We start from the raw sequence: 56,980 nt of genomic DNA, 5'->3' as shown, positions 1-56,980 counted from the left end.
TCCTGGCCTCGTCCTGCATGGCACTGACGGTCCTCCTCTGGGACCACCAACGCCCGCCCGGCAGAATCTGCGCATCACCCGACTGCCCGAACGTCTTCATCTCCCACGGCAGCGGCCCAGAACGCCATTACTGCTCACGCCGCTGCGCGACCCGCGAACGGGTCAAAGCGCATCGACGCTCCCGCTCAGCCGAGCAACATCAAGAAGCGCGCCCAGGATCCGAAACGACGTGACTCCGCCGTATCTGTCCGCCGCGTTTACACTGGGCTTCCTCTGCGCCGCGTCATGATCCCGCACGGGGGCTCGCGTGTCCGATGAAATCGCTGAATCACACTCGTTGCCCCCTCTCCCGGGAACCGCGCAACAAGTGGCGCTCGAGCACCGGAAGCGTCACCGGGCGTTCATGGTGGGCCCGTTGATCGGCCTCACAATCGCTGGGATCAAAGGGACATTGCAGTTGGGCTGGCTGGGCCCCGTATGCATACTCGGCATCGGTGTGATCGTGCTCTCGGTCACCGTGGCTACCCGGAAGATCTCCGCTGATCGGATGCGTGCCGCCTTCCGCGATCCTTCAGCCTTCGCGGTCGCGTTCTGGCCGCTCAATCCCGGCGACTACCGGCGTTTCGGCTCCCTCCCGCTGACAGGCATCCACACCATCGTCCTGAGCCGCCCCGGCAGCCTCCGCCCGGGCGCGTTGGCCTTCGTCGGGCTGGACAGTGGTCATGTGCTTCACTTCCACGTTCTCGACCGCGTCATACCGTTCATCGCGGCCCTGCGCGTGGTCGGCGTCACGGTGCTCGAAGAACATCACGGCACGCCAAGTGGATGATCGGAAGCCGAAAAGGCCGCTCCCCACAACTGGGAACGGCCTTTGATCAGGCGAGGTCGAGAACCGGTACCAGTTGCTCCTCCTCATACGTCAGGTGAGCCTCAAGTTCATCGACGAGCCGTTCGATCTCGGCCCGTACCTTCAGCGGATCCCCACCGGAAAGGGCCTGCGTCAGCTCTTCCAGGAGTACGGTGATGCGCTCGTGCTCCTCGGCCAGCCGCTCCAAGGTCGGAGCGAGCGAGGGATGCCGCTCGGCCAGGCCGGGGAACATCATGGTGTCCTCGCCCGTGTGGTGATGGTGCAGTCCCTGGCAGACGGTCAAGCAGTTGATCCTGAGCTGCACGCCCAGGCCCGGCCGTCCTGAATCGGACAGCTCCTTGCGGATCAGCGCGAGTTCGCGGCGGAAGCCGTCGTGCACCAGCTTGAGGTACGCACCGACCGACGGTGCGCTGTCCCGGGGCGGACCGGTCACGCGAAGTGCGACGACCGGAATGGTGCGCGCCGTCTTGGCCTGGTAGTCGGCCCAGCCAGGGTCGCCCTCCACCGCGCGGGCGAACGCCGCCTCACGCTCGGCGCCCTCCAGGACCTCCGCCTCGACATCGAAGATGAGCACGCCGGTCTCGACCGTGGCGCGCGGGTCGGCCTTCAGATTGTGGTACCAGGCAGGGTTGTTCGGCGCTCCCCCGGCGGAGGCGATGACCAGCATGCGCTCGGCGCCGTCGGGCAGGTAGGCGAGCGGGGTCGTGTGTGACTTGCCCGAACGGGCGCCGGTGGTGGTGAGCAGGAGCAGCCTCGCTCCCTCGAAATAGCCATTGACTTGGCCGTTGTTGGCGCGGAACTCGTCGATGACCTGCTTGTTGAAATGCATTCTTCTCCATTGGTGGTTCCTGCTGTGCCGTACTGAATGGAGAAGAAGGCGGCGGACCGCGGGCCCGCCCGGCGATCAAGCGTCAGCCGGGCTGCTCTCTGGTGCGTGGCCCAAGGCCGACCCGGCAGTCACGCAGGTCACGCTACTTCATCACGATATTCTCCGCAAAAACGGCGGAAGGCCGCCTCCCATGACCAGGAAGCGGCCCTTAACCTGAGGTTCGCCGCGGATGGACTGCTCACCTCTTCGCGACGTCGTACACGAGATGCGTCACGCGGTCCCCGCGGATGACCTGCGAAGGATTGTCGAGCAGGATCGGATCGGCCAGCGGACCCGTCGCGAAGAACGGGCGGCCCGAGCCGAGCACCACGGGCACGACGTTGACGACGATCTGGTCGATGAGGCCGAGCCGTAGTGCCTGGGCTCCGATCTCGCCGGCTGCCACGTCGACGATCCGATCGCCGGCGTAGTCCTGAGCGGCGCTGATGGCCGCCTCGACGCCGTTGACGAACGTGAATGGCGCCGTGTCGGCATGCTCCCAGTTCTTCGGTGGTTCGTGGGTGACCACGAAGACGTGTTCGCCTGCGGCGGGTTTGCCGTTCCAGCCGTTCGTCAGGTCGAACAGCCGCCGGCCCATGACGACGACGGCGATGTCCGGGTATTGGGCGCGCATGAAATCGGCCGTCGCCTGCGTGGTCCGGAACTTGTCGTCACCGTCGGCAAAGGACCAGCTGACGTCTCCGTTGCCGTAGCAGTCGAAGAGCGGCCCGACCGCGTCATGGTCGTCGGCGATGTAACCGTCCAGCGAGACCGCTGCGCAGCCCATGATTGTCTTGCCCATGTCGGATCTCCTTTGTCAGTGAACTGGGCGCAGAAGGGCCTTGATCTGGGTTCGGCGTGCCCAGGCGATCAGCGCGCTCATCACCAGCAAGCCGATGGGCAGCCACGGCGGGGCAGCGAGAAGGAAGATGTTGGTGATGGTCGCGCCGGTCATCAGGCCTGCCACGCCGAGTGCGGCCGCCCCACAAAGCCTCGGAATCAGGAGGCCGAGTGCGGCGGCGATCTCCAGGACGCCCACGGCGTATCGGAGCCACTGTCCGGCGCCGACAGCGGTGAACATCTCCACCATCGCCGGATCGCTCGTGACCTTGAGGAAGCCGGCGGGGCCGAGCTGGACGGCCAGGACGGCCTGCGCCACCCATAGGCCGGCCGTTGCAACGTATTCGCGGATCCGTGTCCGGGCCGGCGAGGCGGCTACGGGCTGTGTGTGACTCATGGAGTCCTCCCATCAAAAGGGGTTGTGGATGAGTTCATCGCTGACGGTCCGCGCGGATCCGGTCGTACAGGAGACAGATCGCGCCGGTGGTGGTCGTGCTGGTGGCGGTGAGCGACCAGGAGGACCCGGCCGGGCCATCGGTGAACAGGTGAGCCCCGCCGCCGACGAGCTCCGGGCACAGGGTGATGCTGAGCCGATCCACTTCGCCCGCGTCGAGCAGTTGTCGAATGACGCTGCTGCTGGCCAGGACGATGATGTCGCCCCCTGGCCGCTCCCGCAGCTGCTTGACGACGGTGGCTGGGTCAGCGGTGGCCAGGCGCGCGTTGTCCCAGTCCACCCGCTCCAGGCTGCTGGAGAAAACGATCTTCTCGACGTCGTTGAGCCAGCGGGCGAACGCGCGGTCGTTCGAGTCGGCGCTGTCGTCGTCGGCCACAGCGGGCCAGAAGCCGGCGAAGCCCTGGTAGTTCTTGCGGCCGAGCAGCGCCGTGGTGGCCGTGCGGGTGACGTCCACCATGTGCGCGCGGGCGCCGTCGCTGACGGCGTGGGGGACGATCCAGCTCATGTCGTACTCGCCGCCTGGGCCGACGACGCGTCCGTCGAGGGAGAGGGAGATGTTGGCCACGACGGTACGCTGCTGAGTGGTCATTTTTGCTTCCTTCCGGAGTGTTCGGGACACACGACCCAGGGTGTCGTCCAGGGCGGGAGGCTGTCGTCGTCAGACTTGGTGAGATCGCGTCCGGGTTTGGAGGGCGGGTAGGTGATGGTGGGGTCGGCCGTCAGCCCGGTGATGGTCGGCCGGGCGGACGAGATCGCCACGCTGCGGGCGGCCTACGCACAAGCCCGGTCGGCGCGGCCCGTCACGGCATTGGTCTCCGGTGAGGCGGGCATCGGCAAATCCCGGCTGGTCACCACCGTGGTGCGGGCGCTTCCCGGTGACCCGCTGGTCCTGTCGGGCGGTTGCCTCGAACTCGGCTCGGAGGGCGCCCCGTATGTGCCGTTCGTCGCCATCCTGCGCGACCTCGTACGCCGGCTCGGCCGCGACCGGGTGGCGGCACTCCTGCCGGCGGCCGGATCCACGCTCGGCGACTGGCTGCCGGACCTCGGCCCCGCCCCCGTCCGGTACACGCGGACCAGGCTGCTCGAGGAGATGCTGGCCCTGATCAGCCAGGTCGCGCAGGCACAGCCGGTCGTCCTGGTCGTGGAGGATCTGCACTGGGCCGACGCGTCCAGCCGTGAGCTGTTCGCCTACCTGGTCCGCAACCTGGCCGATGCCAGCGTCCTGTTGATCGGCACCGTCCGCACCGGCGAGCTCGCCACCGGCCATCCGAACCGGCGGCTGCTCGCCGAGCTGGGTCGCGGCCGAGACCTGGTACGCCTCGGTCTCGGCCCGCTGGAGCACCGGGACGTGGCCGAGCTCCTGGAAGCCATCGACGGCCGGCCGCCGGACCGCTCCCGCAGCGGCGCCATTCACCGGCGCAGCGGCGGCAATCCGCTGTTCGTCGAGGCGCTGAGCACCACGGACGAGGCGTCGGCGGCCGACCTGCGGACCCTGCTGCTCGACCGGATCACCGACCTGCCCGATCTGACTCACCAGGTGCTGTCGGCCCTGGCCGTCTCCGGCATCAGGCTGACCGACGAGGTCTTGGGCGAGGTCACTGGCCTGCCGGAGACGCAGCTCCTGCTCGCCCTCAAAGATCTGGCCGGGCGGGATCTCGTGGTGGCCGGCGACGAAGGGTACGCGATCCGGCACGACCTGATCCGCGAAGCCGTCTACGCCTCGCTGCCGCCGGCACAGCGGCGGCGTACCCACGCTCGATACGCCGCCGGGCTCGCCGCCCGCACCCCCGACAGCACGGCCCTGGCCGACCACTGGACGGCCGCCGGCGAGTTCGAGCAGGCGCTGCCCGCAGCGTGGCGCGCAGCCGACCGTGCCGGCCGGCAGAACGCCTACGACGAGCAACTCCACCTGCTCGAACTGGTCCTGGCACGATGGACTCAGGTCGCCGCCCCCTCCCTCCTCATCCACGCCGACCGCACGACCGTTCTGGAACGGGCCGCGGCGGCAGCCTTCGCGGCCGGCAAATCCGCCGCGGGCGTCGCGCACGCCACCGCTGCCCTGGCCGAGCTCGATCCGGAGAGCCAACCGCTGCGCACGGCCCGGCTGCTCGGCCTGCGCGGCCAGTCGCAGAGCCGCGTCGACGGCAACGGATGGGACGACCTGGAACACGCGGTCGCGCTCGTGCCGCCCGGCTCGTCGGACGCGCTGCGCAGCCGCCTGCTGTCCGCGCTGGGCTTCATCGGCGTCGCCGCGCACCGCCTGGAGCGAAGCCGGCAGTACGCGGCCGAGGCACTGACCCTGGCCGAACGGCTCGGCGACGACGGCCTGCGAGCTCCCGCGCTGCTGGTACTGGCCGCGCTCGACGGCATGGACGGCGTCTTCGAGCCGGCCAGGCGCACCTACGCCGAGGCCCGGCGGGCGGCGGAGTCGGCCGGGGACGAGCACACGTTCCTGACCACGTTCCAGTGGGAGGCCGGACTCATGGAGGCCGTCGGCCTCTACGAACAGGCCGCCGAGCTCGCCCATATCGGGCAGCTGGCCGCCGAGCGACTCGGCCGGACCCGCTCACGCGGCAGCATGCTCGCCAACGCCCGCGCCATCCACCTGCGCTTTCTCGGCCGGTGGGACGAGGCCGTAGCGGTCGTCGACGACGCCCTGGCCGACGGGCCGCCGCCGCTGTACGCCGCGTTCCTGCGCCTGGCGGCCGCCGACATCGCCCGCTGCCGGGGCGAGACCGACCGGTTGGAGCTGCTGTTCCGCCAGGTGAGCGAGTTCGCGCGGCATGCCGCCGGGGCCGCCGAGGCGAAGGCCGAGTTCGCCGTCCAGCGCATCGCCTGGGCATTGGAGCAGGGTGAGGCAGACCTGGCCGACCGGATCCTCGGCGAGCTCCTGTCGGTGGCACCGGCCACCTGGCCGACACACGAGGTATTGCGGCTGGCGGTGCTCGGAGCCCGGGTCCAGCGCGCCCGGCGGGCCGCCGCCCCGCGGAACCGGCGAGTCGCCACCGAAAGCGCCGACCGACTCGCAGAGCTGGCCCGCATGACCGACACGGTACGCGCCGCCACTCCCGCACTCACCGCCTACCGGCTCACTTTCCAGGCCGAGTCCGGCTCCGGCGACCTGCCCTCCTGGGACGCGGCCGTAACGGCCTGGCGCGACCTCGGCAACCGGTACGAGACCGCACTTGCCCTGACCGGCGCCGCCCGTATCGCGCTCGCCTCGAACAACCGGCCCGGCGCCCGCTCCCGGCTACGAGAGGCCCGCGCCCTCGCCGCCGAACTGGGCGCCGCGCCGCTGCTGGCCCGCATCGACGACGTCATCGCCCACGGCCGACTCGGCGACGCCGCGAAGGTCCCGGTGCGCAACGACTTCGGCCTGACCCGCCGCGAGCTCGAGGTGCTGCGGGTGCTCGCCCGCGGCCGGTCGAATCCGCAGATCGCCACGGAGCTGTTCATCACGGCGAACACCGTGGCCACACACGTGGCACGGATCCTCGTCAAACTCGGCGTCGCCACCCGAACCGAGGCCGTCGCCCGCGCCCACGACACCGGACTCCTTGACCCGTGACGCACGAACAGCACCCGGCCGGCACCAGCAGTGCCCTCCACTGGAGTCACTCGCGTTCCACGCCGCTGAACTGGGCTGGAACGAGTTCGCAGGACCAGCAGCCGACGCGCGACGATCCGTTCGACGGCGCGGGCCTCGCGCTCGCTGCGGCGTCGTCGGGTCGACAGCACGTTGCGCGCCACCCCGTACAGCCATCCGGTCTCGCTGCCCCGTCCCGGCTGGTAGGTGTGCCGGGAGCGCAGCGCCGCGAGGAATATCTCCGCCGTCAGGTCGGCAACCGCGTGCGGGTCGGCCACCCGTCGTGCGACGAACCGTGTCATCACCTCGAAATGCCGCAGGTAAAAGACCTCGAAAGCCTGCGCCCCGGTACTCGTCACGTGCGGCGAGGGGTACCGGGGTGTTCTGGATGGGCGGTCAGGCGGCGGATCCCAGCATGAGGGCGGCGACAACCGGCACGAGGTACAGCAGCGGGTAGGCGACAGTCGCGTAAGAGCGTGCCCGGAGCACAGTGATGACGGCCCCGACGAAGTACAGAACCAGGCCGATTCCGGCCAGGGTGCCGATCACGGGCACGAACAGGCCGACCAGCAGGCCCGCCGCCCCCGCAGCCTTGGCGGCACCGAGCCAGGGCCACCAGGAGCTCGGGACACCGTACGCCGCCAGCGGTTGGACGACCCACGCGGCGCGAGTGAGGATGGCGTAGGCGGAGAAAGCCACCCAGGCGGCGGCGAGAACAGTGACGATAACGTGCACCATTTGGGGCGCTCCTTGCTTCGGTGACACTGGGCCGGGGCCGCAGCGGCGTGATCGGTGAGTCCGTCACTGCCTTGACCCGGCGTCATACGACGATGTGACCGCCGTCGAATGTGACCTGCGTCATATGCGAGGAGCCCAGCGGTTGGGAGGTGAATCCAAGCGATCCCACCTCCCAACCCCTCAGTCGAGGACCGCCAGATTGAGTCGATCGAGACGATCGGATTCCGCGATGACGTCGATGGCGGTGATGAGGCCGTCGACGATGCTGAACGTGAGCGCTACACGCAGGTGGCTGTGAGGAGCCATCACGAGGCCAACGGCGCCGTCGATGAGGGCGAGTCCGGTGAACTGGGCCCGCTGCATGGCGGCCATCGCGCCCTTGGCGACGGGCTCGGCTCCGTGGACCACGACGGGCTCCGCGGTCAGCATGACGGCCTTGTCCGCCCGAAGCATGACATCGGGGTGGAGCAGCGTGATCAGAGCTTGGAAATCCTGGCCGCGAGTGGCGGACAGGAAGGCTTCGACGATTCCCCGCTGGCGGGTCAGATCGACGTGCGGCGCGGGTGCGGCACCCTTGACGCGGCGGCGGGCACGACTGGCCAGTTGCCGGGTCGCCTCCGGTGATCGCTCCAGCATGGGGGCGATTTCCTCGAAGGGCACGGCGAACAGATCGTGCAACACGAAGGCGAGCCGCTCAGCCGGACTCAGGGTGTCGAGCACCACCAGCAGCGCCACCCCGACCGAGTCGGCCATCACCACCTCTTGTTCGGGATTCCCGGTGGACGCGGGGCCCAGCAGCGGATCAGCCGCCTGGATGTCCAGCGGTTCCTCGTGGCGACTACCGCGCGAGCGCAGCATGTTCAGGCACACCCGAGCCACCACCGTGGTCAGCCATCCGGCGATGTTCTGCACCTGGCTGACATCGGCGCGGCTGGCACGCAGCCAGGCGTCCTGAAGCGCGTCGTCAGCCTCGCTCAGCGATCCCAGCATCCGAAAAGCCACCGCGCGGAGATGCGAGCGATGCTCGACGAACCGCTCTGTCAGCCAATGATGTTCGTCCACGTCACATACCTCCGTCAGCAGAACGATACTTATCGACATAGCGGCCCATGGAGCAGCGGTCCGGATGAGTTGCCCCGGCTTCCACCACGGCATTTCCTTCCCTACGATCAGCCGTGTGCCTGGCACCTGGACCCGATTAGCACGCCGCGCGCGTCGCGGCCGAATAGGCCGCCTCGCCGCGGCCTCCCTACTCATCCTTGGCTACAGCGTCTACATCCTGTGGCCGCAGGCCCTCACGGCTGAGCCGATCCTGTACGGGGATCCCATCTACGACCAGGGCTGGGCGCTTCATCTGCGATCCGGACAGACGCTCACGCTCAACGAGATCCAGGCAGACGACCCTCTCATCGTCAGCGGCGACGGTCACACGATCGTCTACGTTCAGGACGGCCGTATTCGAGCACGCGACCTGCGGGACGAAACGGTGCACGACCTCGCCGACGCGGGCCGGATCACCGCCCTGCACACCTCCTTCGACGGCCGGGCCGTCACGATCTCCTATCGGGATCGCACGCTGATCGCCAACCTCCGGACCGGCGAGCGGCGCACGATCACCGATATCTGCAAGGTGTACGGACTGTCCGACACCGTCGTTTGGGGCGTGCCCGGCTGCGCACGCCATCTGGAGGAAGCCCGGCTCGTGACCGTTCGGCGCGATGGTACGGGCGCGTTCGTTGGCAAACTAACCGGCGGGCTGCTTTCGCCCGATCTTCGGCTGGTGGCCTCATACGACTTCGACGGAGTCCTCATCAGCGACGCCACGTCCGGCAAGAAGATCAAATTGATCAGGAGAAACGATCCCCGCATCTTCGCCTGGTTCAATGATCACGAGGTCATCGTCGAGGGTTCGCCGTACCAACTCGTTGACGTGAGGACGGGCGACACGCGCCGCGACCCGGCGTTGCCAGACGAGTGGATCTCTCACATCGCGTGGCGGGGGGCGGGTAATGGCTGGCTTGGCTGAACGGCAGGCACGGGCCGCTTCCCTACTCGCCGGTCAATCGGCGGCGAGACTCGCCACGGGCAGCGGCACCCCTGCCGCCTATTTCCGGATGTTTCGCCGCTTCCTGTCTCCGCTGCGCGTCTGGGATGCGCCCGCCTGGGGTCGGGGCTTGTCCCGGCGGCAGCGGGCAGTGCTGGTTGCGACGCTGCATGAGGGATGGGACGAGCAGGACACGGCCGAGTTGTGCGGATTGAGCCAGGCCGAGGTCCGAGCGCTTGCCGTACCTGAGCAGGAAAGGGCGGCGCTCACCGCCCGGCTTCGGGAGGCGGCCACGACACCGGGACCGGCGCCGACGCGCTTCCCGAAACTCGTCGCCTGCCTCTGCCTGCTCGGCGTGGCGGGCTCAGCCGCCGTGGTCCCGCTCACAGATCGAAAGCCACCGCTGCTGCCGGTTCTGCCTGCCGCGGCAGCCGAGCCCATCCGGTACGGCATGCGTGTGCGGGACGAGCTGTTTCCCGATCGGATCGAGCCGTTCGCCTCAGCGGATCCGTCCGAAGGATGGCTCGTGGTCGACACGTCGGGACGGCGCTGGCGGCTACCGGACGCGCTGCCGCAGACCGACGTGCAGGTGAGCCCGGATGGCCGCAAACTCGCCTACTACAGCTTCGCCCGGATGCAGGTGGTGATCCACGACGTCACGACCGGTGCGATCCTTCCCGTTCCGACCGCCTTCTACGAGGTCCGCCTGTCTTTCTCTCCCGACAGCCGCTATCTGGCCATGGAACAACCACAAGCAGAGGAAGTGGCCATCACCGACACGCGGTCGGGCACCGTCATACGCATCGAGGACGACGAGCCTCTTCGGGGATGGGCGGGCGGCCATCTGGTGATGGACCACTCCTACAACGGTGTCAAGATCGTGGCGTTGGACGGCTCAGTGATCGCCAAAGCACAGGGCGCGGAACTGGAATCCGACCGGCGGCCGGCCATATCGCCGGATGGCAAGGAGATCGCCGTAGCCTCCGGCCGGAGTGTCCTGGTCCTCGGCCAGAACGGCCGGGTGCTGCGCAAGGTCGACGCGCAGTTGCCACCGACCGCCGAGCTCAGGCGCATCTACCGGTGGACGGGGCCTGGCGAGGTGCTGCTGTACGCGCCTGGGTACCGTTCAGCCGCCGTCTACCTCATGAACGTGCTCAGCGGCGCGACCCGGCCGGTGCCGTACGCTCCGGAGGTAGCCGGGGACGACATCACGATCGGGGCGGTATGAAGGTCCCACTCGCCCTGGCGGCACTCCTGCTGACGGCTTGCTCCTCCCCCGCTCCCGAGGGGCCGCGCCCGTTCGCGCCCACTCAATCCCCCGTCCGCTGGATCAGCACATCAGGTATCGCCCGTCTCGCATCCAGCCAGGACGTGGCGATCCAGAATGTCAGGAAGATCGTGGGCGTGAGCCGCGATGGCCACCGCGTCGTCTACGTCGACGACGCCTCCGGCCACTACGTCGCGCTCGACCTGCGTACCGGCCAGATCCGGCAGCTCACCGCGAAGCCGGTAGGCCGGGTCCGCGAGGGTGAGCCGCATCTGGCCATCTCGGGCGACGGCACGTTCTTCGCCACCTCTCCAGTGGCGGTGGCGGAAACCACGATCACCAATTTTGACACCGGCGAAACCAGGATCATCAAGAACGTCTGCCGCCTCTACGGCTTGACCTCTTCCGGAGTACTCGGGACACGACACTGCGAGGGCGACAGTGACCTGCGCTGGGTCTCTCCAGGCAAGAAACCGCGCGTCTTCGAGGGCCTCAACCGCAACGACGAACCTTCGCTCTCGCCCGACGGCAAGTTCATCGCGGTCCAAGGCTTCACGCTCATCGACTTCGCGACCGGTAAAGCGGTGCGAAACTTCCCGATCCCGGCAACCGAGCAATGGCTCGACGCCGATCACCTCCTGGCCAGGACCGACAACGGCTACTACGCCGCCGATATCAGAACCGGCTCGCTCACCAAACTCCCCGTCGTCGCTCCCCCTACCAGAGGGTCCTGTTAGGCCGCTGGCGGTAGTTGTCGGGGAATGACGATGTGCACCTATCCAGTCACCCCAGCCAGCGTTGGATCGCCGTCCTGAGCGATGCGCGGGACTCCGCGTCCGGCTGCGGGACGTCGGTGGCCCATGCCACGTATCCGTCGGGCCGCAGCAACAGCGCCGTGCACGGTACGGCGGAGCCGGGCAGCCCCGCGGTCGCGGGGTATCCCCAGTCCCCGCCGGTGAAATCGATCAGGTGCGGGCGGCCGTCCCTGGTCAGCTCGGCGAGCCGGACACCGTCTTCGAGGTCCAGGTCGGGAGCCCACCGACCGGCCAGCGGATGGTCGCTGCCCACCTCGTAGCGGATGTCGGCGCCTGACATCAGGTCGGCGATACGGCGGACGTTGCGCGGGTCGCCGAGCAGTTCGGTGAACAGCGCGCGCAGGCCGGTGACCTCGCTGCCAGGGGCGATCAGTGCGGATTGGGCGCGCGAGGACATCACCACCCGCTCAGCGACCGGGCGTCGTTCGGACTCGTAGGTGTCGAGGAGACCGGCGGGGGCCGTGCCGCGCACGTCGGCCGCGAGTTTCCAGCCAAGGTTGACCGCGTCCTGGAGGCCAAGGTTGAGCCCGGGCCCGCCGATCGCCGAGTGCACGTGAGCGGCATCGCCGACCAGCAGGACCCGCCCGTCTCGGAAACGCTCGGCCAGGCGGGTGTTGCCCCCGTTGAGCTTGCGCATCAAGTGCGGCCCTTGGCCGTCGGGCGGGCCGACAACAATGTTCACACCGAGCACGCGGCGGGCGCTGGCCTGCAGTTCCGCGAGCGTGAGCGGCCCCTCGGCGTCCTGTCCGTTCCACTCCGTGGTGGAGATCAACGGTGCGGGGGTGCCCGGCAGGGGCGCGTACACGAACAACCCGCGCTCGGTCCGGTGGTGCAGGAACTGCGGGATGGGTCCGTACCCGGGAATGTCGAGGCCGCCGGTGGCCGGATCGACGAACTCGGCCGGCACGACGGCGTGCGCGGTGCGCGCGATCGTGTGGTCGGTCGTCACACCGGGGAAGGTGATGCCGGCCAGCTTGCGTACGATGCTGTGCCCGCCGTCGGCGCCGATCAGGTAACGCGTTTCGATCGTGTACGGCCCAGCCGGCCCGCTGACCTGGAGGGTCACGCCATCCGCGTCCTGGGTGAATCCGGTGAGCTCGTGGCCGCGCCGGATCTCGACGGCGAGTTCGACGGCCCGTTCCTCCAGCATCTGCTCGATCCTGCGCTGCGGAACCTGGAGGATGTAGAAGGGGTTGTCGTCCAGCACACTCAGGTCGATGGGCAGCGCGCCGAAGACGAATCCGGGAGTGGGCCGCGGTGGGTCCTGGTTACCAGCGAGCCGCTCGTACAGGCCGCGCCGGTCCAGCATCCGTACCACCTGGCCGACCAGGCCGTTGGCGCGGTTTTCCTGGGTGCGCTCCGGCAGGCGCTCCAGGACCAGGGGACGGATTCCGGCCAGGCTCAGCTCGCAGGCCAGCATCAGGCCGTTGGGCCCGGCTCCGGCTATGACGACATCGGTGATCATGGTGGTCCTTCCGGGCATGACGGATCGACCGGCGGCAGCCCGGCTGATCTTCTCTAGGAAAGATGGAAAGGGTCAGGGCGTGGGCAGGCCGGCGGCGACCTGACCGAGGGCGTCGCGCAGCAGTTCCTCGAACGGCGCCGGCGCATCGCCGTGGAGCCACAGCTGGATGGCCGCGAGTATGGCGGCGCCGACCGTCCCGGCGACCAGGTGCGGATACAGATCTCGATCGGCATTGGTGCCGGTGCGCTCGGCGATCGCCGCGGCCAGCGCATCCTGCGCGGCCGCATGGGCCTTGAGGAACTCGCCCCGATGCTCCGGATGCTGGCTCATCAGCTTGACACCGGCGATCCAGCGCTCGTCGGTCGGACGCTCGGCCTCTTGCATGCCAAGCGCGAACCGGGCGAACACGGCGTTAGTGATGGCCTCCCACAGGGGTTCGCCGTCCGGCCTGGACCTCAGCTCGTCGGCGATCTGCACCGCTCGGTCGAAGTGCCTGGCCGCGATCGCCTCGCCCTTGCTGGAGAAATAGTTGTTGAACGTGCGGTGCGAGACACCCGCCTCGGCGGCGATCTCCTCCACCTTGACGTTGTCGAAGCCACGCTCGACGGTCAGCTTGATCGCCGCCCAGCTCAGCGCGATCCGGAGTTCTTCCTTCTTGCGCTCTCTCAGCCCCATATGAACACTCTACACAAATTTGCGAGCCACGCAAATATGCGAGCCGCGTAAAGATGCGTGGCTCGCATGCATGCGGCGGGCCGGAGCCGGCTACCACCCGGGCCTCCCCATGCACCTGCCCCACAGCTCCCAAACCAGGACGAACCCAATTCGGAAACCCCCGAAACGACAAGATCCCGCCTGATCGCGATGATCAGACGGGATCCCGTCAACTTCAGTCCAGCCGTCTTAAGAACGGCCCTGGGCGGGGAGTTCACGAGTGCAGTTGAGCTTGGAGAATGCGAGGCCTTGAAGATCGTTTCCCAGTGGGGAAGTGATCGTTTCCCGCATGGGCTGTGGCCGGAGATTGGAGGGAGGCCGGACTACCGCTAGCAGCCCGGCGAGCGTCGGCGTCCCTCACTCTGCCGGGAGTGCCCGTCGGAGCGGCTCGTCCGGCAGCGCCGTGCGGTCGGTACCGGTGGTGGTGCCGAGGGCCTGAACGTCCGGCCCGGTCGAGCCCCCGTACGTGGCGATCTTGTATTCGACCGCCGTGAGGGAAAGGGTCAGCTCACGGATCCGGCGGCGGATGGTGTCGCGATGTTCGACCAGCGCATCGAGCCGCGCCGGCACCGTGTGCCCTCAGGCATCGAGAGCGAGATGTAGTGCTGCAGGTCACGCATCGGCATACCGGACCGCCGCATCCGGGTGAGGAACACCAGGCGCCGAACCGCTTCGGCGTCGTAGACGCGATGACCATTACCGTCGCGGGCCACCTCGACCAGCCCGGCCCGCTCGTAATAGCGAAGCGTGTGGGGCGAGACGTCGAGGAGACCTCGGCGATCGTCATCGTCTCGGGCAGATCGGCCAGGTCGGCGAGGCGGTGGATCGCCTCGACCGACAGCGGACCGTCGTCGTCCCCAAGCGCTTCGAGCGCCCTGGTCACCAGATCGTCGGTGGCCATGACCACGAGCCTAGATGGGCCGTACCGATGCGGAGACACCCTCGAAGTCGGCGCTGCGGGCGGTCTCGGCCCACTGCTCGACCTCGTCCAGGCCGCGCCGGTAGGCACGCGAGATACGCTCGACCGCCTCGCGCCCGAGCGGCAGCCGCAGCGGCACCTCGTCGCCGTGCGCGAGGGACACGATGATCTCGGCCGCCCGCGCCGGGTCACCTTCCTGGCGGCCGTCGGTCCCGGCCATGTCCGCACGGACGTTGGCGAGCAAGTCACGGTAGGTCGCGGACGGCTCGACGAACTCGAGCACGTCGCCCCCGTTGAAGCCAGTCCTGAACCGGCTGGGCTCGACGAGCATCACCCGGATCCCGAACGGCGCGACCTCCCCGGCCAGGGCCTCGGACCAGCCTTCGAGGGCGAACTTCGACGCGGAGTACGCCGACACGCCGGGGAACGACGTCCGCCCACCCTGGCTGCTCATCTGCACGATCGTCCCGGTGCCCCGCTCACGCATCGTGGGCAGCGCCGCCCGGACGAGCGCGGCGGGGCCGAACAGGTGCAGATCCATCAACTCGCGCAACTGCGCGTCGCTGACCTCCTCGACCGCTCCGACCACGGCCCGGCCCGCGTTGTTGACCAGCACATCGAGCTGACCGAAGCGGTCGAGGGTGTCGCGCACGAGGTCCGCGGCCGCGGCGATGTCCCGGGCATCGAACTTCGCGATCAGGCAGTTGTCCGGGTACTTGGCCTCCAGATCGGCCACACTCTCGGGCCGGCGCACCGCCGCCACCACGTGGTCGCCCGCCGCGAGCGCCGACTCCGCCAGTGCGCGTCCGAACCCGCGGGACGCGCCAGTGATGATCCAGGTCTGTGTCGTCATGGCGGGGACGCTATGCCTTCGAGCGCGCTCGAACGCAAACCCGGCGTGACCATCAAAACGGAAGATCGTGACCGGAAGCGCAAAGGAACGTGGACCGCCACCTGCCCGCTCCGGCGCTTGAGGGTGAGTCTGCCTTTGTTCTTGCCCTGGACGGGCAGTCGCTCGCTTATACCGGCCCCCACGGCCAATCCGGGGTGTTCACGAGAGGCGGCGACCTGGCGAGAAAGGGGCCGCCTGAAGATCGCTTCCCGGGTTGGCCGGCTTACATATCCAAGGCGAGCGGTTCGCTCGGCAACCCCTTCCCGCTCAGGACGTCAGCGAGCAGAAGAGGCAGCCCTGGAGGCCGGAGGGTGTGACTGATCTGTGCGGTGACCAGGTCGGCGAGCGACCACCATCGGTGTTCGGCGATCGCTTCGTGTTCTCCGGGTTCTAGATGGTTTGTGCTGATGTCTTGACTGTTACGGACTCGGGCGAGGAAGTAGCTCTCGTGCATGTGCAGCGGGTAGCCGGCCCAGAAGGCGTCCACGTCGAGGGTCCACAGGCATGGCCCCCAGTCGACGTCGGTCAGGCCGGTCTCCTCGAAAAGCTCTCTACGGGCGGCCTGAAGGAGGCTCTCAGCGGGCTCAACGCCGCCGCCGGGCAGGATCCAGAACAGCTCCGGCACGGGATGACCGGGGACGACGATGTTGCCATCATTGCGGACCTGCATCATGAGGAGCCGGTCATCGTGATCTAACAATACGACGCGAGCACCTCGTCGGATCTTCATCTGGTTGCTCCTTGTCCTGTTCGGCGCATGGAGGTCGCGACAGGGTTCAAGATCTTGCCAGCCCTGCACCCCGACGAGCGTCCCAGTTTGGGTGGAGGATCACCCACACAGGTGTTGATCTTGGTTGTGGTAGTGACTGCCAGAACTTCCCCGCTTACAGTGTGGAGTTTTCGGACCACATGGCGTGAAGCGGATCGGGTGGGCGCATCTGTGTCTGCGTGGAGGCGGATGTGACGTCGCTGCTGGAACGCGGCCTTGGCTGAGGCGGCTGCCGCCGAGAGGACGGCCGAGCTGCGCGAACGACTCATTGCAGCGGAGGAAGAGCTCCGCCGCTTGTCCATTACCCGCGAAACGCTGCTGGCTCTGTCGGCCCAGGATGACGAGCATGAGGCTGAGTCTCTTGGGGGCGAATACGAGGCACCCCATCGGAAGAACTCACCGCGCTCATCAGCGCGCGAGAGCCGTACTTGCTGCGCCTCAAACAGAACCCGAACGCAGGCGGCACCGTCTGCTTCCACTGCCCGGCAGCAGGCCCATCGCTGCCTTGCCCCCGCTTCGACCGCCTCGACCAGCGCGGACCCAACCGGCCCACCGCGGTCGACCTCACCGACACCCGGCAACGAGCCGCCCACCCCGCGGCCAAACCTCGCGTCCTTCCCCCACAGCCCGACCACAAGACCGGCGAACTGCCGACGATCTGCCACCAGCACACCATCACCGTCCACAAGGACGACCTCGGCCACCTCGACAAGCATCTGCCGACGTCCCCGAGATCCCAGCAGAGCACAGCGACCGCACGCCGCTCGCGGGCCGGAGCAGGCCGCCACCCGTCCCATAACGCACATTTCAGATCACCGTGTCGCAGCACTCAGCCCGGCGTCGGCTTCGCTATGCCCAACGACGCGAACTCGGACCTCCATCAGCGGCCTGACACCACCCGGGCCTTCCCAGACACCCGCCCTGCTGTCCCCAAACCAGGACGAACCAGATTCGGAAACCCCTGAAACGACAATATCCCGCCCGATCTCGATGATCAGACGGGATCCCGTCAACTTCAGTCCAGCCGTTTCAAGGGTGCGGCGTTCACGAGTGGGTGTGACTTGGGATGCAGAAGGGGCCTGGAAGATCGCTTCCCGAGATCGGCGTGATCATGCCCAGGTTGGATGGACGCTTGTCTTGGCGCAGCAGGCTCGACCAGACCCCACCCAACAGCTCCTGCCCCGTGGGCTTCGGCATCCAGCCAACTCTGCATCGTGTCTATGGCCGACTGGACGACGTAGTGCAGCAGGAACTCGCCACAACCTCGATCGCCGACGTGCTGCGCGATACCCTGGCCGAACAACGGTCCACCTGACCGCGTATCCCCGACTTCGTGCCGACCAACGACTCGAAGCCCCTGAAACGACAAGATCCCGCCCGATCACCACGATCAGCCGGGATCCCGTCAACTTCAGTTCAGCCGTGGTGTGCACTTCAGGGCGCCCCCTTTTCGGGCCGACAACCCTACGTGCGGCCGAGATGGCCCGGCTCAGGCAAGGAGCGGGGCGAGGTGGTTGGTTCGCGTTCCCTCGGCGGAGGTCAGGTAGCCGCGTAGCCGCGCCGCGATGGTGCCCAGTTCGCCGGACAGCGCGTACGCCGGGCCGTACAGGGCGGGTGGCCGGATCGCGGCGACCTGTGTGTTGAGGTTGGTGACCAGGCCGGCGCTGGTGCCACCGTTGGGCACGATGCGGATCGTGTAGTCCAGAATGCTGTTCGCCTCCCCACCGGTGATGTGGGCGCCGGGCAGGATGCCGATGCCGGTGTCCCAGTCCATCGAGTTGCGCACGTTCTCGAACACGGCCGAGGTGGCGTACTTCGTGCCCGCGTTCTTGGAGAAGACCACGGCCACGTTGGGCGTGGTCCGGTGCGCGCCTTCCTTGTAGACCATGGCATAGCCGCTGGTGCCGCCGGTCGGTGTCCACGGGTAATAAGGGATGTTGTCGCCGGCCCGGTACCACTCGCTCGGGTCGCCGTTGGCGTCGAGCCGCAGGGCCAGGGCGGTGAAGGCGTCGGCGGAGCGCAGGAACGGCAGCCAGTTCTCCAGGTAGAACTCGACGTTGGCGACCGTCGCCCCGGCGTTGACGACCTTGGGCAGCCGGATGACGCGGCGGATCTCCAGCGCACCGTTGGACAGCCTCGTGTAACGGGTGAGCTGCGGGACGGCGTCCGATCCCGCGAAGTCGGCGACGAGTTCGGCGTACCACTGCCTGTCGGCGATGGTCCACACGTCGGTGGTGGTGGAGTTGGTCCGCTCGACGCGCACCGTGCGCTGGTAGGCGCCGGGACGGGTGCCCGCCTGGTTGACGTTCCAGCGCCGGTCGAGGACGTTGGTCGCGGCCTCGACGTTCAGGCCCCACAGGACGGCCTGCATGACCCGGTCGGTCTCCTCGCCCTCGTAGGTGGGCGAGAGCAACGGCTGGTAGCCGGTCGGGCAGTGCCGCATCTGCGGGATGGAGCCGCCACCACCGAGCCGGAAGTCGAACTGCTCCCCGCCGTTCCAGTAGTTGCGCTGCCACACGTCGGTGCCGTCGGACAGCAGCTTCCACGACCAGCCCTTGGCCTTCGCCTGGGCGGGCGTCGCCGCGATCAGGGGTAGCGCGGCGGCGGTCGCCAGGACGGCCCGCCTGCTCGGGCCGGTGCTCCGCTTGTCGCTCATGTCGGTTTATCTCCTTTGTGGGGGGGTTTCAGGAGGAGTAGGGTTCCAGCCCGGCCGGTACGGACGTGCGCTCCCATTCGGCCTCGTATCCGATGCCGGGCGCCGTTCCCGCGTGAACGAGCCCTTCGGCGTCGACCGCTTCCTCCCTCGTCACAGGGTTGGCGGGGACGAACGACTCGTAGTAGGTGGTGTTCGGGATGGCCATGCACAGATGGGTGTGCACGATGCCGCCGCCGTGGACCTCGGCGCGCATCCGGTAGGCGTCGGCCAGATGCGCGATGCGCATGGCCCCGGTGATGCCGCCACGCAGACCCGCGCTGGTGCGTACCGCGGTGGCGGAGCCGTTGGCGATGAAGTCGGCGGTGTTCATGTGGGCGCCGTCGCTGGTCTCGGCGACGATCAGCGGCACATCCACCTTCTCGGCCAGGCGCTGGTAGGCGGTCGCGCTGAACTCGCGCATCGGCTCCTCGTACCAGAGATATTTCGCCTCGGACAGAACCCTGCCCAGCTTGATCGAGTCGAGCAGGTCGAACCCGGCGGATCCGTCGTACATCAGCGGCACCGAGCCCCCGACGTGCTCACGCAGGGCCGCGCACAGGGCGATGTCGCGGTCGACGTCTCCCCAGGCGTGCAGCTTGATGGCCGGATAGCCCAGCTCCAGGCACTGGTCGGCGACATCCAGGTACTCACTGATGGTGGCGAAGGTCGCGGTGGAGGCATACGCGGGGATGGCGGAGCGATACCCGCCGAGCAGTTCGTGCACCGGCAGCCCGGCCGCCTTGCCCGCGATGTCCCACAGCGCCACATCCACCAGGCCGTGGATGTAGAGCGGCATCTCCTCGATGCGGTCCAGTTCCCAGACGCGGTGCCACAGCCATTCGCGCCGCAGCGGGTCGGCGCCCAGCAGTTCGGAACGCAACCGCCGGTCGGCGATGTCGGCCAGGATGGTGCCGCGCTGGCTGTAGGCGTAGCCGGTGTGCCCGTCGTCGGTGGACAGCACGAGCCAGCCGCCGGTGTGCGCGGGCTCGGACCCCGGCAGGCCGTCGCGCCAGCGGAAGACAGGCGTGACGGCGGGCTGCGCGCACAGGACGACGTCGACAGCGGTGATCTTCACATTCACTCCGTTGCGGTTCAGTTCTTGACGGCGCCGTCGAGCAGCCCGCGCACCAGGTGGCGCTGGGCGAACAGGAAGACGAGCGCCACGGGCACCACGGTGAGCACACCTGTGATCGCCGCTTCCGGCCGGTGGATGGGGAGATCGCTGCCTCCCAGTGCCGGATTGAGCGCCGGTGAGCCGGAGATGAGCACGCCGAGCCCGACCGGGAGGTTGAAGGTCTCGTCGTCGCCGAGCATCACGAACGGCAGGAAGTAGTTGTTCCAGTTGCCGATGAAGGCGAAGAAGGTCAGCAGCGCGATCAGCGGCTTGCCCAGCGGCAGGGCGACCCTGCCGAACAACGCGGCCTCCGAGCAGCCGTCGATCCTGGCCGCCTCCAGCACCTCGCGCGGCAGCATGGTGGAGAAGTAGATGAAGGCGAGGTAGACCCCGAACGGGTAGAGACTGGCGGGCAGGATCACCGACCAGGCGGTGCCGGTGAGCTGGACCGCGTTCACCTCCAGGAAGAGCGGGAGCACGAGCGCGGCCGGTGGCACGATCATCGCCAGCAGCGTGGCGATGAGGATGACTCGCCGCCCGGCGATCCTCGTCGCCGCCAGCGCGTACCCGGCCAGCAGGGAGGTGGTCACCGACAACAGCACCGCGCCGCCGGTGTAGAGCGCCGAGTTGACGATCCACTGGTAGATGACGCCGTCGTTGAAGGTGATCAGGTTCCGCCAGGCGGTCAGGTAGCCGCCGAGCGAGCCGAAGGACAAGGGGTGCCCGCCGGTGATCTGGGCGTCGGACTTGGTCGGCGCCAGCACCAGCCACACCAGCGGCAGCGCGCAGGCCAGGGCCACCAGGCCGAGGACGACGGCCACGGACATCCGCCAGACCCACGCCCCGCCGAGCCGCTCGGTCATCGGTCGACCTCCGTCTCGAAGAACTTGGCCTTGAACACCAGGAAGCAAGCGGCGACGGTGCAGACGGCCAGCAGCATCAGGCACAGCGCGGCGGCCGCGGCGAAGTCTCCGTTGTCGAAGGCGAACAGCAGGCCGAGCTGGTTCAGCGACCACGACTTGGAGCCGGTGAAGGCGACGCCGTACAGCAGTTGCGGCTCGATGAAGATCTGCAGCCCGGCGGTGAAGGCCAGGATGACCATGTAGACCACGTACTTGGAGATGAGCGGCAGCTTGATCCGCACTGCCGTCTGCCACCAGGAGCAGCCGTCCATCCTGGACGCCTCCAGCACGTCGCGCGGCACTCCCTGCAGGGCGCCGTACATGATGACCACCCACTGGCCGAACCCGGTGGCGAAGGCCATCAACGCGAAGATCACCACCAGGTACGACGGTTTCAGCACGTCGTTGCCGGTCCGCATGCCCAGGCCGTGCAGCAGTGGGGCGAAGGGGCTGAGCGCGGGCTGGAGCATGACGTACCAGAGCAGCACGCTGGCCGAGCCGGTGACCGCGCCCGGCAGCATGTAGACCAGGCGCAGCGCCGTGCCGTACAGGGGACGCTGGTCCTGGACGAACAGCGCTAGCAGCAGCACGCCGATCACCATGACCGGCAGGTACAGCGCCATGAACAGCGACACGTTGCCGACCGCGGGCAGGAAGCGGAAGTCGGCGACCGCGTGTACGTAGGCACGGGGGTCGCTCAGGGACTCGTAGAGGGCGTACAGAACGGGGCCGATCCCGAAAACCGCGAGCAGGACCAGGTACGGGGCCACGCACAGCCAGCCGAAAAACTTACCCGACGTCATAGCCTTGGGCCTTTGCCAGGTTCACCAGCTCGGTCTGCAGCGCGTCCAGGCTGGCGGCGACGGTGCCGCCGGAGCGGATCGCCGGCACCACCGTCTGGGTGAACGCCCCCTCGACGTCGTAGCGGGTGGGCTGCTGCACGGGGTTGACCTTGGCCGCCTGCTCCCGCATCACCGGGAACGGATCTGCGGCGTAGAACGGGTCACCGGCCAGCCGCTTGGCCCACGCGTCGGCCGAGGGGCCGTAGGCAGGGTAGGTCGGCGCGTCCTTCTGGTAGCCGGCGTCAGTGGTCATCCACTGGATGATCTCGGCGGCGCCCTTCATGTTCTTGGAGTGGCGCGAGAGCAGGTAGACGCCGCCGCCCGCGCTGCCGGACCAGTTGGTCGTCTCGCCGTCCCACGACGGGTACGCCGCCGCGGCGATCTGCCCGTTGGGCGTGGCGAACAGGTCCTTGGGCTTGAACAGGTAATCGCCGAGCCAGGAGGCACCGGGCAGCATGAGAACCTTGCCCTCTTTGCCCAGCTTGGCCATCTCCGGGTCGAAGAGTCCCGCCTTGGTGACCGAGCCGTTCTTGATCAGAGGGTCGAGTACGTCCGCGACCCGGGTGCACTTGGCGTCCTTCAGGTCGATGTGCGCCTTGTCCGGCCCGGTCACCTGCTGGATCGGGCAGCCGCTGGACCAGAAGTAGTCGTAGTAGGTGAAGAAGCTGCCCGCGCTGCCGATGACGTACCCGGGGTGCTCCTTGGCCACTCGCTGACCCAACGCCCGGTAGTCGTTCCAGGTCTTGGGAAGCTGGTAGCCGAAGCGCTCCATGAGCGGCTTGTTGTACCACAGCACGGTCTGGGCCAGATCGTTGCGCAGGCAGTACAGCTTGCCGCCAACCTCACAGGGCGCGTTGGCCGTACCGAAGCCCTTCCGGATCTGCTGTGACACCAGCGAGTCGAGGGGCTGCGCGTAGTTCAGCTTCCCGGCGAACTGCGAGACCACGTTGGGCTGCCCCGCGAAGATGACGTCCGGCCAGCCCTTGCCGGTGCGGTTGAACAGCTGAATCTTCGTCAGCAGGCTTTGCCCGTCGTAGGTCTCGACCTTCGTCTTGAGGTTGGGATGCGTCTTCTTGAACTGCTCGAACCCGGCCAACCGGGTGGGGTCACTCCACACCAGCAACGTCGCGTCGCGGTCCTCGGTAATGGCCCCGCTGACGGCTGTGGGCGTGTTGGACGAACATGCGACGAGGAGGGCGCCTGCGAGGCACGCCGTCAGGGGGATGCGAAATCTGATCACAGCTGCCTCGGCAAAATCGTGTACGATGTCTTCAGTCAGATGTTGCATGCACGTTACGAAGACGTCAACCCCCACTTGCCGCTATGTTGTGAACACAGGAGGTTTGGATGACCGACACCCCCGCGCCGGCACCGGCGCTCCCCCGGCGGCAGGTGCTGGCCGACGACGTGTACGACGTGTTGCGGGAAATGCTGCTCAGCGGTCACATCCCACACGGCAGCCGGGTCAAGATCGACGCTCTGGCGGCGCAGCTGAAGATCTCCAACACACCGATCCGCCAGGCCCTGGGGCGGCTGGAGGCCGACGGCCTGGTCAGCAAGCATCCCTACCGCGGCTTCGTCGCCGCCGACCTGCCCGACCGCAAAACGATCTCCGACCTGTACGAGTGCAGGCTGCTGCTCGAACCTCCCACGGCCGCCCGCGCCGCCCAGGAGTTCCGCACGGAGGACGGGGCGTTCCTGCGCCAGCAGGTCGACGTGCCCGGCGGCGATCTCACCCTGCTGGCCAAGGCCGACGAGCTGCTGCACGGCGAACTCGCCAAGATGTCCGGGAACCTGATCGTGGCCGAAACGCTGGAGCGGTTGTTCGTCCGTTCACGCGCTTTCCGGATCTTCTACACCCGGGAAGGCGCCGCCGAACTCACCCGGGACGAGCACGAAGCCATCGTGCGGGCAGTCGTGGCGGGCGACGGCCCGGCCGCGGCGGACGCGATGACCGCCCACTTGCGGGCGGCGGGAGAGCGCATGCTCGCGGCACTTCCGTAACGCCGCCCTCCACCAAGCGGCCTCAAGCCCCGGAAAACACGGCATCCGGTCCGACCAAGATGATCGGACGGGATCCCGTCAACTTCCTTCAGGCCGTTTCAAGAACGGCCCTTGGTGTGGGGTGTTCACGAGCTGGTCTGACTCGGAACGGAGTTCCAGCCACATGCGGCCGGCCAGGCGTGGCAGTCGGGCGCGAGTAGCTGGAAGGCCAGCGAGATGAGCGCCGACACCACCGAGACCACCGGGAAAAGAACAAGGCGGCTCACCATCCAGATGGACCCGGCGAAGTTCTCTCCCGCACTCAGGTCACCAGCGCAGTAGACGACGGAAGCGGTCTACCGGCACCAGCTCAGGCCAGTGATCACACCATCTTCGGCGACAGCCGACACGGGTAGAGAGTCCGAGTGAGATGGCTCCCCGATTGGCTCCCATCGACTCCCAGACGAGGGAAAAGGGGCTTCGGATCGACTCCGAAACCCCTTGTCACCTGCAACTATCCTGGTGGGGTGTTCACGAATGTGTCCGGCCTGGGACGAAGTGATGGGCAGGAAGATCGCTTCCAGAATGAAAGAGATCGTTTCCCAGGCTGGAAGGCGTCGCGACGATGGGACTCGAGCGACAGGCGTTACAACATGCCCACCAGAATGGGGGCGGCGTTCATGGCGCCGTGGACAACGAGGATGGGCCACATCAGTCGGTATCGGCTCCACAGATAGCCGAGGAACAACCCCTGCACTCCTTGATTGACGATGGCCGAGGAGAGGTCTGTGGGAAGGTGTCCCGTGCCTTGGATGCCGACATGCCAGGCCGCCCAGAGCATGGATCCCCAGCCTCAAGACCTGGCATCCGGTGACGGAGGTGGGATTTCAGCACAAGAAGTTACCCATCTACGTATGGCGTGCCGACCGAGAAGGAGGGGACACCAAGAGACGCAAGTCGCGTCGCACGCTGGAACTGCCCAAGCTGGCGGCACCGGGCCAGCGCCTTCGTCGACGCCGCCCACGACAGCGAGGATCAGCAGGACGGCCGGCACATCAAGGCCCCTACCCTGGCGATCTGGCAGGACCCCGGCGACATGGTGCTGCCGTTTGACCCCTCGGCGGTCTGGCACGGATGGGCGCCGGATGTCCGCACCTTGATGCTGCCGGGTGGGCACTTTCTGCCGGAGACTCAGCCCGACGCCGTCACTGCGGCGATCAGAAACTTGATCAGTTAATCCATAGGAGCGACCGAACGGCGGCAGGAGCGTCCGCTACATCGCTGAGCCGGGAGGTTCGGTCCGATCCTTCGAGGTGCAGGACGCTTGCCGGGAGCACCAGATGGCGGGACGGCCGCGCCCGCGTACCCGCAGGGACCTGTGGCCGCACTCCTCATGACCACCGGCCACCCACTTCGACAAATCATGAAATGGGCAAAGAGGCGAGTCTCCCCCGTTATGGTGCGGCGAATGAACGCTGACCAGTTGCATGAATACGCGAACCAGTTGCGTGACAATTTCTTGCGGCTGCAGGATCAATCCCTGGAACTGCACCAACGTTCCCGAGCCCTGCAGGTCACCCACACCTCGCCCGACGGTCTTGTCACCGTCACCGTGGGCGCCCGTGGTGACCTGATCCGGCTCCAGCTCGACCCCCGGGTCTCCCGACTGAGCGACAGCGGCAAGCTGGCCGACATCATTACCGCCACAGCGCACCAGGCGGCGGTGATGGCCCAGGACGAGATCCTGCGGATGTTCGAACCCCTCATCCCGCCCGAGCAGATGCGGGCCCACCTGAACGGCGACCTGGACAGTGTGCTGGGGCACGTGGACGACCAGCTGCGCGAAATCGGCTAGCGGATGGCCGAGCACGTATGGATGGAACGTTCTGAGGTCGAGGCCGGATTGAAGGGGTGGCAAGGCCACACCGCCGTACTCGGTGACGCCCTGCGCGAGGCCACCGCCCGCATCGAGCGGCTGAACGCCGCCGCCCCCTGGGGTGGCGACTCGGCCGGGCAGGAGTTCTACCGGGCCTACTCGGCCGGGGGCGGGCCAGACACGCTCATCGCCTGGGCCAGGCAGCTCATGAGGACCCACGAGGCCGCCGGCGACGGCGTACGACAGACAGTGGAGACCACGAGCCAGGCTGCCTCGGTGCCGAAGAGCGACCAGGTATGAGCATCCATTCGGGGGCGGAGCACAACCGCAGCACACCGGTCACCAGAGCGCCGGGCGGCGACGACGACACGATCGGCAGCAGCGGCTACGCGAGCGACGTCACGCCGGCCTGGGGGGAAGGCGCGCCCGAGTGGGTGAACGTCCTGATCTCGATGGTGGCGGCCGGGCAAATGTGGCCCGAGGGCAGCGAGAAGGGCCTGGCGGAACTCGCCGTGGCCTTCGACGACGTGGCGCGAGCGGCGCTGGCCGGCCAGGACGTGAGCGGGTCGTTGCAGGCCGGGATACTGGACGGGTGGTCGGGCGCGTCCGCCGACGCCTTCCGAGGACACACCGACAGACTCGCCTCAGGGCAGACGGGGCTGGCAGGGCTGGCACAAGCCGCAGGGGCGTACGCGCTGCAGCAGGACTCCTACGCGCGCGCGACGCAGTACGGCAAACTGTCCATCAACGTCGGCTACTGGATCACGGTCAGCGCGGCCGCCGTCGGGCTCATGTCGAGCTTCCTCACCGCGGGCGCGACCACGCCGCTGCTCGCCGCGTACGCGCAGCGGCTGCGTACCTTCCTCAACGGGGTGTTCGGCACCCTGGAACGGGCAGCGAGCGCCGGGCGCGGGCTCACCGCCGTCGCGCCGAAGCTCGCCGCCGTCCAGACCGCGCAGCTCAGCGGGCGGCAACTGGGCCAGGGACTGCTGGCCAGGGCGGTCACCAGCCATATGCTGCGCGAACTGCCCGAGGAGGTGGGTGAAGGCCTGCTGATGGACGGGCTCGCCCAGCAACGGCAAAAGGATCTCGGCACCCGCACACGCTGGGACACCCGCATGACGGCCGCGAACGTGCTGGGCGACGCCACCGGCGCCCTGCTGGCGACCCGGATCGCGCCCGCGGTCTCCAGGTACGTCTCCGGCCTGCCCGGCCTGCGGCGGCTCGACGCCGCGGCCGGGGACGCCGGCGGTGTGGCGAACGCGCTCTTGCGGTACCCGACCAAGGCCGTGAGCGCGGCGGCAACCAACGCGGTCGTCTCGGCCCCGGCCGGGATGATCGCCAACGGGGTCGTGTACGGCAAATGGGAGCTGCCCACCATGGAAGGGCTGGTGGGCAGCATGGCGGCGGGCGCAGGAAGAGTGGGCACCATCAGCCCGCTCAGCACCGACGTCCTGTCCGCCGTCGCCGACCCGGCGACCGCACTCGCCCGCGCGGAGACCACGGCGCTCGCCCGCACCCCCGACCCCTCATCCACCCCCTCATCCACCCTGCCGCCGTCCCCCTCGGCCCCGGCCCTCACAGGCGCCGGCGCCCAAGAAGCCGGGGGGGCCGCGCAGACAACGGCCGCTCCCCCCGCACCGGTCGGCGACGGAACCGGACACGGGAACAACCCGACAGGTACGCCCCCACGCAACGGCCCCGCCCCGGCACAGAGCGCCCCCGCAAACGCCCCCACCGCGTCGGCGCAGCCCCGAGCGGTGCCGAATGCTCCGGCACCGAGCACAGCACCCGGCGGGACGGTGCATCCCAGTGCGGTACCGAGCGGCCAACCCGCGCACGCCAACCCGATCGGCGCGGCCCCTGCCACCCCGGTCGCCCCGGCCACCCCGGCCACCCCGGCCACCCCGGCCACAGCGACGAGCGGCCCCGCCGCTCCGGCCGCTGCCGCGACCGGTCCCACCACCGCGGCCCCGCCGACCGCTGCCAGCGGCCCTGCGCCGGCGTCTCCGGCCACCCCAGCGACCAGTCTCACCGCCGCTGCCAACGGTCTCCCCACCGCGGCCGCTCCGATGAACAGTCCTACAACTGCGGTTGCCGGGGTGAACGCGACGGCCACTGCCTTACCGGGACCTGGAGTGACCACCGCCCCTGTACCTGAGGCGGGCCTCACTGGTCAGACCGCCACCAGCGGGACGGCGCCCACTGTGCCGAACCTGACAGGACATGAGGCGGCCGCAGGGAGGCGAGATCTGGTTCCCTCCAAAGAGGCGCTGGCTCTGGCGCTCAGCGGACCGGTCACACCCTCCGTACCGGCGCTCGAGGGCATCGAGCCCGACGTCGCCCGGGACATCCATCAGACGATGCGGGAGCTGGCTCATGACTACCCGGACCTGACGCGTACCCTCGGCACCGTCAGTACGACAGACCCCCACGGGAACTTCGCCACCCAGCCGAACCTGGTCGCCTATGCGGTCATGGACGCTGACGAGCGGGGCATCCACCTCAACCCCGCCGCCATGGTCGATCAGGCGCGCGCCGGACAGGTGGAAGAGGCGACCGGCTGGACGGTGCCGGGCGGCGGCTCGGTGCGCGGCGTGCTCTATCACGAGGTGGGCGAGCACATCGCCGACGGCATCATGCGCGACCCGGACGCACGCACCATCCTGAACGCCACCGTCTCCACCGTGCTCGGCCGCCCGTACGACGTCATGGGCGTACACGACCCCGAAACCATGACCGCCGTCGAATCCCGGCTGTCCACCTACGGGGCCAGCACTCCCCGCGAACTGATCTCCGAGGCGTTCACCGAGTACAGGGCCTCGGCGCAGCCCCGCCCCCTGGCCAGGGCGGTCGGCGAGCTGATCAACCGGCTCTATAGCGCCCGAGCACAGGAGACCACGCCGACTACACGCCCTCGTGAGGAGGCCACGCCGACTACACGCCCTCGTGAGGAGGCCACGGCGCGTACGCGCGAGGAGGTGTACGCCCGCAGGCGCGGCCCCGCAGACGACCCGGAAGCCGATCCCGACCTGTGGGCACTGCGGGCCATGGACAAGCGGATGAGCGAATCCCGCTATCGGGATGAGGACGCCGAACGCCAAGCCGGCAAGATCCTTCAGCGCATCGCGAACACCTGGGGCCGCGATGGTGCCCAGTGGCTGCTGGACAGGTTCCAGGCGCGTTCCCCGTACGTACGCGACGGCATCGCCTGGGCAGCCCGCCAGCACGGCGTGGGAGAGCCGGCCGGTGACCGGCAGACATCCCGGACCCCGAGCCAGGCCGGCCAGGAACAGGAGGCCGCCTACCAGGCCGAGAGCCTCTACGATTCCCAGGCCGACCGGAGCCACTGGAGGGAGGTCATGCGGGAGGCCGACCATCTCGCCCACGAGTACACCGCCGCCGACCGCAACCAGGACGCCGACGCGTTCCAGGACGCCATCGACAACGCCCAGGCGTTCGTCCGCCGTCACGGCCTGGCCGACGCGGACCGGACGCCTTGGTACAAGTTCAAGGGCGCGGCGCAGATGGACGACTGGATGGCCTTCCGCGAGACACAGGACACCAGCACCGGCATCGGCTTCATGAGCGAGATCCTGCTGTACGACTTCGACCTCGAGCCAGACGACCTGAACGGCACAGGAGCCACCGGTCAGAGTGGAACAAAGGGGTACGAGCCCCCCATTCTTGACCACGACGACTTCGGCAAGGTCAACGTCGAGCGCCGGGTCAAGGTGCCCCTCGCCGGACTGCGCCCGCAACAGGTCGAGGACTACCCCAACGCCTCCAACCCCCTCAGCGAGGAGCACAAGGAGGCCATGCGGCAGGCCTACGAGGAACTGCGGAAGTTCATCGAGAACCTCGGCGCCAGGCAGGTCAGGTTCGGCGACCTGCTCGCGATCATCAACAAGGTCAACCCCACCGGGCACAACAGGAACTGCCCCGAGACCAGCCTGGCCATCGACGACATCCTGCGCGGCAAACCGGCCGTGGCCGGGCCGCTCAACGCCGCGCCGGTCCCGGTCATCCGCGGTACGCTGGGCAAACGCGCGATCGAGAAGTACATGCGGCTCAGCAACCTCAAGAAGGTGGCGAAGATCCTCCTCGACGAGGGGCCAGGATCACGCGGCGTGGTGATCGGCTACAGCGGCTCCGGCATCGGGCACGTGTGCAACGTCCTCAACGTCAACGGCCACATCTACTACGCGGACGGCCAGCACCAGCGGGTATACATCGACCGGCACCCCATGGAAGGCCGATACCGCGAGTACGACTTCTTCCAGACCCGCTGAGAAAGGACGGACCGCAACATGATCGGCAAGGAGGAGGCCGAGCAGCTCGTGCGCGCGTACATCAAGGAGGAACTGAGCGCCGTGGGGGAGAGCCTGGTCGTGCACAACGCGGAGACGGTGGAACGGCCGTACGGGTGGTTCTTCACGATCACCACGGCTGAGTTCGTCGAGACGGGCGACCCCGGCACCGCGTACGCCGGGCTGGGGCCGGTACTGGTGCGGCGGGCCGACAGCGGGCTGATGGAGTTCGACTCCATGTACACCGGCGAGGCTGCGGCGGAAGCTTACGAGGCGGGGCTGTGACGCGGCGGCGACCCGGGATCTGCGACGCGTGTGCCAGGCTCCGGCAACGGGTGGATCCGCAGGCGCCCGGCCGGTACGTCCCCTTCTGCGAGGCCTTCCCTGACGGCATCCCGGCGCAGATCTATGGGGGCGGCTTCGACCACCGGCACGAATACCCCGGAGACCGCGGCGTCCACTTCACGCCGCGGCCTGGAGCCGAGGGGGCGCTACGGGCGTTCGAGCTGCGCTCGCCGTAGGGTGAAGACTGCTGAGGTGGCCTTCCAGCGGGTTTGGCAAGGGGTGCCCCCCTTGCTGTGGAAGGATCACGGCGGTGGCGTGATCTGACGAGACGATCTCCTCCGACGCGGTGCATCTGGAGCAGGGCACCCGCCCCGCAGGCCCCGAACCCACACGAACGCGACTCGGAACCCCCTGAAACGACGAGATCCCGCCCGATCGCGATGATCAGACGGGATCTCGTCAACTTCAATCCAGCCGTTTCAAGAACGGCCCCTGGTGGGGTGTTCACGAGTGGGGTTGAGCAGCGCGAAGAAGAAGGACAGATAGACCGCTTCCCACGCGACTCTTGATCGTTTCCCTGATCGTTCAGCGTATGGCGTCAGGCACATGAACCATGACGTACGGGTGCGTCTGGTCGAACCACGCGCTCGTCAGTTTTGCGCCAGTGGTTTGGTCGATGAGGGCAAGCCAGGCCGCCCTCCAGTCGTAGTCGTCGTCGCGTTCTTCGAAATCGACGAAGAAATCTTGCATCGCTTCCAGCTGTGGCCACCGGTCAATGCCGGGGTGGTCTTCGGGGCGGCCGGGAAAGAGCGCGTCGATCTGCAGGATGAGCTCGCCGTCGGCGGCGAAACTCAGCTGGTTGTGGGCGTTGACGTTCCACCAGGCGCTGTAGACCCGGGCTCCGTGACTCAGGCGCCGAAGGACAGCGGGCGTGGCTCCGAGATAGTCGTACTCCCAGAGCGCGATAGTGGAGCCGTGTTGGTCGATGAGCACGGGATATGCGTCGCTGGCGAAGGGCACCAGGGCGCTGAGTGGGGCTGGGGGATGGAGTCGGCCGGGGGTGTCTCCGCCCAGGCGGGTGGCGATCTGCTGAAGGTTAAGGGGTTTTGCGTTGTGCGGGATGACGACCGTCCAGCACATGGCCACGTCCAGTCCTCGTGAACGGGCGAGGTGCCCGTAGTGCTCGCGCAGGTTGGTAGTCGTTGGCTGTCCAGCGTCCACGCGTGACCCTTCGATTAATGGCGAACAGATATTCGAGATCCTCGCAGGGAGGGCGCGGACAGCGGTAGATCGTCGAAGCTGCAATGCACGAGTTCGGCGTGGGGTGTTCACGGACGCGCCCTGGTGGGACTGATGGGACGAAAAGGGGTAATGGCGGCTCAGGGATGGCTGGGATACCGGCCGCCGAATACCTCATGCAGGGTCCGCGGTGGCACGTCCCGGCTGGTCGGCGCTGGTCGATCGGCTCAGCGACGGACACGGTAGCGGATGTGGGTGGCCTCCGGCGTATCGATCACCCGGACGATCTCCAACTCGATCTCCGACGGCAAAACATCGAACAGCCGGCGGCCACGACCGAGCAGCACCGGGATCAGATGGATCTGCACCTCGTCCAGCGCCCCAGCCTCGAGCGCCCGTTGCCCCGTGTAGGCGCCACGCACCTGCACGGCCCGGTCCCCGGCGGCAGCCTTCGCCTGCGCCATCGCGCTTTCGATCCCGTCGGTCACGTACGTCACCAACGGATAGCCCCAGCGAGCGGCCGGGCCGGGCGGCCGGTGGCTGGGTACGAAGATCGGGAGACCGTTGTGATCACCACCCCAATGATCCATGAGCTCGGCAGTCCGCCGTCCCGCGAGGACCGCACCAGCAGCCTTCCATTCGTCCTGGAATTGCCCGACCGGCACGGACGGCTGGCCGGACTCCCCCTTCACGTCCGCCCACTTGTGCAACCGCTCGCCGTCGTCGCCGCCGAGGAAATCGTCGGTATCGGCGATGTACCCGTCGAGGGACACTGACATGTCGAGCACTGATATGGACACTTCGGTCTCCTGTGGTCTCGATCCAAACTGGTTTCGGCGAAAGCGGCTGCCCGGCCCCCATGCTCATGAGCCTGACCCGAGCGACGGGGCCGACGAGCCCGTCCAGCGACATGCCTCATAACGAAGATCACATGCCGACGGGCCCCTCGGTGGATCACGCTCGCGCGAGATGATCGCCAGTTTGGCGGACCCCGGGTGGCAAAGTGGTGTCAGTCCGGTGGCACTCACCGTAGGACCCGGGCGGGCGAGAGGGGGTGATGCGCGTGCTGGCCGTCGAGTTGCTCGGGCCGCTGCGCGTTTCCGTGGCCGGGAGGCCGGTCGAACTGCCCCCGGGGCGGCAGCGCGTGTTGATGGCGGTGCTGGCGATGTCAGCGGGCCGTACCGTCCCGACGGACAGGCTGGCGACTGCGGTGTGGGGCACCGATCCGCGCGGCGACCCGCGGGTCAACCTCCGTACCACCGTCAAGCGCGTACGCCGCGCCCTGGGAACCGTCGAGCTGATCGTGTCCCGGTCGGGCGGCTACCTGCTGGCGGCCGAGCCGGACCAGGTCGACGCCCTGTGCTTCGGCCTCCTGCTCGATGGGGCCGCGGCGGCGCCGGACCCGGCGGCCGAGCGGTCCCGGCTGGCCGAGGCGCTGGCGCTGTGGCGCGGCACCCCCTTCGACGGGATCCGATCGGACTGGCTGGAGCACTTCGTGGCCCCGGCGCTGCAGGATCGGTACCTGACCGCGCTGGAGCGCCGGGTCGACCTGGACCTGGCACACGGAGCGCAGCCGGACCCGGCCCAACTGGCCAAGGCCGCCGAGCGGCATCCGCTGCGGGAATCGCTGTGGGCGCGGCTGCTGCGGGTGCTGGAGTCGGCCGGTCGTCCTGCCGAGGCGCTGGAGCGGTACGAGACGATCCGGCGCCGGCTCGCCGAGGAGCTCGGCGCCGATCCCAGCCCTGAGCTGCGGCAGGTTCATGCCGATCTGCTCGTCGTCGGCGCCCCGCCGGCCGGGCGCGCGGTGCCCAGGCAGTTGCCCGCCACCGTCAACGGGTTCGCCGGGCGGGAGACCGAGCTGGCGGCGCTGGACGCGCTGCTCGTCCCGCCGGACGAGATCCGGCCGGACGAGACGAGGTCCCGGTCGCCGCTGATCACGGTAATCTCCGGCACGGCCGGCGTCGGGAAGACCACACTCGCGGTGCACTGGGCGCACCGGGTCGCCGGGCGCTTCCCGGACGGCCAGCTCTACGTCAACCTGCGCGGATACGACCCCTCGGGGGAGGCCGTACGACCGGCGGCGGCCATTCGCGAGTTCCTCGGCGCGCTGGAAGTGCCGCCGCACCGGATCCCGGACGGCCTGGACGCGCAAGCCGGGCTCTACCGCAGCCTGCTGGCCGGACGGCGCATGCTGGTGCTACTCGACAACGCCCGCGACGCCGACCAGGTCGCCCCACTGCTGCCCGGAGCGCCCGGCTGCCTGGTGGTGGTCACCAGCCGGGATCATCTCACCAGGCTGGTCATGACGTACGGTGCGCATCCGCTCCCCATCGGCCTGCTGCCGCCGGACGAGGCAAAGCGGCTGCTGGCCGCCCGGCTCGGCCAGGACAGGATGGCTGCCCAGCCCGCCGCCGTCGAAGAGATCGTCCGCCGCTGCGCCGGGCTACCGCTGGCGCTGGCGATCGTCGCCGCCCGCGCCGCGATCCATCCCACGCATCCGCTCGGCACGCTCGCCGCCGAGCTTCGGGACGCCCTCGGTGCGCTGGACCGTGCCGTCAACGTACGGGCGATCTTCTCGTGGTCGTACGAGTCGCTCGGCAACGAGGCGGCGGCGCGGCTGTTCCGGCTGGTCGCCGGGCTACATCCCGGCCCGGACAGCACGGTCACCGCCGCCGCCAGCCTGGCGGGCGTCCCGGTCCCCCAGGTACGGGCGCCGCTGGCCGAGCTGACCCGCGCCAACCTGCTCACCGAACACGCCCCGGGCCGCTACTCCTGCCACGACCTGCTACGCGCCTACGCCTCCGAACTCTGCCAGGCCCGCGACCCGGACCGGGACGCCGCTCGGCGCCGCATCGTGGACCACTACGTCCATACCGCGTACGCCGCCCAGCGGCTGCTTGGCGGCGACATGGAGGGGGACGTCGAGACCGTCGCCTCCGCCGCGCCGGGCCCGGGCGTCTGCGTCACCGACCTCGCCGGACGCGACGCGCCGATGGCCTGGTTCGCGGCCGAGCGTCCTGCCCTGCTCGCCGCCCTGGAGCTCGCCGCCGATCTGGGCCTCGACCGGCAGGTCTGCTACCTGGCGCGGGCGTTGTTCGTTTTCCTGCATGGGCAGGGCTTCTGGCACGACCGGGCCGAGACCCAGCAGGCCGCTGTGGCCGCCGCCCGGCGGCTGGGCGACCCGGTGGAAGAGTCTCGCGCGTACCGCAACCTGGCCTTCGCGCTGGCCGACCTGGGCCGCTTCGACGACGCCCACCGCAACCTCGACGCCGCCCTGGAACGAGCACATGACGACCCCGCAGGTCAGGCGTGGACGCACTACCACCGCGACATCGTGTACGCCCTCCAGGGCCGGGAGGCCGACGCACTCGACGCCGCCCGCCGCGCCCACGACCTGTTCGACCAGCTGGGCGACCAGGTCGGCCGGGCCATCGCGCTCACCGACCTCGGCTTTCACCACGGCCGCCTGGGAAACCACGCCCAGGCCCTTGAGTTGTGCGAGCAGGCCCTGATCCTGCACCAGAAGCTCGGCAACCGCCCCCACGAGGCCCATACCTGGTCGTGCCTGGCCGACACCCGCCTCCAACTGGGCGATCCGGCCGGGGCCGTCCCCTGCTACCGCCGGGCCCTGGACCTGTTCCGGGAATTCGGCGATCCATACGCCGAGGCCAGCACCCTCGCCCACCTGGGCGCCTGCCATTACCTCGCCGGAGACCACGCGGCCGCCCACGAGCAGTGGCGCCACGCCCACACCCTCCTCGGCGACCACGACCCCTCCACTAACCAGATCCACACCCAGCTGGCGATCATCGACAAGTCCACCGCCGACGCCTTCCGTCGCCGACGCTGACTCGGCGAACGGCGCTGCACGTCGGCCTGCTCCTCGGCGGGCTGGCGACTATAGGGAAGTGTCCAGGAGTGCCAGAGCTCGAGGGGCTCAAGGCGGCGAGGCATGGCAAGATCACAACCTGGTGTTCTTGAACCAGCGTCGGAACCCGACTGGACTGCGCCAACGCGCGGCGAGCGTTCCGCAAGATCACCAAGGAAGCGGAGATCGAACCGCCTGGAGTCCCCGCGAACTGCGGCACTCGTTCGTCTCCATCATGAGTGACCAGGGCGTACCCATCGAGACCATCGCCGATCTCGTCGGGCACGCGGGCACCAGCGTCACGGAAGCGGTCTACCGGCACCAGCTCAGACCGGTGATCACCAAAGGCGCCCACACGATGAACACCATCTTCGGCGACAGCCGACAGGGGTAGAGAGTCCGAGTGAGATGGCTCCCCGATTGGCTCCCATCGACTCCCAGACAAGGGAAAAGGGCTCCGGATCAACTCCGAAACCCCTTGTCACCTGCAACTATCCTGGTGGGGTGTTCACGAGTGGGTGTGACCTGCGGCGGCAGAGGGGGTGTATTGATCGCTTCCCGTCCAGAACGTGATCGTTTCCCGGGTGTCGCGCTGGGACCTGGTGGCGGAGATACCGATGGTGTTCGGCAGCCTTGCCGCCCCGGGTTACGGATCCTAAGCGCTGCCTGCAAGTGGAGGGCCACAGGTCCGCTGCGGGAGGTAGACACGCTCAAGGCGGCCTATCAACATCTCCGCGAGACGGATGCAAGGCCGGTTCAATGATGGCGAGCAGTTCAAGCATGGGTTCTTGTGTCTGTTCAGCAAAAGTCGCCTCCACGGCTGCGGCAGCGGGCCCGCCTGTGAGCCAGGCAAGTACCTGCTGGTAAGCAGGGCTTCGGCGGTTCCAGAAGGCGTTGGTCAGGCGCTCGCCCGACAAGCCGGTCAGGACGAAGTCGTGTAGGTGCCTGATTGCGGCGTCGGTGTCGAGCTTGCTCCAAGCGCTGAGGCAGGGTGTCAGATCCATGCCTGTGGCGCCCAGAGCGCACAGCACAGTGGCGACCGAGGGGTGGACCGGATAGTTGCGCAGCGTTTCGCGCCACCATTCACTCAGGAACGCTGCTATGGCATCTCGCTCGTCAATCGGCCAGGTCCACCACTCGGCCGAGGCGAGCTTGCCAAAAACGATCTCGGGGTCTGGATAGGTGAAGGCGTCCGCTGCCGCGCATTCGAGCAGGCGCGGTAGAAAGTAGCGGAACTCAGCGACGCCACCCCACGTGGTAAGGGCCTTAGCGGCGTAGCGGGCCAGCAACTCAGCCTCCACCGACCTGACTGGCCCAACCAGAATGCACAGTTCCTCACCTGGCTCGACGCAATGCGGGCAACCGACCATGCGCTCGGGTCGCGGAACGTGTCCGAAGACTTCGTACATCCGCCGCTTGGCGGCTTCCCATTCCGGCATTGACCGATTATCAGCGGTGCAGTGCGGAACCCGCACCTCGCTTTGCCGCCGGGATGGCGATGATCAGAACGCGTAGTCACTCAGCAGCCGGAAAGGCCGCTCCCCATAACTGGAAAACGGCCTCTGACCTGGAGTGGAGCGTTCTTGAGTGGGTCGGATCAGGGACGATCGGGTGATGTCTGTGATCGCTTCCCAAGTTCGCAATGATCGTTTCCCAGGCTCGGCGATGTTCAAGAAATCTCCACAGCGATGACTACCACACAGCTCCACGGTCTCTGGGAAACACCGCATACGGTGGGGATATAGGTCATGACGGATGCACCGTCGAGCGTAGGGAGCGGCGATGAACTTGGAGGCCGTCGATCGGCTGCGGGCGGAGGCGTCCCGCGAGGACTACGCGTCGATGGCCCGGCTGGCACGGGTGCTGTACGAGACTGGGCTCGGCCCGCGCGAGGTGCTGCGCGAATGCTACGGCGTCATGTTTCCTGAGGAGCTCTTCGTTGTCGTCGACGCCGGGTTGTGGTCCCTGGACCTGCTGGCGTACTTCACCAACCAGCCCTGGGAGTTGGCCGTCCCACCCGACCGGGGCGGCCCGGCGGAGACGCCTGACGCTATGGCCGACACCGAGTCGCTCATTTTGGCGCGCGACCCCGATCTGGTGCCGCTCCTGCAGATTCCCGCTGCTAGGGCTGGCGGGAACGACCGTATCGTGTGCTATCGGCTGAAGGAGCTCCGGGCGGGCCGTCCGACGGTCTTCTGCCTTGGCGCAGAGCCCTACCCCAGCGTGGAGGTGTGTGGAGGTGAGGCGGTGCGCTGCGGCGAGTCCATGCTCGCGGTCCTGTACGAGGAACACGTCACCGACCTCCGCTCGCTTGAGGAGGAGTTGCACAGTACGTGGAACCGGGGTGCGGGCTCGGTCTCTGGAGACGAGGCCAAGCAGGCACGCGCGTCCCTGGAGATGGTCGTGGAACTGCAACGGCAAGCAGACGGCACCAGAGCGTCCGCGCCAAGGGCGGGCATAGGCGCTGTCACATAGTCTCCACCAAGCCCGGAACGGTTCATGTTTACCGCCCTCAGCTGACGAGGTGACCGGATTCGTCTGGCTCACCGCCACCACGGCCGAGGCAAACGAACCCGGTCGGAAACCTCTGAAACGACAAGATCCCGCCTGATTCCGATGATCAGACGGGATCCCGTCAACTTCAGTCCAGCCGTTTCAAGAACGGCCCCTGGTGGAGATGAGGGGATTCGAACCCCTGACCCCTTCGATGCGAAGGAACTCCGGGAAGTCCGAGGATGTCGATCCGAGTCGATCGGGTGCCCCTCACCTTACAGAACGCTCCGGGGAGGACGCGGGAAGTCTGAGGGAGCCGCAAGGCGGTGGCTCCCAAAATTGGCTCCCGTGGCTCCTCCCCGGGTGGGAGAGGAATCCATGATCGAGTACCCTCCTGACGACAATGACGGGCGTTTCCTCGAAGACCCCCGTTCTCGTCAGGTATCCCCTACGCGATGACCAGGACCTCGATCGCGACTCGTGGCCGTGGCTACCGGGCACCGTCCTGGGTCCATGCGGTCCAGACGAGTGGCGGGTCGTCGTCGAGGTGCTGGCTCTGGCCATCCCCGACCCCAGCGTGCCCAATGGGGACGCCCCGGAGAACCTGCTCTACCCCGCGTGCTTCCGCGACGCGACCGGGATTCGCGCCGTCAGCATCGCGTTCGCCCTGGACGCGCCACGCCGCGAGCCGTGTTTCATAGGTGGTCGCTTATGGAACAGCCCAGAACCTGAAGCCGGGGCGATGGGCAAAGTAGTCCCCGTGCTCACGTCCCGGTCACAGACGTGTGCGCCTGCGGCTGCCGTGGTGCCCGCGCGGTCTGCAGACGGTGCTGTCGCAGGAGGGCGCGGATGCGGGCGGCCAGGACCATGATCCCAGTCGCGGCGGTCAGGCCGACTGTGGCAAGGAGAGTCGGCCAGATGCGCGGCAGCAGGACAAAGGTGACGTCACGGCCGCCGACGATCGGTTCCAGGATGCGCGGCAGGAAGACGAACACCGGCAACGGCAGCAGATAGGGAGCGAGCCGGAGCGTCGTCCTCCAGAGAGCGGCGGTGGCGCGGCGCTGCGCCCAACGTCGCGCTCAACGAGCTTTGACGGCCCCGCCTGTCGCGATCGAGAGCGCGGCGGCGAGGGCGGTCAGGTCGGCGATGAAGGCGAGCGGGAGCAGGGCGCCCGTGCCGGGTGTGTCCTGGGTCAGGGCTATGAGGTCTTCCATGATGGCCTCGACGTCGGCTTCCAGCGGCATGCGGCTGTTGGACATCAGCGCGATGCCGTACCCGCTGTCGGGCAGAAGCACCATGGTGACCGTGGAGGTGAAGGACGATCCGGGGTGCGTGATCTGCCGGGGCCCGCTGTAGGGTTCGGGGTTGTCCCAGCCGAGGGCGTAGCGTCCGTCGGGTGCGCTGGGCCGGCGCAGCTCGCGCAGCCCTCGCTGGGAGAGGACCGCGCTCGTCGCGTCACGGGTGTGCAGGCCCCGTCCGGGCCCCACGCGCCGAGCCGGGCCTCGGCGGCCCACCAGGTCTCGGTGTGCCCGTCGCGGAAGACGCGCTCGACCTGGTGCCAGTCGCCGGGCTCGGTCGGTCCGTTCCAGGCCAGCGCGCGGGCGGCGTCGGCGGGGGTGTGCGCCTCAGAGCCGTAGGCCCAGGTGCCGTGGCGGGGCCGCACCGCCATCACCCAGGCCAGGCCGGCCTGGCGCAGCTCGCCGCGGAAGTTGTCCAGGTGGCTGCGGCACGAGCGGAGATCCCGCACTTCCCGGAGCACATGCGGGGCCCATCACATCCAGGTGGTCGAAATGCCGACTACGATCGATCGGCGGTCTCCGTCATTCGCATCTCCTTCCTGCTCAAGGGCCGGATGCCGACCGGCTCCGCGTGCGGCCGCTTCGGCAGCAGCGGCCCGGCCATCATCGTGGTGATCAAGGCCATGAGGACCATCATCGTGAACAGGCGATCGTCCAGAACGCCGAGACTCACCCCGGCCGTGAGCATGACGATCTCCGTAAGCCCGCGTGTGTTGACCAGCACGCCCAGGGTGGCCGCTTCCCTCCAGGACAGCCCGAACAGCCGGCCGGGGATCACCGATCCCAGGAGTTTGCCAGCCACGGCCACCAGGACGATGGCGGTCAGCTCGAGGAGGCCCGCCCCGCCGAGGGAGCCAACGTTCACGCCGAGTCCCGTGACGATGAAGAACACGGGGAGCAGGATCGCGCTCATGTGCTGCAGGGGCCGCCGCACCACCTCGAACAACTCGTCCCCAGGCTCGCGCGGCATGATGACGCCAAAGGCGAAGGCGCCGAAGATCGGGTGGATGCCGATCCACGCTGTGACGCAGGACGACAGCAGCACGCCCGCGACGATGACGGCGAGCAGCGCGGACGGCCGCCCCGGACGCAGGGAGAACCGCACAAACCTGGTCAGCAGCGGGCGCACGACCAGCAGCATGGCGGCTGCGTACAGCAGTGTCAGGGTCAACAGGCGGAGCAGATCCTCCGAGCCGCCCGCGGTGGCGACCATCGTGACCAGGGCGAGCAGGCACCACGCCAGCACGTCGTCCACAGCGGCGCTGGCCAGCGCGAGCACGCCGATCCGCGTGTTCGTCATCCGGTGCTCGTGCAGGATGCGGGCCAGTACCGGGAAGGCCGTGACCGACATGGCGGCGCCCAGGAACAGCACGAAGGCTGCGTACGGCACCTGCCGCCCGCCCACCAACGCGTGCGCGTCGTAGAGGAACGTGGCCAGGCCCACGCCGAGCCCGAAGGCCAGCCCGATCGAGCCGACCGAGACACCCGCCGCCACCTTGCCGAACCCCTTGATCAGCCGCGCGTCGAGCTCCCAGCCGACACCGAACATAAATAGGAGCAGCCCCACCTGGGAGACGGCCGAGAGGAGCGGCCGGGCCTCGACGGGGAACAGGATGTGTGTCGGGTTGCCAGGCAGCAGCCCCAGCAGGCTCGGTCCCAGGGCGACCCCCGCCACGATCTCTCCCATGACGGGAGGCTGTCCGAGCCGCCGCGCCACCTTGCCGAGGACCGCCCCCAGGAGCAGGATGGCGGCGATGTCGGCCATCACCACCGCGACCAGCGCTTCGGTGCTGAGACCTGATCCGTTCATCGGGTCTGCCCCGCCTCGGCTCGTTCCCGGGCCGCCGCACGCCAGGAGGCGGCCCAGTCCATGACATCCTTGGTGCCCAGCTGCCCGGCGAGCCGGTGGGCCGCGGCGCACGCGCTGTAGGCCCCGCGGTCCAGATCCAGCACCCGTAGGTACGCGTACATGGCCGCCTCGTGGTCGCCCTCCGCTTCGAGGCTGCCGGCCAGCAGGTTCTGGGCCTTGGGCGCGTACGGGGCACCGAGCGCGACCGCGCGCAGGTAGGACGCCCTGGCCTGCGCGCGGTCGCCGGCCCGCGCGAGGACGTCGCCCAAGGTGATGTGCACCTTGCCGTCATGGGGATCCAGCTCCGCAGCCTCCCGCGCGTAGCCGAGCGCCGCGTCCGCCGTGCCACGGGCGAGGGCTGCGCGGGTCCGGGTCTCCAGCAGGGGGTGCAGGTTCTGCCGCCGCACCAGATCTTCCTGCTCCGTGGCGGCGGGCATCGACCGCGCGGCTTCCTCGGCCAGGTCAAGCTCGGCGGCCGTGCGGGCATGGTCGCCCTGCAGGAAGGGGAGGTAGCTGACGGCTCGCCAGAACGTGCTGACGGCGAGCCGGTCCCGCCAGTCCGCGCCGTCCAGCCGGGCGAGGCGCTCCTCGGCCAGCCTGCGCCAGTGCCGGACCGCGGCGACGTCCGGCCGCGTGCCGCGCGCGTGCAGGACGACCAGCGTGGTGGCGGCCCCGAGGGCGCTTCGCGCGGGGATCCGTGCGGCGGTGGCGACGGCGGCCAGGACCTCTCGGTCACGGCGGACCGAGGCGGCGTCCGTGTGCAGCCGCTTGCGGACGTGGGTCAGCTTCATGGCGATGGCGGCCGCGATCGGCGAGGCGGTCGCCTCCTCCGGCTGCAGGTCGGGCAGGACCCCCTGCGCCGCGGCATCCATGCCGAGCGCGCAGTGCAGCACACCGAGCCGCAGGCGCGCCTCCTGGGTCAGCGTGCTCGCCCGGCCCGTCAGCTCGGCCACGTGTCCCCAGCGATCCGTCCAGTACTCGGCCGGCAGGTCGCCCGGCCGGGCCGCCGCCAGCTCGGGCCGTCCGGTCTGGTCGGCGACGGCGAGCCGCAGGCCACGTGGCGGGTGCAGCTGGAAGGGTGTCGGCGGCAGCGCCGTGTCGAGCTCCTCGTAGGCGCGAGGCACGCTACTGGTGTGCAGCGAGCAGTCGGCCGGTTCGTGCAGCCCGAAGTACGGCCCGAGCAGCCAGAGGTCGTAGCGGTCGCCGGGCTCGCGCGGTGACCGGCCGTCCGGGACCCGGGCCAGCCCGAGGGACGTGCTCAAGTACGCGGGCCTCATGGTGCCAGTTCCAACGATGCTCCAAGGTGTGCGGAAGAACGGTCAGCGGAGCGCACGGATCGCCTTCTGCGCGGCGATGTACGCACCCCCGACGACGAAGACGGCGGCGACGGCGCCCAGCGCGGCGGCGGAGCTCGTGGCCCCGGCGAGCGCTCCGAGCACGATGACCCCGACGGGAGTCAGCGACGAGCTGAGGGACATGACCCCGGCCATGACGCGCCCACGTACCTCCTTGGGCACCGTCGTCTGCACGAAGCTGGCCACGCCGATCGTCGCCGCCCCCGCCGGGATTCCGACGAGGGCCATCGCCAGCGGGGCGATCCAGGGCGCCGGCACCGCCACGATCATGAGGACCGCGAGCCCTTGGACGATGAAGTTGGCAGCCAGGACGATCCCGCGTCGCTCCATGAGGAACGTGTGGGAGATGAGCAGGAGGCCGATCACCCGTCCCGCTCCCATGGCGGCCACGGCGACCCCGTAGAGCAGGGTGCTCGGGTCCCCCCGTTCGGCCAGGAAGGCGGGGAGCAGGAAAATGATGCTGTACTGGGCGCCGTCGAGCACCGGGTAGACGAGGAACTGTGGCCGGAGCACCTTGTCCCGCCAGATATACCTCAGCCCCTCCACCGCGTCGGAGAAGGCTCCCGACAGGGAGCGCGCCTTCTTGGCGGGGCCGGCCTGCGTCCGCGGGCCGACCGTGGTCCGGACCGTGCGCGCCACCAGGAGGATGAGCACCGCCGACACGGCGAAGGTGACGGCGTCGGCGCCGAGCAGCCAGCCCACGGGCACGACCGCGAGCAGGGCTCCGCTCAGGGTCGCGCCGACGACGGTGACCACGTTGAACGAGCCGATGATCAGCGAGTCCATGCGCACCAGCCGCTTGAAGTCGCCGCCGGCCAGCTCGGGCAGGACGGTCTGCACGGCGGGCATGAAGACGACCGCCGGGATGGACAGCACGATCGTCCCCACGACGAGGCCGGTGATGCCGACCGTCTGCGCCGCGAGGGCCACGGCCAGCAGCGTCGTGACGACCAGCCGGACGAGGTCGGCGGACACCAACAGCCTGAAGCGGTCCACGCGGTCGACGATCACGCCTCCGGCCAGGCCCAGCACGGCCATGGGGACCGCCAGCGCCACGCCGATCAGCGCGGTGTCCATGACGCCGCCCAGCACGTTGGTCGAGTACCAGGACAGCCCGACGCGGTACAACTGGTCGCCCAGCGCCGACTGCACGAGAGCCAGCCACAGCAGCAGGAAGGAGACGTGCCGCAGCAGCGCCATCCCGGAGGGTGGCCGCGGCGGCTCGGCGTCGGCGGGGGGCGCGCTCGCGCGGCGTCGGGTGTTCGGCTCCGTCATCTGATGCACCACTCCTGATCGTTCGGTGAGAGAGGCCGTGGCCGGCCGTAGATCGTGAGCCGGTCAGTCCGCCAGACCGGCCGCTCGCAGCCGCCGTAGGAGGTCCCGGTAGCCGAAGCCGGGATTCTCCGCCTCGGCGCCCATGCGGTGCGCGCCCTCCTCCTCGGGCCGGGTCTCGGGCAGGATCTGCGGGTAGAGGGGGCCGCCCATGGGGTCGCCCGGACGCAGGTCGTGCTCCCACAGGACGGGCACGTTCCCGACCCGGGGCGTGTAGACGGCGTCGTCGCCGCTCCAGCGGGTGCCGAGGGCGCGCCGGGGGATGGTGTCGTGCTGGTTGCCCGTGGAGTAGTGCAGCGTGCGGAAGTGGAAGACCAGCGCGTCACCAGGCTGGACGTCCCAGCTCACGATGGGCAGCCGGTCCCGGTTGGGCTCGACGCTGACCAGGCCCTCGAGGTCGGGTTCGATGGGCGTGGTGGCCATGTCCTGCTCGTACTGGCGGTGCACGCCGCCCTGGAAGCCGTACCTGATGACGTCCCAGGAGGTGACCTCGTCCTCCTCGGAGGGCAGAGCGGGCTGCTTGGTGGGCTTCCAGCCGAGCTGTCCCAGCATGCGCTCGACGCGCTCGTCCGGGGCGCCCTTGTAGTCGTCCACGAGCGGCGAGCGGGCCCACAGGTGGGACCCCGCAACGAACTGCAGCGCGCTGTTCTCGGTGCTCACGTTGTCGCAGGCGAGCCAGATGTTCATGCGCTGGCGGCCCTGGACCGGCCATGCGGACTCGTCCCGGTGCCACAGCGTGGGTATGGCGCACCCGGGATCCTTCTTGAACATGTGATCCACGACGAAGTTGACCCGGCTGCTGCGCATGATCTGCTGGGCGATGTGGGCCGCCGGCGAGGAGAAGATGAAGTCGTGGAAGCCCTGGTCGTACTTCCACATGTACAGGTCACTGTGCAGTCCCTTGCCGGACAGGAGCTTGCCGAAGGGGGTGGGGTTCTCGGCGAGCCGGTCGATGGCCGCGCCCACGGTCTCCACCCAGTGGTCGGAGAAGAACCCGCGGAGCAGGATGGCGCCGTCCCGGTCGTAGGCAGCCACCTCCTCCTCGGTGAGGTCCCTGACCAGGGGCTCGGGCGTGGTACGGCGGTGCTCGAAAATCTGGGTCATTGCGTTCCTCCGGATGGATGAGAATGGGAAAGCGTGGGTGCTAGCGGAAGGCGCCCTGGCTGACCAGCAGGGGTTCGCTGGGGTCGCCCAGGGCGAGGCCGCGCACCCGGCCGACGATGATCAGGTGGTCACCGCCGGTGTGAATGTCGGCGGCTGTGAACTCCAGCCAGGCCGCGGCCCCGGCAAGGACCGGCGCGCCGGTTGCCGGTCCGCTGACGTGGGGCACGGCGGCGAACGACGCGGTGCCTGCGGGCCCGCGCACATGGGCGAAGTGCTCGGCCACCCGGCGCTGCCCCGCGGAGAGGATCGAGACGGCGAAGCCGTCCGCTTCCGGGATGAGCCTGGCCATCACCGAGGTGGACGCCACGCAGGCCAGCACGAGCGGCGGGTCGAGCGACACGGAGCAGAAGGCGTTGACCGTCATGCCGTGCACGGTCTTGCCGCTGCGGACGGTGAGCACCGTCACCCCGGTCGCGAACCTGCCCATCGCCCTGCGGAAGAGCGCCGTCCCGGACACCTGGTCACCGCGTGCCGCCGAGCTCATGCGCCGCCGTGCCCGGAGGCTCCGGCGGAGGCGAGGTCGAGCAGCCCGCCATCCACGAGGGTGCCGACGGCGCGGCGCAGCGAGGCAGCCTGTTCGGCGGGGATCTCCGCGGCCCGCATCAGCTCCCCCAGCGAACGGCGGCCGTCCACCGAGCGGAGCACCCGTTCGAGGGGGCTGCCGACGGGCGAGTAGATCTCGTGCGTGCGGTTGTGCAGGTGGTGCAGCTTGGTGCAGCGCACCAGAATCGACCCCTGCCGCATCCAGTCGGAGCTGCGCTGGACATGCCTGGCGTAGGCGAGCGGAGGGTCCAGCGCCACGTCGCTCGGCTTGGGACGGCACTTGAACTCATGGATCTTGCGCCGCACCGGGTCCGGGAACGGGAGCGTCCCGGCGCTCCGGGTGCCGGCGAAGAAGTCCATGCCCTCGACGCCCATCCCGGCGACGATCCGCTCGGCCGCTTCCTCGTCGATCCCGCCCAGCCAGCGCGAGCGCCAGAACCGGCTGACGCCGGGGTGCAGGCCGTACAGCAGCCTGATCATCTCGGTGGTCTTGGCGTAGTGGTTGCGTGCCCGGTGGTCGTACCAGCGGGCCGCCTCGTCCTCGCTGATCCGGCCGGCGAGCGTGGTGGAGATCGCAGCTCCCGCGGCGACCGCGGAGAACAGCGTGGCGTGCACGCCCGTCGAGAACAGCGGGTCGACGAACGCGGCGCTGTCGCCGACCAGCACGTAGCCCCGTTCCCACCAGGCCGAGCGGATCGCGTGGTTGCGGTACTTGAGCACGCGGGCCCGGCGGGTCAGCCGCGCTCCCTCGGTCATTCTGCGCACCAGCTTCGAGCTCTTCACCTGGCGCAGCAGGAAGTCGTTGGCGTCACGGCCGACGTCGTCCTCGTCACCGACGAAGCCCACTGAGGTGAGGGTGGGTGACAACGGGATGAACCAGAGCCAGCCGTCCTCGCACGCCTCCGTGATCACGTCATCGGCGTGCGGGGGATCCGGGCGGAGCGCGCCTTCCCAGTAGCCGCTGAGCGCCACCCGCTTGGGCCCGTACAGGTTCTCCTGCAGGCCGAGCTTGCGCGGCAGGAACTGGAACAGGCCGCTCGCGTCCACCACGTACCTGGCCTGGATGATGAACGGCTCCTGCCCGGCCTCCTGCGCGACGACGCCCGTCATCCGGCCTTCCTCGTTCCACACGACGTCGCGGGCCCAGTGCTCCTGGAGCACCCGCGCGCCGCTGTGCTCGGCGTGGTCGAGCAGCAGGCTGTCGAAGATGTGGCGCTGTACCTGGTAGGCGTAACCAGGGCGGGGCATGATCAGGCCGATCTTCTCCCGTTCCGGCCCCCACAGGAACACCGCGCCGCGCTTGCGCGGGAAGTCCTGCCGGGACAGCACCTCGCTGACACCGAGCTCCTCGAGGATGGGCATGGAGACGGCCAGCAACGACTCGCCCAGGTGATGGCGGGGGAACTTCTTGCCCTCCAGCACGACGACGTCGGCGCCCTCCCTGGCCAGCATGGTGGCGATGGTGGCCCCGCCGGGGCCGCCGCCGACCACGACCACGTCACAGTCGATGTTCTTGGTCACCACCGTGTTCTCGCTTCCGTCCTCGTCGTCATCTGTCGTCCGCTCGCCCCAGGTGGACGAGTGGGGTACGGGTCCCCGTCTGGGCCTCGTCAAGGTAGCGGGCGGCGCCGGTGACGCCGGCGACCTGCCGTTCCTCACTCAGGTGAGTGCGCGCCAGCTCGGTGACGTCGTGCGCGCTCACCTGTTCGAGCGCGGTTCGGGTGGTCCACCCGTGCCCGGTCCGCCCCTGGCGTCGCTCGCGAAGGACGTCGGCCGCCAGCGTGTGCACGGAGTGCAGCGGGTCCAGCGTCGCGACGGCGGCCGATCGGGCGGCTCGCAGCTCCGCCTCGTCGGGGCCGCGGACGGCCAGTTCCTCGATGGATTCCGTGATCAGGTCGAGCACGGACGGGATCTGGCTCGCACCCATCGCGATCACGCTGAGGACGCCGTCGCGCGGCTGCCAGGTGACCTTCGCGCCGTGTGCGGAACCGGCCACCCGCAGACGCCCGTAGAGGCGCTCCTGCAGGACCTGCGCCACGACGGCGAACGCAGGGGCGGCCGGGTCCGCGACCGCCACGCCGCGATAGCCCGCGACGACGGCCGACGTCCCCTCCTCCGCCTCCAGCACGATCAGCCTCGGCATCACAGCGCCCTCGGGCCCGCCGGCGGCGATACCCGAGCGGGCGGCGGGCACGGCCGGCGCGCCGGCCTCGGGCTGCTCGCCCTGGTCCGCGGCGAGCAGGCCGCTCAGCGGCGCCAGGTCGGGAACGCCAGCCTCCTTGCCCGCCGTGATGACCAGGGCCCCCCTCAGAGAGGCCAGCACGTCGGCCAGGCCGTCTATGGCCACGGTCAGACGTGCGGGATCGGCGAGCAGCTCCGCGGCGGTGCGCCGGGCGCCCCAGCCGGAGGTGGCGTCGCGCACCGCGCCGGTGCCCGTGAGCTCGGCGGCGACCGCCGAGCGCAGCAGCCGAACCGCCGCGCCGGGAGGGTTCGCCAGGCGTGTGCGCAGAGCCTGCTTCAGGCGCTCCGGCCACGCCTCGCGGGCCCGGGCGGGGGCCTGCCAGATGCGCGCGACGTGTCCGAGCAGTTCCTCCGCATCCTCGTCGAGGCAGTACGCGGTGATCTGGAGCCGGGTGCGGACTTGCTCCAGATCCACGTGATCGCTGTCGCTGACCATCTCGGCGGACATCGGTGGCCACGCCCCCAGGCCGAGCGACTGCGCGTGCGCACCGGCCAGGCAGAGCAGCTCGGGGGACAGGTAGCCGGTGGCCAGCTCCAGGTGCGCGTACATGACGCCGTGGCCGAGCAGCTCCGACACCCACGCGTCGAGCCCGTCCCGGATCCGGCGGATGGGTGGCTCCGGCCGCCGCGCCGCCACATGCAGGTCCGCCCGAAGCTCTGGCCGGCCACCGGCCGCGGCGGTGCCGGCCCCCCAGGCGTGCCGCCCAGCCGGCTGACCTACCGGCGCCGCCTCCATGGAGCCGGTGGCCGGATCGGGTGCCGGCGGGTGCGTACGGGCGCCCAGAAGGGCCGGAAGGTCGCGGTCGAAACGCTGGCGGGCCGTCGGGCCGGAACGATCGATCTTGGCCAGCCGGGTTCCGTGGGCCGCCAGAGCGGCACTCAGGGTCTCGGCGGCGGAGTCCGGCGCGTCGGCCACGGCTCGCAGGTGCTGCACGCGGGCGAGCTGCTCGAAGGGATCGGCGCCGTGGACCAGCCCGTTGACCAGGTCCATTACGGTGCGCACCCCCCACGGCCGCGGGGGCAGCGAGCGGTTCCCCCGATCACGCGCCCGGAGCAGGCGCCGCCGCGCCGCGGCACGCACCAGGTCGAGCGGCAGCGGCCGGCGCATGGCGTCCAGGACCAGCTCCTCCACCTCGCCCGTACCGGCCGTGCCGTCCAGCGCCGCGGAGATGCTCAGCACGGTGTGCGGCAGATGGGTGTAGGCACCGGTGCCCACGCCGGCGCGCAGCCCCCGCGCCCGCAGCGCCGACCATACCGGGCCGCCCGCACCGGTTAGCACGTCCGCGAGCACTTCGGCGTGCACGGCGGCTAGGGGGTGGGCGGCGGCGGCGATCGGCACGGCCACGATCACGTCCCCGTCCCGGCCGCCGGGCCCGCCCGGGACGACCGTGAGCGGCGCCCCAGCGGGTGCGAGCTCGATCGTCGGATGATGCGTCGACGACAGATCCGGGGCGTGGGGCGACCGGTGCCCGAGGACGCGCCGTGCGATCCGGTGCACCCGGTCCGGCGGCACGTCCCCGACGGTGACGAGCCAGGCGCACAGCGGATGGTAGTACTCCGCATGGTACCGGCGGGCGTCCTCGACGGTCAGGGTGAGCAGCTCGCGCGGGTCCTCGCCCTGCCCCTGCAGCAGCCGCCAGGAGGACGGGCCGTAGACGGCGGCCGTCACGGCGCGCGCGGCGATACCCGCCGGGTTGGACAGGCCGTCCACGGCCTCCTGCCAGACCACGCCGCCCGGCCTGCCGGAGCGGTCCACGCGCACCGCCTCGGAGTCGAAGTCCGGCGCGGCCATGGTGGGGGCGAACACCCCGTCCATCAACGCCTCGGCGAGCACGTCGAAGCTGGAGGGTGAGGTCGAGGCGGCCACGAAGGCCGTGTGGTCCGGGCCGGTGTAGGCGTTGAGGAAGGTGGTCTTGAGCCGGGACATGAGCGACGGGAACAGCCGAGGGCCAGGGAAGTTCCGCGACCCGGATCCGGCCAGGTGCTCGATGACGTGCGGAAGGCCGGGTAGACCGGTGGTGGGGGTCGGCAGGGCGAGCGCGACGACGGCGTTCACGTCGGCCGTGGCCAGGTGGAGGTGGCGTAGGCCGCTCAGCGGGTCCTCGAACAGCGTGGCCTCGTCGTGGCCGTACCGTGTCGCGGCCAGCCGGACGAAGTTCGTGATGTGCGCGGGTCTCAGCATGTCGAAGCGCCTCCCTCACCGTGGCACACCGGGCAGTCGGGGTGCGGCTTCAGCGGCCGCAGCCGACCGACGTAGTCCGCGCCCATCTCCCACAGCGCATCGCGGGTGACCACCGGCCCGAACCCGGCTACGTGGCGGAAGACCTCCATGACGGTGATGCTCGCGGTGGCCGACGCCCAGGGCGCCAGGCCGCCGGAGTTCCCCCGCGGCAGCCGCCGCATCGCGGCGACGACCTCGGGGAAGCGCGGCTCCCGCGCCGCGTGTTCGGCCCACTCGCACATGGGGCACGCGCTGGTACCCGGGTAGTAGAACGGGCCGACGCGCAGCCCGCTGGGATGAATCAGGGGTACCTTGGCCGTCCGGCACGCCTCGGCCAGCCAGCGCCGGATGAGCCAGGCCGGCTGGTCGGCGGCACCCACGACGAGGTCCACGCCCTCGACCAGCTCGCGCAAATCCTCGGGGCCGTCGGCACGCCGTTCGAGCCTGTGGACCCGCGCGCGCGGCGAGAACCGGGTCAGCGCCTCGGCGGCCGCCTCGACCTTGGGGCGGCCGATGTCCTCCTCCCGGAACAGGATGGATCTGTTCAGATTGGACGCCTCGACCCGGTCGGCGTCCATGAGGACGAAGTCGCGGATGCCGCAGCAGGCCAGGCCGTACAGGATCCAACTGCCCATCCCACCGACGCCGATGACGCCCACGCGGACGTTCAGCAGGCGCCCGAGCCGGTCGTAGCGGGACTCCCCGCCGAGCTCCAGCTCCGAGAACATGTGCACCAGCCGGTCGAAGCGAGCGAGGTCCTCGGGCAGCAGGTCGCTCGGCTCGTGCAGCACCTCCAGGAAGCCGTTGTCCTTGAGCAGTTGGAAGATCTCACCGGCTCGGCGGCGGTCGGCGTCGGAGCCCTCGCCGAGGCGGTCCAGCAGGTACCCCTCGGTGCTGCCATCGGCGAGCAGGTGCAGGATGCGCTCCTCCACGGGACCGAAGTGCGGCAGCCTGATGGTGGTGGTCGAGATGCGCGCGATGAGGGCGTCCTTGACGGGGACGAGCTGTGCCCGCCCGCGTAGCCGCCAGACCGGCTCCTGCCCGATGGTCTGCTCAGTCATGGGCGAGCGCGGCGAATCGGTCTAGCAGGTCCCGGCCCGCCGGGGTGAACTCGGCGCCTTCCCCAGTGAGCGTCGCCAGGCCCCTGCGCAGGTCCCCGAGGACCTCCTCGTGGCGGCGCGCGTACTCCGGGCCCGCGCCCCGCTTGAGCGCGCCGGCCAGCAGTTGGGCGATCCGGGCGAAGACGAAGGTGCCGTGCAGGATCTGGTGCAGTGGACGGGCGTCGCGCCGCCACGGGGACTCGACGAGGACGTCCGGCTCGGAGGCGAAGACGGGCTCGTGTTCCAGGATGAGCGTCAGCCTCAGGTGGCTCGCCTCATGCAGGAGGTGCTCGGCGGTGACGAGCCGGTCGGAGAACGGCGCCAGGTGCTCGCTCATGAAGATGGCTCCGAAGAAGCCGGTGTCGGTGAAGGTGGACAACAGGTTGCTGGCCACCGGCACGACGACCCGGACGTATGACCGGAGTTCCGCGCCGAAGGCGGGGCAGAACGTGTCGATGTCGGCGAGCGCCTGCTCGAAGTGCCGCACCGTGGCCGCGGGGATCGGGCCGTAGGGCATCAGGTCGCGCGGCGGGTACCCGGGGATGGCGGCCCTCGCCCGCTGGTTGGCGAAGAAGCGGAGGACGGCCGGGTCAGAGCCGTCCAGCTCGACGCCGCCGCCGATCGTGGCGCGGCGGACGAGCACCGGGTCGCCGGTCTCCGGCGCGGCGGCGAGCAGCCGGTCGGCGGCCACGATGGTCGTGTCGCTGCCAACGGTCAGGTCCAGCTCGCCGTTCCTGGCCTGGACGCGGACAGGCGTCCAGGCGGGCACGCCGAGAGCCACGTGGCAGGGATGCCCGGGGAAGCGCAGCTCGCCCTGGTCGTCCGTCGGCAGCGTGAGCGTGACGCCGTCCGCGATGCCCTCCTTCATAGCCGGCACGAGGACGAACCGTCCGAACTGCGGCAGCAGCCGGGCCAGTTCCGACGCGTCGCCTGCGGCGAACGCCGCCCGGACCCGGGTCCACCACGAGCTGAAGTAGGGGTGGTGGACGATGTTCTCGCGGGCGCCACCCGGCAGGTCCGTGTAGAGCGCCAGGGCCGATTCCACCACGGCGGCAGCCTCGGCGTCGGCGCGTTGGGTCAGCCGGGGCAGCACGTGCGCGACCGCCTCGGCGAGGCGCCGCCGGTATCGCAGGAGCAGATCGTCCTGGTGGCCGTCGGCAACCGCAATGGGACCGCTCCGGACGATGTCCGCTTGCTCGATCATTCTTGGTTCTCCTTCAGTGGGATCGACTCGGCCACGGGCTCACGCCGCCGCGCGCTCGAGACGTTCGGTCTCGGTACGGATCTCCGCGAAGATGGCCGACCCCCGTTCCGTGAGCCGCACGGAGTCGTCGATGATCTCCAGCGCCTCGTCCTGCAGCTTGAGCACCTCGCGGAGCCGGTTGAGGTAGGCCGACTCACCGGTCGTCTCGTACGTCCTGGCCAAGGCCGTGCCGATGCGCGCGAATACGAAGGCACCGTGGAAGAGGCCATCCACCGGGCGCAGCGTGCCGCGGTACGGGGATGGCACGCGCTCGTCGGGCGCGTGCTCGTGCAGCTCAAACAGCGCGAACAGGTCGTTCAGCCGCAGGTGGGCGGTCTCGTGAACCAGCCGTTCGATGACGGTCGGCACGTCGCCGAGATCGGTGCGCAGGAAGACGACCCCGTCGAGCGCGCTGTTGCTGAACGCCGCCACCTCGAGGCTCTCGAACGGGACGACCTGGCGGACCACCTCGCCGAGCTCGGCGTGCATCTCGGGCCAGGAGCGGCCGAGCAAGTTGATCGCGTCCTGGAGCAGCTTCAGGTAGGTGGCGTCCGGCGGGACCGCCGTGGCGTCGCCTCGGCCGCCCTCGGCCCGAGTGTTGGCGTTGGCAACGGCCAGGTATTCCGTCACCCAGGGGTCCGCGCCGTCCACCCAGATTCCTGGGCGGACGGAGGGCACGCGCGACGGCTCGGCCCCGGTCACCGTCTCCTCCTGTACGGAGATCCATACGGAGCCGGCGTCCCCGTCCGGCCCGACCGCCAGGGTCACCGTCTCACCGTCCGAGGCGGCCACGACGTCTGCGCCCGCCGGCAGCGGAATCCGCAGCGGCCACCCGGGCAGGCGCAGCCAGCCGTCGGCGGAGACCGCGAGGCGGAGCCCGTCGAAGGCGAGGCCGTGCCGCATCGAGGCCGCGGCCAGGAATCGCGGGAAGTGCACGGCCTGGGAGAGGAGCGCTCCCGCGTCACCCTGGCGGTAAGTCTGCGACAGGCGGAGCCACCAATAGCCGAACATGGGCGAGGTGACCAGGTCGCGGGCCGCTTGCTCCGGCAGCGCCGCCATCTGGTCCAGCCAGCGGGGGATCTGCTCGCCGACGGCCCGGTCGCCGTTCTTCTTCAGTCGCGCCGCGAGGGCGGGAAGGACGGCGCCGACCGCCTGGCGGCGCTTGTCCTTGAAGGCGAGACGGAACGAGTCGCCTTCGACCGCGCATGTGAGCGCGCCATGATCAGGGATGCTCATCGCGTCCCCCTTCCTTCAGAGTCTTCGGGGCCGCCGGCCGGTGCAGCCGGTGCAGCCGTTCTTCGCCCCAGCGGACGAGCGCCTGGTCCTTGAGCTCGCGCGCCGTGCGTACGAGACCGTCCACGGCGGTCACTGAGCCCGGGTCGGCGGCCGCGCCTGCCAGGTACGCCTCCAGCGCGCCGGGAAGGTCGCCGATCTTGTGACGGCATTGGCCGGCCAGGCACCAGGAGACGGCTGTGAAGGGCGGGCCGAGCCAGGCCGCGGTCTCGAAGTGCGGCAGCGCTGCCTCGGCGCCGACGTGCTCCAGCGTCATGTAGCCGAGGTCGCGGTGGACGCGGCTGTCGAGCGGGTCGTGCTCGGCGAGCCGCTGCGCGCGCGACTGTGCCAGCCTCCAGTCCCCGGACCACAGGGCCTCGCGGCTGCGGGTCTCCAGCATCGCGTGCAGGTTCTCCGCCTTGAGCAGCGCGAGGCCTTCGGTGTGGTCGGGCGCCTGACGCGCCAGGGTTTCGCATTCTTCCAGCAGGAGCGCGGTCGTCTCACGGTCCCCGCTCATGAACGGGCCGAAGCTGCAGGCGCGCAACAGAGCGCTCTGCGAGACGACGTCACTGTCGTCCCCCGCGAGCACGTCGTCGCGGCGGGCGAGGATCTCCTGCGACCGGCGCGCGACCTCGGCCTTGTCCTTGCTCACGCGCGCGTGGTGCACGAGGGCCGCCACCGCCGCCAGCGTGCGCTGCCGCGGGGACGGCGCGTGCTCCCGCACGGCGTCGATGACTCTGAGCGCGGCTTTCGCGGCGCGCGGTCCTGTCGCTTTGTACAGTGCGTTGGCGCGCGTCAGCGCGAGCGCTGCCGTCGCGGGGCCGCGGGCGATCGCAGCGGGGTCCGGTTCGGGAATCAGCCGCAGGACAGTCCGGTAGAAGCCCAGCCGGACGAGCAACGTCGCGACGCTGGGACGCGCCTCTTCCGGCAGTTCGTGCCAGCCGGCGACGTCCGCGCACAGATGCTCCCAGGCGGGCGTGCGGAGGTGAGGTGGCAAGGCTTCGGGCTCGGCGCAGTCGTACGGTTCCAGCCGGGTCTCCAACAGCAGGTGCCGGCGCAGGTACGCGACCGGGTTGCCCTGGAACGGCAGGCCCATGGGCCGCCCCGACACCATGCGGGCGGCGTGCAGAGCCAGAACCCGCGCGTGGATCGGACCGCCCTCCTCGGCAAGGTCCACGTACGGCCGCAGTCCCCGCAGCGCCGGGACGAGAGCCGCTCCCGGCTCCAGCGCCGGTATAGGAAACCGTTTCAATGCGACACCTCACCATGCCGGAGAAAGTGCAAGAATTTCCTGCCGAGAAGCGTGGGATTGCGCACCGTAGCGGGCGCGCAATCCCACGCGAGCCGCTACTCGGCGGCCAGATAAATATAGTTGTACTCGGCCGACATGAGTGTGCCGAATTCCTCGAGGAGCTTGCCCTCGGACTCGTCCAGCTGGAAGCTGGCCGACGCCTCGATCTTCGTGTTCTCCATCATCACTCCTTCCTTAACTCAGTCGCTATGGGTCACCAAGTTAATACGACCGGAAAGCCTAGCGTCCAGGAAGTTTTACCAGCAGTTCTGTCGGCAGAAGCAGCCCGCTGCAGGTGCGGCGGAGACCGCCCGGCGCGCAATCGTGCAGCGGAGCAGGGGTCGGGCGAACGGGAACGCCGGATTACCGCCATTTAAGATTTCGTTTCTGCCAACCACAGGAATCCGGTTGACCCGGAAACGCCTCTGTGCTGGGCTCTTTCCGAACAATGCGTGGGGGCCCGGTCGATAGACATCGTTGATGCCGATGAAGCGGCTGCGGCGCGCCGTCATAATATGATTGCAGACCGTGAGGAGTCCATTCTGGATCGCCAGTATTCCAATTCGGAGCGTAATCTCGCCGCAGCCCTCCGAGAATTCCGGCTTCGGGCCGGCCTGACGCAGGAGGAGCTGGCGGACTTATCCGGGCTCAGCGTTCGTACGATCGGCAATCTCGAACGCGCGCGCAGCGCCCGGCCGCACCGTCAGTCCGTCGACGTGCTCGCCCGGGCGCTCGGCCTTTCCGGACCCGAGCACGAGACCCTGCGCAGGGCAGCCCGGAGCCGGACGGTCCCGCCCGCTCCGCCCGGCGAGACCGCCGCTCCATACAGGAGCGTCATCCAGTTGCCCTTCGAGACGGTGGACCTCGTCGGCCGCGATGACACGATCGCCCGGGTCATCCGCGAGGCCGATGAGCGCAGGAAGGCGTCGCCGACACACGCCACCATCACCGCTTTCACCGGAATGGCGGGCGTCGGGAAGACCGCTCTCGCCGTCCACCTCGGCCACCAACTCAACGGGCAGTACCCTGAAGGACAGATCTTTCTCTCCCTGACCGCCCGCGGGCAGCGGGAGCTGACCCCCGCAGAAGGGCTGCGCCGGCTGCTGCGCGCCTTGGACGTCGCGCCGGAGGACATCCCTGAGACGCTGCAGGAACGCGAGACCCTCTTTCGCGACCGCGTCTCGCGGCGCCGTATCGTCATCATCTTGGACGGCGCCGCGTCCGAGGCACAGGTCACCTCCCTGCTGCCGGGAGCCTGCCCGTGCCACGTGCTCATCACCAGCAGGACCCGGCTGGCCGGGCTGAGCAAGGCCCTGCACATCGAGCTCAAGGAGCTCGACATGCGCTCCTCCCTGGAACTTCTGGAACGCACCGCCGGCGCGGCTCGCGTCCTGGAGGAACCGCAGGCCGCCCTCGACCTGGCCGCGCTCTGCCACGGCCTGCCGCTGGCACTGCGCATCGTCGGAGCCAGGATCGCCGCCAGGCCGCAACGACGGCTGACCGACCTGGTGCGGCGGATGTCCCGCGAAGGGTGTCTGCTCGACGAGCTGGAGTACCGTGACATGTCGGTCCGCGCCGCCCTGCTCCCAAGCTACGCCCGGCTGGACTTCGCGGCCCGGGACCTGCTGCACCAGCTCAGCCTGCGCGACCTGCCCGCCTCCTCGCTGTCGCAGGTGGCCTCCATGAGCGGGCGGCCGCTGTGGCAGGCCGAGAAAGCCGTCGAGCAGCTCATCGACCTGCGCCTGCTGGAGGAGGTGCGCACCGGCGACGGTCGGCAGCGGTACCGGCTGCACGGGCTCGTCCGGGCGTACGCGCGCGAGCAGGCCGGCCGCGTCGGGCTGCTCGACCTGAGCATCCCCGGGGCGTTGCCCGGAAGCGCTCCGTGCGTCGATAGGCGGTGACATGCTGCTCCGGCTGCTCGGCGCGCTCCAGGTTCGCGGCCACCAAGGCGAGCTGCAGGTGGGCGGTGCCATCACTAGGCGCATCCTGGCGATGCTGGCGGTCAACGCCAACCGACCTGTCCTCGTGGAGGGCCTAGCGGCCGCCGCGTGGGACGATGAGGAGCCGGCCATGGCACAGCGGCAGGTGCAGAAACAGGATCGGTGTTCTGCGCTCCGCCCTCATTCTCCTCTAGGAGTGTCCTGAAGATCTTGATGGTCTGGCCAGGCCGGGATCGGGGATTCAGACTTGGGTCATGATGGGCCGTCGGAGGGTTCCGGCTGGGC

53 protein-coding genes and 1 pseudogene (1 of these 54 cut by a window edge) are annotated in these 56,980 nt (G+C 69.2%); 18 read left to right on the top strand and 36 right to left on the bottom strand.

Annotated features, from left to right (window positions below; genetic code table 11):
• Window positions 1–233 carry the 3' portion of a CGNR zinc finger domain-containing protein gene (locus AB0B91_RS33590; protein ID WP_358328015.1) on the top strand. Its footprint begins 364 nt before the window's first position, so only the last 233 of its 597 coding nucleotides appear in the window; its start codon lies off the left edge, out of view; its stop codon occupies window positions 231–233.
• Between the two features lie 74 nt (window positions 234–307).
• Entirely contained in the window at window positions 308–829 is a 522-nt protein-coding gene (locus AB0B91_RS33585; protein ID WP_358328013.1) for a hypothetical protein, read from the top strand.
• A gap of 46 nt (window positions 830–875) precedes the next feature.
• Here AB0B91_RS33585 and AB0B91_RS33580 read toward each other — a convergent pair whose 3' ends face one another.
• The 4 genes from AB0B91_RS33580 to AB0B91_RS33565 form a co-directional block, all read right to left on the bottom strand.
• A complete protein-coding gene (locus AB0B91_RS33580) occupies window positions 876–1,697 on the bottom strand; it encodes a nitroreductase/quinone reductase family protein (RefSeq protein ID WP_358328011.1) in 822 nt (273 codons plus the stop codon).
• Between the two features lie 238 nt (window positions 1,698–1,935).
• Complete coding sequence (locus AB0B91_RS33575) at window positions 1,936–2,538, bottom strand: dihydrofolate reductase (protein WP_358328009.1); 603 nt, start codon at window positions 2,536–2,538, stop codon at window positions 1,936–1,938.
• 15 nt (window positions 2,539–2,553) lie between these two features.
• Window positions 2,554–2,973, bottom strand: a complete 420-nt coding sequence (locus AB0B91_RS33570; RefSeq protein ID WP_358328007.1) for a DoxX family protein — start codon at window positions 2,971–2,973, stop codon at window positions 2,554–2,556.
• A 34-nt stretch (window positions 2,974–3,007) separates the two neighbouring features.
• Window positions 3,008–3,619 (bottom strand): dihydrofolate reductase family protein, encoded by a 612-nt coding sequence (locus AB0B91_RS33565; RefSeq protein WP_358328005.1) that lies wholly within the window; start codon window positions 3,617–3,619, stop codon window positions 3,008–3,010.
• Window positions 3,620–3,733: 114 nt separating this feature from the next.
• Between AB0B91_RS33565 and AB0B91_RS33560 the strand changes: the two genes are divergently transcribed.
• Complete coding sequence (locus tag AB0B91_RS33560; protein ID WP_358328877.1) at window positions 3,734–6,598, top strand: AAA family ATPase; 2,865 nt, start codon at window positions 3,734–3,736, stop codon at window positions 6,596–6,598.
• Window positions 6,599–6,747: 149 nt separating this feature from the next.
• On the opposite strand, the pseudogene AB0B91_RS33555 reads toward AB0B91_RS33560, so the two are convergent.
• The 3 genes and pseudogenes from AB0B91_RS33555 to AB0B91_RS33545 all read right to left on the bottom strand — a co-directional run.
• Window positions 6,748–6,975, bottom strand: a pseudogene (locus tag AB0B91_RS33555) (sigma factor); the annotation flags it as partial.
• A gap of 37 nt (window positions 6,976–7,012) precedes the next feature.
• Complete coding sequence (locus AB0B91_RS33550; RefSeq protein WP_358328003.1) at window positions 7,013–7,354, bottom strand: DoxX family protein; 342 nt, start codon at window positions 7,352–7,354, stop codon at window positions 7,013–7,015.
• Window positions 7,355–7,534: 180 nt separating this feature from the next.
• Complete coding sequence (locus AB0B91_RS33545; protein ID WP_358328001.1) at window positions 7,535–8,416, bottom strand: sigma-70 family RNA polymerase sigma factor; 882 nt, start codon at window positions 8,414–8,416, stop codon at window positions 7,535–7,537.
• Window positions 8,417–8,531: 115 nt separating this feature from the next.
• Here AB0B91_RS33545 and AB0B91_RS33540 point away from each other — a divergent pair, with 115 nt between their 5' ends.
• From AB0B91_RS33540 to AB0B91_RS33530, 3 genes are read left to right on the top strand one after another with little or no spacing between them, the layout of a single operon-like run.
• Window positions 8,532–9,380, top strand: coding sequence for a hypothetical protein (locus AB0B91_RS33540; protein ID WP_358327999.1), 849 nt, complete (start codon window positions 8,532–8,534; stop codon window positions 9,378–9,380).
• Window positions 9,373–10,626: a hypothetical protein gene (locus tag AB0B91_RS33535; RefSeq protein WP_358327997.1), complete on the top strand. Its 1,254-nt coding sequence runs from the start codon at window positions 9,373–9,375 to the stop codon at window positions 10,624–10,626. Before AB0B91_RS33540 ends, AB0B91_RS33535 begins: the two co-directional genes overlap by 8 nt.
• Window positions 10,623–11,402, top strand: coding sequence for a hypothetical protein (locus AB0B91_RS33530; protein WP_358327995.1), 780 nt, complete (start codon window positions 10,623–10,625; stop codon window positions 11,400–11,402). The genes AB0B91_RS33535 and AB0B91_RS33530 overlap by 4 nt, the downstream gene beginning before the upstream one ends.
• 46 nt (window positions 11,403–11,448) lie before the next feature.
• Here the strand turns inward: AB0B91_RS33530 and AB0B91_RS33525 are convergent, their stop codons facing one another.
• The 6 genes from AB0B91_RS33525 to AB0B91_RS33500 form a co-directional block, all read right to left on the bottom strand.
• The gene (locus AB0B91_RS33525) at window positions 11,449–12,945 is read right to left on the bottom strand and encodes an FAD-dependent monooxygenase (RefSeq protein ID WP_358327993.1); all 1,497 of its coding nucleotides are present in this window, start codon (window positions 12,943–12,945) and stop codon (window positions 11,449–11,451) included.
• A gap of 72 nt (window positions 12,946–13,017) precedes the next feature.
• Window positions 13,018–13,620 (bottom strand): TetR family transcriptional regulator, encoded by a 603-nt coding sequence (locus tag AB0B91_RS33520; RefSeq protein WP_358327991.1) that lies wholly within the window; start codon window positions 13,618–13,620, stop codon window positions 13,018–13,020.
• Window positions 13,621–14,016: 396 nt separating this feature from the next.
• Window positions 14,017–14,229: a hypothetical protein gene (locus AB0B91_RS33515; RefSeq protein WP_358328911.1), complete on the bottom strand. Its 213-nt coding sequence runs from the start codon at window positions 14,227–14,229 to the stop codon at window positions 14,017–14,019.
• Window positions 14,163–14,372 (bottom strand): MerR family transcriptional regulator, encoded by a 210-nt coding sequence (locus AB0B91_RS33510; RefSeq protein ID WP_358327989.1) that lies wholly within the window; start codon window positions 14,370–14,372, stop codon window positions 14,163–14,165. The genes AB0B91_RS33515 and AB0B91_RS33510 overlap by 67 nt, the downstream gene beginning before the upstream one ends.
• A 198-nt stretch (window positions 14,373–14,570) precedes the next feature.
• Entirely contained in the window at window positions 14,571–15,431 is an 861-nt protein-coding gene (locus AB0B91_RS33505) for an SDR family NAD(P)-dependent oxidoreductase (RefSeq protein WP_358327987.1), read from the bottom strand.
• Window positions 15,432–15,693: 262 nt separating this feature from the next.
• Window positions 15,694–16,269, bottom strand: coding sequence for an NUDIX domain-containing protein (locus AB0B91_RS33500; RefSeq protein WP_358327985.1), 576 nt, complete (start codon window positions 16,267–16,269; stop codon window positions 15,694–15,696).
• 1,153 nt (window positions 16,270–17,422) lie between these two features.
• On the opposite strand from AB0B91_RS33500, the gene AB0B91_RS33495 reads away from it, so the two are divergent.
• Window positions 17,423–17,554 (top strand): hypothetical protein, encoded by a 132-nt coding sequence (locus AB0B91_RS33495; RefSeq protein ID WP_358327983.1) that lies wholly within the window; start codon window positions 17,423–17,425, stop codon window positions 17,552–17,554.
• Window positions 17,555–17,728: 174 nt separating this feature from the next.
• Here the strand turns inward: AB0B91_RS33495 and AB0B91_RS33490 are convergent, their stop codons facing one another.
• From AB0B91_RS33490 to AB0B91_RS33470, 5 genes are read right to left on the bottom strand one after another with little or no spacing between them, the layout of a single operon-like run.
• Entirely contained in the window at window positions 17,729–18,895 is a 1,167-nt protein-coding gene (locus tag AB0B91_RS33490; RefSeq protein ID WP_358327981.1) for a hypothetical protein, read from the bottom strand.
• Between the two features lie 28 nt (window positions 18,896–18,923).
• Window positions 18,924–20,009: an enolase C-terminal domain-like protein gene (locus tag AB0B91_RS33485; protein ID WP_358327979.1), complete on the bottom strand. Its 1,086-nt coding sequence runs from the start codon at window positions 20,007–20,009 to the stop codon at window positions 18,924–18,926.
• Window positions 20,010–20,026: 17 nt separating this feature from the next.
• Window positions 20,027–20,911, bottom strand: coding sequence for a carbohydrate ABC transporter permease (locus AB0B91_RS33480; protein WP_358327977.1), 885 nt, complete (start codon window positions 20,909–20,911; stop codon window positions 20,027–20,029).
• Window positions 20,908–21,753 carry a sugar ABC transporter permease gene (locus AB0B91_RS33475; protein WP_358327975.1) on the bottom strand — a complete coding sequence of 282 codons (846 nt, stop codon included), beginning with the start codon at window positions 21,751–21,753 and terminating at the stop codon, window positions 20,908–20,910. Before AB0B91_RS33475 ends, AB0B91_RS33480 begins: the two co-directional genes overlap by 4 nt.
• A complete protein-coding gene (locus AB0B91_RS33470) occupies window positions 21,740–23,032 on the bottom strand; it encodes an extracellular solute-binding protein (RefSeq protein WP_358327973.1) in 1,293 nt (430 codons plus the stop codon). The genes AB0B91_RS33475 and AB0B91_RS33470 overlap by 14 nt, the downstream gene beginning before the upstream one ends.
• Window positions 23,033–23,139: 107 nt before the next feature.
• Here AB0B91_RS33470 and AB0B91_RS33465 point away from each other — a divergent pair, with 107 nt between their 5' ends.
• A complete protein-coding gene (locus AB0B91_RS33465) occupies window positions 23,140–23,796 on the top strand; it encodes a GntR family transcriptional regulator (RefSeq protein ID WP_358327971.1) in 657 nt (218 codons plus the stop codon).
• Between the two features lie 625 nt (window positions 23,797–24,421).
• Here AB0B91_RS33465 and AB0B91_RS33460 read toward each other — a convergent pair.
• Window positions 24,422–24,616 (bottom strand): CPBP family glutamic-type intramembrane protease, encoded by a 195-nt coding sequence (locus AB0B91_RS33460; RefSeq protein WP_358327969.1) that lies wholly within the window; start codon window positions 24,614–24,616, stop codon window positions 24,422–24,424.
• 78 nt (window positions 24,617–24,694) lie between these two features.
• Between AB0B91_RS33460 and AB0B91_RS33455 the strand changes: the two genes are divergently transcribed.
• From AB0B91_RS33455 to AB0B91_RS33430, 6 genes are all read left to right on the top strand, one after another.
• Complete coding sequence (locus AB0B91_RS33455; protein ID WP_358327967.1) at window positions 24,695–25,012, top strand: alpha/beta hydrolase; 318 nt, start codon at window positions 24,695–24,697, stop codon at window positions 25,010–25,012.
• A gap of 231 nt (window positions 25,013–25,243) precedes the next feature.
• The gene (locus tag AB0B91_RS33450; protein ID WP_358327965.1) at window positions 25,244–25,630 is read left to right on the top strand and encodes a YbaB/EbfC family nucleoid-associated protein; all 387 of its coding nucleotides are present in this window, start codon (window positions 25,244–25,246) and stop codon (window positions 25,628–25,630) included.
• Window positions 25,631–25,651: 21 nt separating this feature from the next.
• The gene (locus tag AB0B91_RS33445) at window positions 25,652–25,951 is read left to right on the top strand and encodes a hypothetical protein (RefSeq protein WP_358327963.1); all 300 of its coding nucleotides are present in this window, start codon (window positions 25,652–25,654) and stop codon (window positions 25,949–25,951) included.
• Window positions 25,948–29,943 carry a toxin glutamine deamidase domain-containing protein gene (locus AB0B91_RS33440; protein ID WP_358327961.1) on the top strand — a complete coding sequence of 1,332 codons (3,996 nt, stop codon included), beginning with the start codon at window positions 25,948–25,950 and terminating at the stop codon, window positions 29,941–29,943. Before AB0B91_RS33445 ends, AB0B91_RS33440 begins: the two co-directional genes overlap by 4 nt.
• Window positions 29,944–29,961: 18 nt before the next feature.
• A complete protein-coding gene (locus AB0B91_RS33435) occupies window positions 29,962–30,246 on the top strand; it encodes a YrhB domain-containing protein (protein ID WP_358327959.1) in 285 nt (94 codons plus the stop codon).
• Window positions 30,243–30,482, top strand: a complete 240-nt coding sequence (locus AB0B91_RS33430; protein WP_358327957.1) for a hypothetical protein — start codon at window positions 30,243–30,245, stop codon at window positions 30,480–30,482. Before AB0B91_RS33435 ends, AB0B91_RS33430 begins: the two co-directional genes overlap by 4 nt.
• Before the next feature lie 349 nt (window positions 30,483–30,831).
• Here the strand turns inward: AB0B91_RS33430 and AB0B91_RS33425 are convergent, their stop codons facing one another.
• The gene (locus tag AB0B91_RS33425; protein WP_358327955.1) at window positions 30,832–31,467 is read right to left on the bottom strand and encodes a DUF6461 domain-containing protein; all 636 of its coding nucleotides are present in this window, start codon (window positions 31,465–31,467) and stop codon (window positions 30,832–30,834) included.
• Window positions 31,468–31,712: 245 nt separating this feature from the next.
• Window positions 31,713–32,264 (bottom strand): dihydrofolate reductase family protein, encoded by a 552-nt coding sequence (locus tag AB0B91_RS33420; RefSeq protein ID WP_358327953.1) that lies wholly within the window; start codon window positions 32,262–32,264, stop codon window positions 31,713–31,715.
• 278 nt (window positions 32,265–32,542) lie between these two features.
• Here AB0B91_RS33420 and AB0B91_RS33415 point away from each other — a divergent pair, with 278 nt between their 5' ends.
• Window positions 32,543–35,335, top strand: a complete 2,793-nt coding sequence (locus AB0B91_RS33415; protein ID WP_358327951.1) for a BTAD domain-containing putative transcriptional regulator — start codon at window positions 32,543–32,545, stop codon at window positions 35,333–35,335.
• 58 nt (window positions 35,336–35,393) lie between these two features.
• Entirely contained in the window at window positions 35,394–35,747 is a 354-nt protein-coding gene (locus AB0B91_RS33410) for a tyrosine-type recombinase/integrase (protein ID WP_358327949.1), read from the top strand.
• A gap of 316 nt (window positions 35,748–36,063) precedes the next feature.
• On the opposite strand, the gene AB0B91_RS33405 is transcribed toward AB0B91_RS33410, so the two are convergent.
• Window positions 36,064–36,792, bottom strand: coding sequence for a hypothetical protein (locus AB0B91_RS33405; RefSeq protein ID WP_358327947.1), 729 nt, complete (start codon window positions 36,790–36,792; stop codon window positions 36,064–36,066).
• Between the two features lie 343 nt (window positions 36,793–37,135).
• On the opposite strand from AB0B91_RS33405, the gene AB0B91_RS33400 reads away from it, so the two are divergent.
• Window positions 37,136–37,828: a hypothetical protein gene (locus AB0B91_RS33400; RefSeq protein WP_358327945.1), complete on the top strand. Its 693-nt coding sequence runs from the start codon at window positions 37,136–37,138 to the stop codon at window positions 37,826–37,828.
• Between the two features lie 782 nt (window positions 37,829–38,610).
• On the opposite strand, the gene AB0B91_RS33395 is transcribed toward AB0B91_RS33400, so the two are convergent.
• The 14 genes from AB0B91_RS33395 to AB0B91_RS33330 all read right to left on the bottom strand — a co-directional run bounded on the left by AB0B91_RS33395 (window position 38,611) and on the right by AB0B91_RS33330 (window position 54,940).
• Window positions 38,611–38,847 carry a hypothetical protein gene (locus AB0B91_RS33395; RefSeq protein ID WP_358327944.1) on the bottom strand — a complete coding sequence of 79 codons (237 nt, stop codon included), beginning with the start codon at window positions 38,845–38,847 and terminating at the stop codon, window positions 38,611–38,613.
• A 78-nt stretch (window positions 38,848–38,925) separates the two neighbouring features.
• The gene (locus AB0B91_RS33390; protein WP_358327942.1) at window positions 38,926–39,333 is read right to left on the bottom strand and encodes a hypothetical protein; all 408 of its coding nucleotides are present in this window, start codon (window positions 39,331–39,333) and stop codon (window positions 38,926–38,928) included.
• 310 nt (window positions 39,334–39,643) lie between these two features.
• Complete coding sequence (locus AB0B91_RS33385) at window positions 39,644–40,954, bottom strand: cation:proton antiporter (protein WP_358327940.1); 1,311 nt, start codon at window positions 40,952–40,954, stop codon at window positions 39,644–39,646.
• Complete coding sequence (locus AB0B91_RS33380) at window positions 40,951–42,255, bottom strand: hypothetical protein (protein ID WP_358327938.1); 1,305 nt, start codon at window positions 42,253–42,255, stop codon at window positions 40,951–40,953. Before AB0B91_RS33380 ends, AB0B91_RS33385 begins: the two co-directional genes overlap by 4 nt.
• 57 nt (window positions 42,256–42,312) lie before the next feature.
• Window positions 42,313–43,623 (bottom strand): MFS transporter, encoded by a 1,311-nt coding sequence (locus tag AB0B91_RS33375; protein ID WP_358327936.1) that lies wholly within the window; start codon window positions 43,621–43,623, stop codon window positions 42,313–42,315.
• 63 nt (window positions 43,624–43,686) lie between these two features.
• Window positions 43,687–44,784 (bottom strand): phytanoyl-CoA dioxygenase family protein, encoded by a 1,098-nt coding sequence (locus tag AB0B91_RS33370; RefSeq protein WP_358327934.1) that lies wholly within the window; start codon window positions 44,782–44,784, stop codon window positions 43,687–43,689.
• Window positions 44,785–44,824: 40 nt separating this feature from the next.
• Window positions 44,825–45,328, bottom strand: coding sequence for a flavin reductase family protein (locus tag AB0B91_RS33365; RefSeq protein WP_358327932.1), 504 nt, complete (start codon window positions 45,326–45,328; stop codon window positions 44,825–44,827).
• Window positions 45,325–46,908, bottom strand: a complete 1,584-nt coding sequence (locus AB0B91_RS33360) for an NAD(P)/FAD-dependent oxidoreductase (protein ID WP_358327930.1) — start codon at window positions 46,906–46,908, stop codon at window positions 45,325–45,327. The genes AB0B91_RS33365 and AB0B91_RS33360 overlap by 4 nt, the downstream gene beginning before the upstream one ends.
• A gap of 28 nt (window positions 46,909–46,936) precedes the next feature.
• Entirely contained in the window at window positions 46,937–49,810 is a 2,874-nt protein-coding gene (locus AB0B91_RS33355; protein ID WP_358327928.1) for an insulinase family protein, read from the bottom strand.
• Window positions 49,804–50,910 carry a ThiF family adenylyltransferase gene (locus tag AB0B91_RS33350; protein ID WP_358327926.1) on the bottom strand — a complete coding sequence of 369 codons (1,107 nt, stop codon included), beginning with the start codon at window positions 50,908–50,910 and terminating at the stop codon, window positions 49,804–49,806. Before AB0B91_RS33350 ends, AB0B91_RS33355 begins: the two co-directional genes overlap by 7 nt.
• The gene (locus AB0B91_RS33345) at window positions 50,903–52,153 is read right to left on the bottom strand and encodes an HEXXH motif-containing putative peptide modification protein (RefSeq protein WP_358327924.1); all 1,251 of its coding nucleotides are present in this window, start codon (window positions 52,151–52,153) and stop codon (window positions 50,903–50,905) included. Before AB0B91_RS33345 ends, AB0B91_RS33350 begins: the two co-directional genes overlap by 8 nt.
• 39 nt (window positions 52,154–52,192) lie before the next feature.
• Complete coding sequence (locus AB0B91_RS33340; RefSeq protein ID WP_358327922.1) at window positions 52,193–53,428, bottom strand: HEXXH motif-containing putative peptide modification protein; 1,236 nt, start codon at window positions 53,426–53,428, stop codon at window positions 52,193–52,195.
• Window positions 53,415–54,716, bottom strand: a complete 1,302-nt coding sequence (locus AB0B91_RS33335; protein ID WP_358327920.1) for a hypothetical protein — start codon at window positions 54,714–54,716, stop codon at window positions 53,415–53,417. The genes AB0B91_RS33340 and AB0B91_RS33335 overlap by 14 nt, the downstream gene beginning before the upstream one ends.
• A 95-nt stretch (window positions 54,717–54,811) precedes the next feature.
• Entirely contained in the window at window positions 54,812–54,940 is a 129-nt protein-coding gene (locus AB0B91_RS33330; RefSeq protein ID WP_358327918.1) for a hypothetical protein, read from the bottom strand.
• 330 nt (window positions 54,941–55,270) lie between these two features.
• Here AB0B91_RS33330 and AB0B91_RS33325 point away from each other — a divergent pair, with 330 nt between their 5' ends.
• The gene (locus AB0B91_RS33325) at window positions 55,271–56,656 is read left to right on the top strand and encodes a helix-turn-helix domain-containing protein (protein ID WP_358327916.1); all 1,386 of its coding nucleotides are present in this window, start codon (window positions 55,271–55,273) and stop codon (window positions 56,654–56,656) included.
• The last annotated feature ends 324 nt before the right edge of the window (window positions 56,657–56,980 follow it).

Origin of the sequence: Nonomuraea sp. NPDC049141 (assembly GCF_040648415.1) — a bacterium.
Taxonomy (GTDB): domain Bacteria; phylum Actinomycetota; class Actinomycetes; order Streptosporangiales; family Streptosporangiaceae; genus Nonomuraea.
This window is presented reverse-complemented; position numbering and strand designations above follow the sequence as displayed.

Excerpts from the sequence above, each read along its gene's own strand:
- AB0B91_RS33330 (WP_358327918.1), bottom strand. The coding sequence starts at position 54,940 with ATGATGGAGAACACGAAGATCGAGGCGTCGGCCAGCTTCCAGCTGGAC.
- AB0B91_RS33440 (WP_358327961.1), top strand. The coding sequence starts at position 25,948 with ATGAGCATCCATTCGGGGGCGGAGCACAACCGCAGCACACCGGTCACC.
- AB0B91_RS33575 (WP_358328009.1), bottom strand. The coding sequence starts at position 2,538 with ATGGGCAAGACAATCATGGGCTGCGCAGCGGTCTCGCTGGACGGTTAC.
- AB0B91_RS33550 (WP_358328003.1), bottom strand. The coding sequence starts at position 7,354 with ATGGTGCACGTTATCGTCACTGTTCTCGCCGCCGCCTGGGTGGCTTTC.
- AB0B91_RS33570 (WP_358328007.1), bottom strand. The coding sequence starts at position 2,973 with ATGAGTCACACACAGCCCGTAGCCGCCTCGCCGGCCCGGACACGGATC.
- AB0B91_RS33565 (WP_358328005.1), bottom strand. The coding sequence starts at position 3,619 with ATGACCACTCAGCAGCGTACCGTCGTGGCCAACATCTCCCTCTCCCTC.
- AB0B91_RS33520 (WP_358327991.1), bottom strand. The coding sequence starts at position 13,620 with ATGGGGCTGAGAGAGCGCAAGAAGGAAGAACTCCGGATCGCGCTGAGC.
- AB0B91_RS33350 (WP_358327926.1), bottom strand. The coding sequence starts at position 50,910 with ATGACTGAGCAGACCATCGGGCAGGAGCCGGTCTGGCGGCTACGCGGG.
- AB0B91_RS33405 (WP_358327947.1), bottom strand. The coding sequence starts at position 36,792 with ATGCCGGAATGGGAAGCCGCCAAGCGGCGGATGTACGAAGTCTTCGGA.
- AB0B91_RS33435 (WP_358327959.1), top strand. The coding sequence starts at position 29,962 with ATGATCGGCAAGGAGGAGGCCGAGCAGCTCGTGCGCGCGTACATCAAG.
- AB0B91_RS33325 (WP_358327916.1), top strand. The coding sequence starts at position 55,271 with ATGATTGCAGACCGTGAGGAGTCCATTCTGGATCGCCAGTATTCCAAT.
- AB0B91_RS33580 (WP_358328011.1), bottom strand. The coding sequence starts at position 1,697 with ATGCATTTCAACAAGCAGGTCATCGACGAGTTCCGCGCCAACAACGGC.
- AB0B91_RS33480 (WP_358327977.1), bottom strand. The coding sequence starts at position 20,911 with ATGACCGAGCGGCTCGGCGGGGCGTGGGTCTGGCGGATGTCCGTGGCC.
- AB0B91_RS33415 (WP_358327951.1), top strand. The coding sequence starts at position 32,543 with ATGCGCGTGCTGGCCGTCGAGTTGCTCGGGCCGCTGCGCGTTTCCGTG.
- AB0B91_RS33530 (WP_358327995.1), top strand. The coding sequence starts at position 10,623 with ATGAAGGTCCCACTCGCCCTGGCGGCACTCCTGCTGACGGCTTGCTCC.
- AB0B91_RS33340 (WP_358327922.1), bottom strand. The coding sequence starts at position 53,428 with ATGAGCATCCCTGATCATGGCGCGCTCACATGCGCGGTCGAAGGCGAC.
- AB0B91_RS33420 (WP_358327953.1), bottom strand. The coding sequence starts at position 32,264 with ATGTCAGTGTCCCTCGACGGGTACATCGCCGATACCGACGATTTCCTC.
- AB0B91_RS33445 (WP_358327963.1), top strand. The coding sequence starts at position 25,652 with ATGGAACGTTCTGAGGTCGAGGCCGGATTGAAGGGGTGGCAAGGCCAC.
- AB0B91_RS33460 (WP_358327969.1), bottom strand. The coding sequence starts at position 24,616 with ATGCTCTGGGCGGCCTGGCATGTCGGCATCCAAGGCACGGGACACCTT.
- AB0B91_RS33525 (WP_358327993.1), bottom strand. The coding sequence starts at position 12,945 with ATGATCACCGATGTCGTCATAGCCGGAGCCGGGCCCAACGGCCTGATG.
- AB0B91_RS33450 (WP_358327965.1), top strand. The coding sequence starts at position 25,244 with ATGAACGCTGACCAGTTGCATGAATACGCGAACCAGTTGCGTGACAAT.
- AB0B91_RS33560 (WP_358328877.1), top strand. The coding sequence starts at position 3,734 with ATGGTGGGGTCGGCCGTCAGCCCGGTGATGGTCGGCCGGGCGGACGAG.
- AB0B91_RS33490 (WP_358327981.1), bottom strand. The coding sequence starts at position 18,895 with ATGAGCGACAAGCGGAGCACCGGCCCGAGCAGGCGGGCCGTCCTGGCG.
- AB0B91_RS33475 (WP_358327975.1), bottom strand. The coding sequence starts at position 21,753 with ATGACGTCGGGTAAGTTTTTCGGCTGGCTGTGCGTGGCCCCGTACCTG.
- AB0B91_RS33385 (WP_358327940.1), bottom strand. The coding sequence starts at position 40,954 with ATGAACGGATCAGGTCTCAGCACCGAAGCGCTGGTCGCGGTGGTGATG.
- AB0B91_RS33465 (WP_358327971.1), top strand. The coding sequence starts at position 23,140 with ATGACCGACACCCCCGCGCCGGCACCGGCGCTCCCCCGGCGGCAGGTG.
- AB0B91_RS33365 (WP_358327932.1), bottom strand. The coding sequence starts at position 45,328 with ATGAGCTCGGCGGCACGCGGTGACCAGGTGTCCGGGACGGCGCTCTTC.
- AB0B91_RS33355 (WP_358327928.1), bottom strand. The coding sequence starts at position 49,810 with ATGCTGAGACCCGCGCACATCACGAACTTCGTCCGGCTGGCCGCGACA.
- AB0B91_RS33400 (WP_358327945.1), top strand. The coding sequence starts at position 37,136 with ATGAACTTGGAGGCCGTCGATCGGCTGCGGGCGGAGGCGTCCCGCGAG.
- AB0B91_RS33375 (WP_358327936.1), bottom strand. The coding sequence starts at position 43,623 with ATGACGGAGCCGAACACCCGACGCCGCGCGAGCGCGCCCCCCGCCGAC.
- AB0B91_RS33505 (WP_358327987.1), bottom strand. The coding sequence starts at position 15,431 with ATGACGACACAGACCTGGATCATCACTGGCGCGTCCCGCGGGTTCGGA.
- AB0B91_RS33345 (WP_358327924.1), bottom strand. The coding sequence starts at position 52,153 with ATGATCGAGCAAGCGGACATCGTCCGGAGCGGTCCCATTGCGGTTGCC.
- AB0B91_RS33370 (WP_358327934.1), bottom strand. The coding sequence starts at position 44,784 with ATGACCCAGATTTTCGAGCACCGCCGTACCACGCCCGAGCCCCTGGTC.